59 protein-coding genes and 1 tRNA gene (1 of these 60 only partly in view) are annotated in these 54,825 nt (G+C 65.3%); 34 read left to right on the forward strand and 26 right to left on the reverse strand.

Annotation, left to right across the window (positions count from 1 at the left end; genetic code table 11):
• Window positions 1-858 carry the 3' portion of an HlyC/CorC family transporter gene (locus LY44_RS04360; RefSeq protein WP_055208271.1) on the forward strand. It extends 492 nt beyond the left edge of the window, so only the last 858 of its 1,350 coding nucleotides appear in the window; its start codon lies beyond the left edge, outside the window; it ends in the stop codon at window positions 856-858.
• A 3-nt stretch (window positions 859-861) separates the two neighbouring features.
• Here LY44_RS04360 and lipA read toward each other — a convergent pair whose 3' ends face one another.
• Both lipA and LY44_RS04370 read right to left on the reverse strand, forming a co-directional pair.
• Window positions 862-1,824, reverse strand: coding sequence for a lipoyl synthase (gene lipA, locus LY44_RS04365; protein WP_055208269.1), 963 nt, complete (start codon window positions 1,822-1,824; stop codon window positions 862-864).
• 83 nt (window positions 1,825-1,907) lie between these two features.
• Window positions 1,908-3,050, reverse strand: coding sequence for a DUF6456 domain-containing protein (locus tag LY44_RS04370; protein WP_055208267.1), 1,143 nt, complete (start codon window positions 3,048-3,050; stop codon window positions 1,908-1,910).
• 216 nt (window positions 3,051-3,266) lie between these two features.
• Here LY44_RS04370 and LY44_RS04375 point away from each other — a divergent pair, with 216 nt between their 5' ends.
• A complete protein-coding gene (locus LY44_RS04375; RefSeq protein WP_055208264.1) occupies window positions 3,267-3,575 on the forward strand; it encodes a DUF6477 family protein in 309 nt (102 codons plus the stop codon).
• A 38-nt stretch (window positions 3,576-3,613) separates the two neighbouring features.
• Here the strand turns inward: LY44_RS04375 and LY44_RS04380 are convergent, their stop codons facing one another.
• The gene (locus tag LY44_RS04380; RefSeq protein WP_055208262.1) at window positions 3,614-5,164 is read right to left on the reverse strand and encodes a helicase HerA-like domain-containing protein; all 1,551 of its coding nucleotides are present in this window, start codon (window positions 5,162-5,164) and stop codon (window positions 3,614-3,616) included.
• Between the two features lie 462 nt (window positions 5,165-5,626).
• Between LY44_RS04380 and LY44_RS04385 the strand changes: the two genes are divergently transcribed.
• Window positions 5,627-6,223, forward strand: coding sequence for an invasion associated locus B family protein (locus tag LY44_RS04385; RefSeq protein ID WP_055208260.1), 597 nt, complete (start codon window positions 5,627-5,629; stop codon window positions 6,221-6,223).
• A 57-nt stretch (window positions 6,224-6,280) separates the two neighbouring features.
• Here the strand turns inward: LY44_RS04385 and LY44_RS04390 are convergent, their stop codons facing one another.
• The 4 genes from LY44_RS04390 to LY44_RS04405 are packed head-to-tail and all read right to left on the reverse strand — an operon-like array spanning window position 6,281 to window position 10,570.
• Window positions 6,281-7,495: a beta-ketoacyl-[acyl-carrier-protein] synthase family protein gene (locus LY44_RS04390; protein ID WP_055208259.1), complete on the reverse strand. Its 1,215-nt coding sequence runs from the start codon at window positions 7,493-7,495 to the stop codon at window positions 6,281-6,283.
• Window positions 7,492-7,767, reverse strand: coding sequence for an acyl carrier protein (locus LY44_RS04395; RefSeq protein ID WP_055208257.1), 276 nt, complete (start codon window positions 7,765-7,767; stop codon window positions 7,492-7,494). Before LY44_RS04395 ends, LY44_RS04390 begins: the two co-directional genes overlap by 4 nt.
• A 7-nt stretch (window positions 7,768-7,774) precedes the next feature.
• Window positions 7,775-8,875, reverse strand: a complete 1,101-nt coding sequence (gene lpxD, locus LY44_RS04400; protein ID WP_055208255.1) for a UDP-3-O-(3-hydroxymyristoyl)glucosamine N-acyltransferase — start codon at window positions 8,873-8,875, stop codon at window positions 7,775-7,777.
• A 48-nt stretch (window positions 8,876-8,923) separates the two neighbouring features.
• Window positions 8,924-10,570 (reverse strand): L,D-transpeptidase family protein, encoded by a 1,647-nt coding sequence (locus tag LY44_RS04405; RefSeq protein ID WP_074553272.1) that lies wholly within the window; start codon window positions 10,568-10,570, stop codon window positions 8,924-8,926.
• Window positions 10,571-10,864: 294 nt separating this feature from the next.
• On the opposite strand from LY44_RS04405, the gene LY44_RS04410 reads away from it, so the two are divergent.
• The 22 genes from LY44_RS04410 (at window position 10,865) to LY44_RS17570 (ending at window position 24,578) form a co-directional block, all read left to right on the forward strand.
• A complete protein-coding gene (locus LY44_RS04410) occupies window positions 10,865-11,425 on the forward strand; it encodes a YcbK family protein (protein WP_055208253.1) in 561 nt (186 codons plus the stop codon).
• Between the two features lie 501 nt (window positions 11,426-11,926).
• Window positions 11,927-13,273 carry a tyrosine-type recombinase/integrase gene (locus tag LY44_RS04415; RefSeq protein ID WP_223230741.1) on the forward strand — a complete coding sequence of 449 codons (1,347 nt, stop codon included), beginning with the start codon at window positions 11,927-11,929 and terminating at the stop codon, window positions 13,271-13,273.
• Window positions 13,270-13,944, forward strand: coding sequence for a hypothetical protein (locus tag LY44_RS04420; RefSeq protein WP_055208251.1), 675 nt, complete (start codon window positions 13,270-13,272; stop codon window positions 13,942-13,944). Before LY44_RS04415 ends, LY44_RS04420 begins: the two co-directional genes overlap by 4 nt.
• 102 nt (window positions 13,945-14,046) lie before the next feature.
• Window positions 14,047-14,232: a helix-turn-helix transcriptional regulator gene (locus LY44_RS04425; protein WP_065118308.1), complete on the forward strand. Its 186-nt coding sequence runs from the start codon at window positions 14,047-14,049 to the stop codon at window positions 14,230-14,232.
• A gap of 158 nt (window positions 14,233-14,390) precedes the next feature.
• Window positions 14,391-14,822, forward strand: a complete 432-nt coding sequence (locus tag LY44_RS17555; protein ID WP_074553270.1) for a helix-turn-helix domain-containing protein — start codon at window positions 14,391-14,393, stop codon at window positions 14,820-14,822.
• Window positions 14,819-16,027 (forward strand): helix-turn-helix domain-containing protein, encoded by a 1,209-nt coding sequence (locus tag LY44_RS04435; RefSeq protein ID WP_146707195.1) that lies wholly within the window; start codon window positions 14,819-14,821, stop codon window positions 16,025-16,027. Before LY44_RS17555 ends, LY44_RS04435 begins: the two co-directional genes overlap by 4 nt.
• Complete coding sequence (locus LY44_RS04440) at window positions 16,020-16,463, forward strand: hypothetical protein (protein ID WP_074553268.1); 444 nt, start codon at window positions 16,020-16,022, stop codon at window positions 16,461-16,463. The genes LY44_RS04435 and LY44_RS04440 overlap by 8 nt, the downstream gene beginning before the upstream one ends.
• A 784-nt stretch (window positions 16,464-17,247) precedes the next feature.
• Window positions 17,248-17,751, forward strand: coding sequence for a hypothetical protein (locus LY44_RS04445; RefSeq protein ID WP_055208241.1), 504 nt, complete (start codon window positions 17,248-17,250; stop codon window positions 17,749-17,751).
• Complete coding sequence (locus LY44_RS04450; protein WP_055208239.1) at window positions 17,751-18,272, forward strand: hypothetical protein; 522 nt, start codon at window positions 17,751-17,753, stop codon at window positions 18,270-18,272. The genes LY44_RS04445 and LY44_RS04450 overlap by 1 nt, the downstream gene beginning before the upstream one ends.
• Before the next feature lie 370 nt (window positions 18,273-18,642).
• On the forward strand, window positions 18,643-18,831 hold the full coding sequence (locus LY44_RS17560) for a hypothetical protein (RefSeq protein ID WP_152970434.1): 189 nt from the start codon (window positions 18,643-18,645) through the stop codon (window positions 18,829-18,831).
• Entirely contained in the window at window positions 18,815-19,057 is a 243-nt protein-coding gene (locus LY44_RS04455) for a hypothetical protein (RefSeq protein WP_055208237.1), read from the forward strand. The genes LY44_RS17560 and LY44_RS04455 overlap by 17 nt, the downstream gene beginning before the upstream one ends.
• An 11-nt stretch (window positions 19,058-19,068) precedes the next feature.
• Complete coding sequence (locus LY44_RS04460; RefSeq protein ID WP_055208235.1) at window positions 19,069-19,860, forward strand: hypothetical protein; 792 nt, start codon at window positions 19,069-19,071, stop codon at window positions 19,858-19,860.
• A 2-nt stretch (window positions 19,861-19,862) separates the two neighbouring features.
• Entirely contained in the window at window positions 19,863-20,363 is a 501-nt protein-coding gene (locus LY44_RS04465; RefSeq protein ID WP_055208233.1) for a hypothetical protein, read from the forward strand.
• Window positions 20,356-20,847: a hypothetical protein gene (locus LY44_RS04470; protein WP_074553263.1), complete on the forward strand. Its 492-nt coding sequence runs from the start codon at window positions 20,356-20,358 to the stop codon at window positions 20,845-20,847. The genes LY44_RS04465 and LY44_RS04470 overlap by 8 nt, the downstream gene beginning before the upstream one ends.
• The gene (locus tag LY44_RS04475; RefSeq protein ID WP_055208229.1) at window positions 20,844-21,290 is read left to right on the forward strand and encodes a hypothetical protein; all 447 of its coding nucleotides are present in this window, start codon (window positions 20,844-20,846) and stop codon (window positions 21,288-21,290) included. Before LY44_RS04470 ends, LY44_RS04475 begins: the two co-directional genes overlap by 4 nt.
• Window positions 21,291-21,478: 188 nt before the next feature.
• Complete coding sequence (locus LY44_RS04480; protein WP_055208226.1) at window positions 21,479-21,727, forward strand: type II toxin-antitoxin system Phd/YefM family antitoxin; 249 nt, start codon at window positions 21,479-21,481, stop codon at window positions 21,725-21,727.
• The gene (locus LY44_RS04485) at window positions 21,717-22,001 is read left to right on the forward strand and encodes a type II toxin-antitoxin system RelE family toxin (protein ID WP_055208224.1); all 285 of its coding nucleotides are present in this window, start codon (window positions 21,717-21,719) and stop codon (window positions 21,999-22,001) included. The genes LY44_RS04480 and LY44_RS04485 overlap by 11 nt, the downstream gene beginning before the upstream one ends.
• Before the next feature lie 12 nt (window positions 22,002-22,013).
• Window positions 22,014-22,151 carry a hypothetical protein gene (locus LY44_RS17825; protein ID WP_160320005.1) on the forward strand — a complete coding sequence of 46 codons (138 nt, stop codon included), beginning with the start codon at window positions 22,014-22,016 and terminating at the stop codon, window positions 22,149-22,151.
• 185 nt (window positions 22,152-22,336) lie between these two features.
• The gene (locus tag LY44_RS18215; RefSeq protein ID WP_055208222.1) at window positions 22,337-22,909 is read left to right on the forward strand and encodes a hypothetical protein; all 573 of its coding nucleotides are present in this window, start codon (window positions 22,337-22,339) and stop codon (window positions 22,907-22,909) included.
• Between the two features lie 128 nt (window positions 22,910-23,037).
• The gene (locus LY44_RS17565; RefSeq protein WP_139182403.1) at window positions 23,038-23,676 is read left to right on the forward strand and encodes a hypothetical protein; all 639 of its coding nucleotides are present in this window, start codon (window positions 23,038-23,040) and stop codon (window positions 23,674-23,676) included.
• Window positions 23,625-24,188: a Panacea domain-containing protein gene (locus LY44_RS04500; protein WP_055208219.1), complete on the forward strand. Its 564-nt coding sequence runs from the start codon at window positions 23,625-23,627 to the stop codon at window positions 24,186-24,188. Before LY44_RS17565 ends, LY44_RS04500 begins: the two co-directional genes overlap by 52 nt.
• A gap of 6 nt (window positions 24,189-24,194) precedes the next feature.
• Window positions 24,195-24,578, forward strand: a complete 384-nt coding sequence (locus LY44_RS17570; protein ID WP_146707197.1) for a hypothetical protein — start codon at window positions 24,195-24,197, stop codon at window positions 24,576-24,578.
• A gap of 129 nt (window positions 24,579-24,707) precedes the next feature.
• Here the strand turns inward: LY44_RS17570 and LY44_RS04505 are convergent, their stop codons facing one another.
• The 11 genes from LY44_RS04505 to iscR form a co-directional block, all read right to left on the reverse strand.
• Entirely contained in the window at window positions 24,708-25,337 is a 630-nt protein-coding gene (locus tag LY44_RS04505; RefSeq protein ID WP_055208217.1) for an SOS response-associated peptidase, read from the reverse strand.
• Window positions 25,338-25,597: 260 nt separating this feature from the next.
• Window positions 25,598-25,674: transfer RNA gene (locus LY44_RS04510), tRNA-Arg, on the reverse strand.
• A gap of 73 nt (window positions 25,675-25,747) precedes the next feature.
• Complete coding sequence (locus tag LY44_RS04515; RefSeq protein WP_055208215.1) at window positions 25,748-26,968, reverse strand: cysteine desulfurase; 1,221 nt, start codon at window positions 26,966-26,968, stop codon at window positions 25,748-25,750.
• Window positions 26,969-26,977: 9 nt separating this feature from the next.
• A complete protein-coding gene (locus LY44_RS04520) occupies window positions 26,978-27,568 on the reverse strand; it encodes a YIP1 family protein (RefSeq protein ID WP_055208214.1) in 591 nt (196 codons plus the stop codon).
• The gene (locus LY44_RS04525) at window positions 27,565-28,053 is read right to left on the reverse strand and encodes a hypothetical protein (protein WP_055208212.1); all 489 of its coding nucleotides are present in this window, start codon (window positions 28,051-28,053) and stop codon (window positions 27,565-27,567) included. Before LY44_RS04525 ends, LY44_RS04520 begins: the two co-directional genes overlap by 4 nt.
• Window positions 28,054-28,063: 10 nt before the next feature.
• Window positions 28,064-29,332, reverse strand: a complete 1,269-nt coding sequence (locus tag LY44_RS04530) for a SufB/SufD family protein (protein ID WP_055208210.1) — start codon at window positions 29,330-29,332, stop codon at window positions 28,064-28,066.
• The gene (gene sufC / locus LY44_RS04535; protein WP_055208207.1) at window positions 29,332-30,102 is read right to left on the reverse strand and encodes a Fe-S cluster assembly ATPase SufC; all 771 of its coding nucleotides are present in this window, start codon (window positions 30,100-30,102) and stop codon (window positions 29,332-29,334) included. The genes LY44_RS04530 and sufC overlap by 1 nt, the downstream gene beginning before the upstream one ends.
• Before the next feature lie 30 nt (window positions 30,103-30,132).
• Window positions 30,133-30,726, reverse strand: a complete 594-nt coding sequence (locus tag LY44_RS04540; RefSeq protein WP_055208932.1) for a class I SAM-dependent methyltransferase — start codon at window positions 30,724-30,726, stop codon at window positions 30,133-30,135.
• 10 nt (window positions 30,727-30,736) lie between these two features.
• Window positions 30,737-32,251, reverse strand: a complete 1,515-nt coding sequence (gene sufB, locus LY44_RS04545) for a Fe-S cluster assembly protein SufB (protein WP_055208931.1) — start codon at window positions 32,249-32,251, stop codon at window positions 30,737-30,739.
• A 19-nt stretch (window positions 32,252-32,270) separates the two neighbouring features.
• Entirely contained in the window at window positions 32,271-33,338 is a 1,068-nt protein-coding gene (locus LY44_RS04550) for a cysteine desulfurase family protein (RefSeq protein ID WP_055208205.1), read from the reverse strand.
• A gap of 120 nt (window positions 33,339-33,458) precedes the next feature.
• On the reverse strand, window positions 33,459-33,917 hold the full coding sequence (gene iscR / locus LY44_RS04555) for a Fe-S cluster assembly transcriptional regulator IscR (protein ID WP_013067607.1): 459 nt from the start codon (window positions 33,915-33,917) through the stop codon (window positions 33,459-33,461).
• 210 nt (window positions 33,918-34,127) lie between these two features.
• Here iscR and LY44_RS04560 point away from each other — a divergent pair, with 210 nt between their 5' ends.
• The 4 genes from LY44_RS04560 to LY44_RS04575 all read left to right on the forward strand — a co-directional run bounded on the left by LY44_RS04560 (window position 34,128) and on the right by LY44_RS04575 (window position 36,935).
• Window positions 34,128-34,787 carry an alpha/beta hydrolase gene (locus LY44_RS04560; protein WP_055208203.1) on the forward strand — a complete coding sequence of 220 codons (660 nt, stop codon included), beginning with the start codon at window positions 34,128-34,130 and terminating at the stop codon, window positions 34,785-34,787.
• Window position 34,788: 1 nt separating this feature from the next.
• A complete protein-coding gene (locus LY44_RS04565) occupies window positions 34,789-35,016 on the forward strand; it encodes a hypothetical protein (RefSeq protein ID WP_055208201.1) in 228 nt (75 codons plus the stop codon).
• The gene (locus LY44_RS04570) at window positions 35,013-35,627 is read left to right on the forward strand and encodes an HD domain-containing protein (RefSeq protein ID WP_055208199.1); all 615 of its coding nucleotides are present in this window, start codon (window positions 35,013-35,015) and stop codon (window positions 35,625-35,627) included. The genes LY44_RS04565 and LY44_RS04570 overlap by 4 nt, the downstream gene beginning before the upstream one ends.
• Before the next feature lie 93 nt (window positions 35,628-35,720).
• Window positions 35,721-36,935, forward strand: coding sequence for an NADP-dependent isocitrate dehydrogenase (locus tag LY44_RS04575; RefSeq protein WP_055208196.1), 1,215 nt, complete (start codon window positions 35,721-35,723; stop codon window positions 36,933-36,935).
• Window positions 36,936-37,012: 77 nt separating this feature from the next.
• On the opposite strand, the gene LY44_RS04580 is transcribed toward LY44_RS04575, so the two are convergent.
• Complete coding sequence (locus LY44_RS04580; protein ID WP_055256358.1) at window positions 37,013-37,249, reverse strand: hypothetical protein; 237 nt, start codon at window positions 37,247-37,249, stop codon at window positions 37,013-37,015.
• A gap of 382 nt (window positions 37,250-37,631) precedes the next feature.
• Between LY44_RS04580 and LY44_RS04585 the strand changes: the two genes are divergently transcribed.
• The 4 genes from LY44_RS04585 (at window position 37,632) to typA (ending at window position 41,119) form a co-directional block, all read left to right on the forward strand.
• Window positions 37,632-38,249, forward strand: coding sequence for a YitT family protein (locus tag LY44_RS04585; protein ID WP_055208191.1), 618 nt, complete (start codon window positions 37,632-37,634; stop codon window positions 38,247-38,249).
• 39 nt (window positions 38,250-38,288) lie between these two features.
• Window positions 38,289-38,900 carry a YitT family protein gene (locus tag LY44_RS04590; RefSeq protein ID WP_055208188.1) on the forward strand — a complete coding sequence of 204 codons (612 nt, stop codon included), beginning with the start codon at window positions 38,289-38,291 and terminating at the stop codon, window positions 38,898-38,900.
• Window positions 38,900-39,232, forward strand: a complete 333-nt coding sequence (locus tag LY44_RS04595; protein ID WP_055208186.1) for a DMT family transporter — start codon at window positions 38,900-38,902, stop codon at window positions 39,230-39,232. Before LY44_RS04590 ends, LY44_RS04595 begins: the two co-directional genes overlap by 1 nt.
• A gap of 69 nt (window positions 39,233-39,301) precedes the next feature.
• Window positions 39,302-41,119, forward strand: coding sequence for a translational GTPase TypA (gene typA, locus LY44_RS04600; RefSeq protein ID WP_055208184.1), 1,818 nt, complete (start codon window positions 39,302-39,304; stop codon window positions 41,117-41,119).
• A 173-nt stretch (window positions 41,120-41,292) separates the two neighbouring features.
• Here the strand turns inward: typA and LY44_RS04605 are convergent, their stop codons facing one another.
• The 4 genes from LY44_RS04605 to LY44_RS04620 form a co-directional block, all read right to left on the reverse strand.
• The gene (locus LY44_RS04605) at window positions 41,293-42,369 is read right to left on the reverse strand and encodes an ABC transporter ATP-binding protein (RefSeq protein ID WP_055208930.1); all 1,077 of its coding nucleotides are present in this window, start codon (window positions 42,367-42,369) and stop codon (window positions 41,293-41,295) included.
• Between the two features lie 47 nt (window positions 42,370-42,416).
• Window positions 42,417-43,223 carry an ABC transporter permease gene (locus LY44_RS04610; RefSeq protein ID WP_055208182.1) on the reverse strand — a complete coding sequence of 269 codons (807 nt, stop codon included), beginning with the start codon at window positions 43,221-43,223 and terminating at the stop codon, window positions 42,417-42,419.
• A complete protein-coding gene (locus LY44_RS04615; protein ID WP_055208180.1) occupies window positions 43,220-44,101 on the reverse strand; it encodes an ABC transporter permease in 882 nt (293 codons plus the stop codon). The genes LY44_RS04610 and LY44_RS04615 overlap by 4 nt, the downstream gene beginning before the upstream one ends.
• A gap of 170 nt (window positions 44,102-44,271) precedes the next feature.
• Window positions 44,272-45,681 (reverse strand): aminotransferase-like domain-containing protein, encoded by a 1,410-nt coding sequence (locus tag LY44_RS04620; protein ID WP_055208177.1) that lies wholly within the window; start codon window positions 45,679-45,681, stop codon window positions 44,272-44,274.
• Between the two features lie 87 nt (window positions 45,682-45,768).
• Here LY44_RS04620 and LY44_RS04625 point away from each other — a divergent pair, with 87 nt between their 5' ends.
• Window positions 45,769-45,978, forward strand: a complete 210-nt coding sequence (locus tag LY44_RS04625; RefSeq protein ID WP_055208175.1) for a DUF1127 domain-containing protein — start codon at window positions 45,769-45,771, stop codon at window positions 45,976-45,978.
• Between the two features lie 72 nt (window positions 45,979-46,050).
• Here LY44_RS04625 and LY44_RS04630 read toward each other — a convergent pair whose 3' ends face one another.
• The 3 genes from LY44_RS04630 to LY44_RS18220 form a co-directional block, all read right to left on the reverse strand.
• On the reverse strand, window positions 46,051-47,556 hold the full coding sequence (locus LY44_RS04630; protein WP_055208173.1) for a Hint domain-containing protein: 1,506 nt from the start codon (window positions 47,554-47,556) through the stop codon (window positions 46,051-46,053).
• A 128-nt stretch (window positions 47,557-47,684) separates the two neighbouring features.
• Window positions 47,685-48,443, reverse strand: coding sequence for a Hint domain-containing protein (locus LY44_RS04635; RefSeq protein ID WP_081024312.1), 759 nt, complete (start codon window positions 48,441-48,443; stop codon window positions 47,685-47,687).
• 238 nt (window positions 48,444-48,681) lie between these two features.
• The gene (locus LY44_RS18220) at window positions 48,682-54,219 is read right to left on the reverse strand and encodes a Hint domain-containing protein (RefSeq protein WP_055256356.1); all 5,538 of its coding nucleotides are present in this window, start codon (window positions 54,217-54,219) and stop codon (window positions 48,682-48,684) included.
• Window positions 54,220-54,825: the final 606 nt, after the last annotated feature.

Below are 54,825 nucleotides of genomic sequence, written 5' to 3' on the forward strand. Positions count from 1 at the left end.
GTGCGCGCCATTCTGTGGGTTTTCGGGCTGCGCACCGATGCGAACCAGAACATGTTCTCGATCCACGAGGAAATCGCCGGGGCGCTGGCGATTGGCGCCTCCGAGGGGACGGTGGACAAGGCCGACCGCGACCGGCTTTTGGGGGCGCTCGATCTGGGCAACCGTACCGTCGCCGAGATCATGCGCCACCGCAGCCAGATCGAGATGATCGACGCCGAGGACGACCCGAACGAGGTGCTGGCGCAGGTGCTGGCCTCACCGCACACAAGGTTGCCGCTTTACAAGGGCGAGCGGGAAAACGTGGTCGGCATCCTGCATTCCAAGGATCTGTTGCGCGCGGTCGAGCGGTTCTTGCGCAGCGGCGATGGCAAGCTCGATTCCGTCAGCGATCTTGACCTGATGAAAGTGGCGATGAAGCCCTATTTCATCCCGGAAACGACGCCGCTCGATGAACAGATGCGGGAATTCCTGAAGCGGCGCACCCATTTCGCGCTGGTCGTCGATGAATATGGCGATCTGAAGGGGTTGTTGACGCTGGAAGACATTCTGGAAGAGATCGTCGGCGAGATCACCGACGAATTCGACCCCCGCGCGGCGCGACAGCTGAAACCGACCGAGACGGGCGATTATCTGGTCGAAGGCGCGATGACGATCCGCGATCTGAACCGGGAAACCGACTGGGCGCTGCCCGATGACGAGGCGCATACGGTGGCGGGCCTCGTCATCCACGAGGCCCAGTCCATCCCCGAGGTCGGTCAGGTATTCTCCTTCCACGGCTTCCGCTTCGAGGTGGCGGGGCGCAAGGAGAACCGGATCAGCCAGCTGCGCATCCGCCCGCTTGAAGGCTTGCCGCGCTAGCGATCAGCGGCCCAGCTTCGCCAGCCGCGCCGTGCGCAGCTTGGCGAAATCCTCGCCCGCGTGATAGCTCGACCGCGTCAGTGGCGTCGCCGAGACCATCAGGAAGCCCTTGCCATAGGCCGCCTTTTCATAATCGGCGAAGTCCTCGGGGGTGACGAAGCGGGACACCGCATGGTGTTTCGGCGTCGGCTGCAGATACTGGCCGATGGTCAGGAAATCGATGTCGGCGGCGCGCATGTCATCCATCACCTGCAGCACGCCCTGCCGGTCCTCGCCCAGACCGACCATGATGCCGGATTTGGTGAACATCGCCGGGTCGAGTTCCTTGACCCGTTGCAGCAGCCGCAAGGAATGGAAATAGCGCGCCCCGGGCCGCACGGTCGGGTAAAGGCCGGGCACGGTCTCAAGGTTGTGGTTGAACACGTCCGGCCGGGCTTCGACAACCTTTTCAAGCGCTTCCGGGCCACACTTGAGAAAGTCGGGGGTCAGCACCTCGATCGTCGTCTCCGGCGCGCGATGGCGCACGGCACGGATCGTCTGGGCGAAATGCTCGGCCCCGCCATCCTCCAGATCGTCGCGATCGACCGAGGTGATGACCACATGTTTCAGCCCCAGCGTCGCCACCGCATGGGCCACCCGGCCGGGCTCGAAGGCGTCAAGCGCCTCGGGCTTGCCGGTGGCGACGTTGCAGAAACTGCAGCCGCGGGTGCAGGTCTCGCCCATGATCATCATCGTGGCGTGGCCGTGGCTCCAGCATTCGCCGACATTGGGGCAGCCCGCCTCCTCGCAGACGGTCACCAGCTTGTTCGTCTTCAAGAGATCGCGGGTTTCCTTGTAGCCCTGCGAGGTCGGCGCCTTGACCTTGATCCAGCCCGGTTTCTTCGGCTGGGCATTGTCGGGGCGATGCGCCTTTTCCGGGTGGCGCAGAACGGGCGCCTTGTGGGCCGGGTCCTGAGTGTCGGGCATCGGGCTTCCTTTCGCAGCGGGATTGCCCCCAGATAGGCCGAAAACCCGCCCGATGCAAATTGCCTGTGCCGCCCCGGCCCCGGCTAGCCGATCAAGGGCGCGGCGCCGCCATAGGTTTCGTCATAATGCCGCTTGAGCCGCATCAGCGCGATGCGCAGCACGATCTTGCCCGAGCGCGCCGACCAGCCCATGCGCTTTTCCGCCGATTCCAGCCCCTCGAGAAAACAGCAGCAGCGCAGAACCATGTCGCCCAGCCCCGGGCCAAGGTCGGAGAGCGCCGCCGCCACCCGTTCCCGGGCGCGCTCCGATCCGCCCGAACCGCCATGGCCCAGATCGGGCCGATACTGCCCCCGCGCGCCGCCGGTCATGAAGCGTTCCCAGTTCTGCGCCACCCGCGGCCCCATCTGCGCCAGTTCGAAATCCTCGCGCAGCCGTTCCCCCGCCGCCACCAGATCGGGCGCCAGAAACGGTCGCCCATCCGCATCGCGCCGCCGCGCCAGCACCCCAAGCGGGCTTTCGGCCAGGTTCATCCGCAACCGCGTCACCCGGCCCTGCCCCTCGTGCACCAGGCGCTCGCCCCAGTCGCGGTGACGGTCGGCCTGCGGCGTGCCCTCCGCCTCGGGGTCGCGCCCCTCGGTCAGCGCCTCCGCCTCCAGCAACCGCTTCAGCGCCGCCCGCCCCGCCGCGGAGAGCTCGTAGCTCGTCACCCGGCCGCTGTGCTGCACCCCGATCCAGCCGTTCAGCGCAAAGCCCTGCGCCACCGCGCGCGCCACCACCGCCGTGCGCACCGTGCCCCGCAACACCACCGCCTTTTCCATGTCGGGCGCGATGATCAACAGCGCCCCCGGCTCGGCCAGACGGCGCAGCACCCGCCGCCCCTCGCGCGAGAGCGTCTCGAGGTCATGACCATCGGGCGCGGCCGCATCAGGGCGGGCTTGCGGCGCAGTCGGGCGGATCGGAGCGGTCATCGCAGTGTCATCCTCTCTGGGCGGGGCGGCAGATGCAGCGGCAGCAAAACGGCCAAACCGGGTCAGGGCCTCGTCGACAAGCGGATCGTCGCGGCGTTGCTCGATCCGGCGCACCCGGCGCAGGATGGTCGAGGCATGACAGCCCTCGGCCCGCGCCAGTTGCCGGATCGGCACGCCGTCTTCGACGTGACGCAGATAAAGCCGTGCATGGTCGGGCAACCAGGCTGGCAGCATCTCCCGATCTTGCATGGTCTTCATCTCCGGTCTCCCATCGACACGCTGGCGCATGGATAGCGCAAACGGCATCTGCAACCGTGGGTTGCTTTGGTTACCCCATGGTTAAGAAATGGGGCGATCTCGAAAATTCTTTATAAACTCTAAAGATTTCCAAACGCAGCGTTCGGTTGAGCAAATATTCGCGCAACACCCGTTTCGGTTGTGACAGGCTGACCCGGACCGAGTGAGGGGATCACGATGACCGACCAGATCGACCAGATGGCGCGTCTGCGCCGTCCGAAATTGCTGATCCGGGCCGCACGCTTCGGACAGCGCGATTACGACCGCAGCCGCGATCTGCGCCGGCTGCTGGCCGCCCGCGACCTGCCCGGCCCCGAAGACGCGCTGCGCAGCCTGATGACCGAGGAAGCCGGGCTGGAAGCGGCCCGCCAGGCCGGATTGGCCGGTTACAGTTTCCTGCGTCACATCGAGGTGCTGATCGCGATGATGGCCGAGGCGCGGATGCTGCCGCAGGCCCGCCTGCCCGCGCAGATCCGCATCGCCTGACCCCGGATCAAGGCGCCCCCTGATCAACGCGCCCCTGATCAACGCGCCTTGAACAGCGAGCCGAGCACCCCGCGCAGGATCTGCTGACCGGCCTCGCGGCCCAATTGCCGCGCCAGAGACTTGCCGAAGACCTCGGCGATGCTGTCGCTGCGCGCGGCCGACCCGGCCGGTCGGAGCGCGGCCTTGGGCTCGGGCTGCGGCGCCTCGAACCGGCGGGCGCGGTTGAACTCCAGCTTCGCCGCGGGTGCATCCGCCGCGGCGGCCTCGGCACCGGCCTTTTGCGTCCGTGCCGTCAGGATCTCGAACGCCGAGGGCCGGTCCACCGCGTGATCATATTTCGCGCCAAGGGGCGAGGCCGCGCGCAGCGCCGCGCGTTCCCCGGCCGCAAGCGGGCCGAGCCGCGATTGCGGCGGGCGCACCAGCGTGCGCTCGACCATGCCGGGCGCGCCCTTCGGCTCCAGAAACGAGGTCACCGCCTCGCCGGTGCCCACTTCCCTGATCGCGGTCTCGGTGTCGAAACGCGGGTTCGGGCGGTAAGTCTCGGCGGCGCGTTGCAGATCCTTCTGATCCTTGGCGGTAAAGGCGCGCAGCGCATGCTGCACCCGGTTGCCGAGCTGACCCAGGATGTCCTCGGGCACGTCGGCGGGGTTTTGCGTGATGAAATAAAGGCCGACGCCTTTCGAGCGGATCAGCCGCGCCACCTGTTCGATCTTGTCGAGGAGCGCCTTGGGGGCGTCGTCAAAGAGCAGATGCGCCTCGTCGAAGAAGAAGACGAAACGCGGACGCTCAGGGTCGCCGACCTCGGGCAGCTCCTCGAAAAGCTCCGACAAGAGCCAGAGCAGGAAGGTCGCATAAAGCCGCGGGCGGACCATCAGCCGGTCGGCGGCCAGGATGTTGATCTGCCCGCGCCCGTCCGGCGCCAGCGTCATCATGTCGGCCAGATCAAGCGCCGGTTCGCCGAAAAACTGCGCCGCGCCCTGATTTTCGAGGATCAGAAGCTGGCGCTGGATCGCCCCCACCGACTCGGCCGAGACAGTGCCGTAGCGCAGCTTCAGCTCGGCGGCGCGTTCGCCCACATGCACCAGCATCGCCCGCAGATCGGCCAGATCGAGCAGAGCCAGCCCCTCGGCATCGGCCAGATGAAAGGCGATGTTCAGCACGCCTTCCTGCGCCTCGCTCAGATCCAGCAGACGGGCCAGCAGAAGCGGCCCCATCTCGGTCACCGTCGCGCGCACCGGATGGCCCTGTTCGCCGAAAAGATCCCAGAACGTGACCGGATAGGCCCGATAGGCAAGATCATGGCCGATCATCGCGGCGCGGGTGCGAAAGGCCTCGTGCAGCGGGCCGGTCTCGGCGCCCGCCGCGGCAAGCCCCGCAAGGTCGCCCTTCACATCGGCCAGGAACACCGGAACCCCCGCGGCCGAAAAGCCCTCGGCCAGAACCTGCAGCGTCACCGTCTTGCCGGTGCCCGTCGCCCCCGCGATCAGCCCGTGCCGGTTGCCCGCTTTCAGCAGCAGCTCCTGCGGTTGGCCATAGCCCTCGCCGCCGCCGCCGACGAAGATCCCCGCCCCGGTCAGACCTGCGCTCATCCGTTCCCCCGCTGCTGTCCCGGCCCGATCGGGGCCGCGTTCCTGATGCGTCGCGAGAATACTTGTTTAACCCTTATGTGCCAGTCTGCAGATGTCCCGCTTCGGGCCCATTGGCCGCGGGACACTTCCTCCCTGTCAGACTGGCCGCGCCTTCGGGCGCGGTTTTTTCGCTTTTTCACCCCGGATCGGGGCCAAAATCGCGCCCGACCGATCATTTTTGCGTGTTGACCTGCGGGATATTCCGCACTAGCGTTTCCGCAATGACATAGTCGGCCAGTCCGACAGGGGGAATACAGGGCTCCGGTCAACGGAGCCCTTCTTTATTTTATTCCCGCGGCCTCCCGCCCCCGCTCACGCAAGTTTCACCGCCAGCCTCCGCCGCCGCGGCCGGAGGGGCGCTTTTGCCCCTGACAGGCTTCGGGCGGCATGCTAAGGCGGCATCATCCCCTTGGAGGACATTTCATGATCAAAAACACCGCTTCCCTTGCTCTTGTGCTGGCCGTCAGCCTTGCCGCGCCGATGGCGCTGGCCGAAGATGCCGCCCCGACCGCGACTCCGGCGCCCGCCGCCGAAGCCCCCGCGCCTGCTGCCGAAGCGCCCGCTGCCGAAGCCCCCGCCGAGCCCTATGTCAAGACCACGGAAGGCGACTGGAAAGTGCAGTGCATCCGCGTCGAAAGCGGCGACGAGCCCTGCGAGATGTTCCAGCTGCTGACCGACAAGGATGGCAACAAGGTCGCCTCGATCTCGGTTCTGGGGCTGCCGAAGGGCAAGGAAGCCGTGGCCGGGGCGACCATCGCCACGCCGCTGGAATCGGCGCTGACCGCCGGGGTGACGCTGCAGATCGACACGCAAAAGCCGATCACGCTGCCCTATTCCTTCTGCTCGCAGGTCGGCTGCTTCTCGAACGTCGTGCTGAAGGCCGAAGAGCTTGACCTGTTCAAGAAGGGCAAGAAGATCGCCATGACGATCGTGCCGATGCGCGCGCCCGATCAGAAGGTGGAACTGGAAATCTCGCTCAAGGGCTTCAGCGCTGCCTGGGATGCGATGCAGCCGAAGTGATCCAAAACTAAGGATCGCCCTGCAAGATATTGAAAGACGCCGCCTTTCGGGGCGGCGTCATGCTTTTGACAGGATCAGCACCGCGTTCAGGCCGCCAAAGGCAAAGGCATTGGTCATCACCGTGTCGACCCGCACCTGACGCGCGACATTGGGCACCACATCCAGCGGGCAGTCGGGATCGGGCGCCTCGAAGCCCAGTGTCGGCGCGATCACCCCCGCGTTCAGCGCCATCAGACAGGCCAGAAGCTCGATCGCCCCGGTGGCGCCGATGCAATGGCCGTGCATCGCCTTGGTGGAACTGACCGGCAGCCGCGGCAGATCCGCGCCGAAAATATCCGACAGCGCCGCCGCCTCGGTCTTGTCATTGGCCGCCGTGCCGGTGCCATGGGCGTTCACGTAATCGACCGCCTCGGGCGTGATCCCGGCATCGCGCAGCGCCAGACGCATCGCCCGCGCCGCCCCCTCGCGCGAGGGCATGACGATGTCGCTGGCATCCGAGGTCATGGCGAAGCCCTTGATCTCGGCCAGGATTTCGGCGCCGCGCGCCTTGGCGCCTTCAAGCGTTTCAAGCACGAAGACGCCCGCGCCCTCGCCCTGCACCATGCCGTTGCGGCTGGCGCTGAACGGGCGGCAGCCGTCGGGCGACATCACCCGCAGCCCTTCCCAGGCCTTCAGCCCGCCGAAATTCAGCATCGATTCCGCCCCGCCCGCCAGCATGCCATCGGCAAGCCCGGCGCGGATCATCTGAAACGCCAGACCCAGCGCGTGGTTCGAACTGGCGCAGGCCGTCGCCACCGCGAAACTGGGCCCCATCAGCCCGAATTCCATCGAAACATGGGACGCCGCCGCATTGCCCATCAGCCGCGGCACGGTGAAAGGATGAACCCGGTTCTTGCCCTCGGCATAAACCGCGCGATAGGCCTCGTTCACCGTCGCATTGCCGCCGCCCGCGGTGCCGATGATCGCGCCCCAGCGGGTGTGATCACAGCTTTCCTGCGGCAGACCGGCCTGCGCCATCGCCTGTCGCGCCGCGACCAGCGCGAATTGCGTGAAACGATCGTAAAGCGACAGCTTGCCCTTGTCGAAATGGCTTTCGGGGGGGAAGCCCCGCACCTGCGCGCCGATCCGGATCGTCAGCCGCTCGACATCGGGAAAGTCGAGCGGACCGATGCCGCACCGCCCCTCCGCCATCGCGGCGAAAGTGCCTTGCACATCCGGGGCCAGCGCATTGACCGTTCCGGCCCCGGTGATGACGACACGTCTTTGGGTCACGCCAGCGCCGCCTGCGGCCCCGAGATCAGCCGCTCGACCGCGCGCACGATCGCGCCGACCGAGGAAATGTCGAACTCGCTTTGCGTCGGTTCGTTGGCGTTGAAGGGAACGGAAACCCCGAAGGTTTCCTCGATCGCGAAGATCATCTCGACAAGGCCGAGGCTGTCGAGCCCCAACTCGTCAAGCGTCATGTCCGGGCGCACTTCGGCCGGTTCCATCGCAGCTTCGCGGGCGATGATCGAGAGAATCTTGTCCTGCACGTCGGGCCTCATCTGGCTGTTACTCCGTGCCCTTCTTCTGCGTGAGATTTGTAACAGTTTCCCGAAGTTCGGCCATTTGCGCAAAGAGTCGCGGCAGACGGCGGATGTTCTTCCAGGCTTCGACATGGGTTTCCATCTTCACCGCCGGATAGCCCAGCAGCACCCGCCCCGCGGGGGCATTGGTGAAGATCTTGGTGGCCCCGCCGGCGATCACGTCATCGCCAACGAAGATATTGTCGTTCACCCCGCATTGGCCGCCGAGCACCACCCGGTCGCCGATGCGCGAGGAGCCCGCGATGCCGACCTGACCGCACAAAAGACAATCGCGGCCGATCTGCACATTGTGGCCGATGTGGACAAGGTTGTCGAGCTTGGTGCCCGAGCCGATCATCGTCGCCCGCACCGTGCCGCGGTCGATGCAGACATTGGCGCCCAGCTCGACATCATCGCCGATGACGACGCTGCCCAGGCTGTGGATGCGGGTCCAGCTTTGTTCGGTGATCGTGTCGCGCTGACCCAGCGTCTCGCGGATTTCCTCGACGCCGGATTTTTCCGGCGTGACGAAGGAAAACCCGTCCGCGCCCACCACAGCGCCGGGCTGGGCGATGAAGCGATCGCCAATCACCACCCGGGCGCCGATCTTTACGCCTTGCAGAACAAGGGCTTCCTCGCCGATCTTTACATCTTCGGAAATGCAGGCATGCGCCGCGATCCGCGCCCCGGCGCCAATGCGCGCGCCCCGCCCGATGACGACGAAGGGGCCGATCGCCGCCCCCGCGCCGATCTCGGCCGTGGGGTCGATCACCGCCGTCGGGTGAATGCCGGGTGCAATCTCGGGGCCCGGGTCGAAGGCTTTCGACAGCCCCGCCATCGCCAGCCGCGGCCGGGCGACGAAAATCGCCGCCTTCAGCCCCAGCGCCCGCCAATCCGTGCCCTCGGGCAGGATCGCCGCCAGCGCCTGACCCGCGGCCAGCCCCGGGATGTATTTCGCACTCATCGCCAGCGCGATCTGACGCGGGCCTGCCGATTGCGGCTCCGAGGCGCCCTCGATCGGCAGGGACAGATCGCCTTCCGCCCGCGCCGCCAGAGCCCGTGCAATGGTTTCGACCGTCTGCGCCATGGATCTTGCCTCTCGTTGACCGGCGCCGTGCCGCGCCTCGTCCCCGATTTAATTCGTCAGCGGCCCCAATGCCACCCCCGCCTTGTCCAGAGCGGCAAAGAGCGCGGCATCCCGCCCGTAGACATCGTCGCGATACTCGATCCGGCCCTGGGCATTCGGGAAGGCGGTGAAATAGACCAGATGCACCGGAACGGGGTCGCGCAGCTTCACCGTCGTCTCGGCGCCGGTCTTCAGCACCGACTGGAAATAGCCCTCGGGGTCGGCCTCCTGCGCGGCGAGCAGCGCATAGGCCAGATCAAAGGGCCGCCCGACCCGGATGCAGCCATGGCTGAAGGCGCGGACATCCTTTTGAAACAGGGATTTCGACGGCGTGTCATGCAGATAGATATTGTGGGGATTGGGGAAGAGGAACTTCACCAGCCCCAGCGCATTGCCGTCCGAGGGCGGCTGACGCATCGCAAAGGGAAAGTTGCGCGCGTTGTAGGCGGCAAAGTTCACCGAATCGCGCGACACCGCCCGGCCCCGGCTGTCGATCAGCTGGATATGCCCCGCCGCGCCCGCATTGCGCTGCATCATCGGCAGATATTCCTTGACGGTGATCGAGCGCGGCACCGACCAGCTCGGGTTGATCACCATCATCTCCATCACGTCGGAAAACTCCGGCGTGCGGCGGTCGCCCTGGTTCATGCCGACCACGGTCACCGTCTCGAAGCTCATCTTGCCGTCATCGACGATGCGGGCGGTGAAATCGGGCAGGTTCACCCAGATGTGGCGCCGGCCCAGATCAAGCCCGTTCATCCAGCGCAGCCGCTCCATCGCGACCAGGATCGCTTTCATCCGCTCCTCGGGGGCGCGGTTGATCCGCGAAAGCGTGCCCTCGCCCGCGACGCCATCGGCCTTGAGCCCTTGGTCCAGCTGATAGGTCTGCACCGCCTTGTGCAAGGCGCCGTCATAGGTCGCACTGACCGAACGCCCAAGATAGCCCATGCGGATCAGCCGGTCGCGCAGCGCGATGACGCCCGGGCCGCTGTCGCCCGGGCCAAGCCGCTTCGCCGCGACCTGCGGCCCCCAGCCGCCCGTGGCGATCTCGGCCTGCAGATCGAGCCGCGCCTTGAGAAGCGCCGCATAGCGCGGCGAATTCGGCGCCAGATCGCGCAGGAACCGCGCCGGGGCGGGGCTGGCAAGCAGCCCGTTCAAAAGCGCCTGCGGATCGGGGCGGAGGATATCGCGCACGATCCCGGCATCGATCTTCTTCGGCTCGAGCGCGCCCGAGGAGATGTCGCGCGCCCAGGCGAGATAGGCCAGCGACATCGCCGCATCGAGCTGGCCGCGCTCGCGCTCGGTCTCGATCGTGGCGAAACGGGCGCGCAGATCCTCGGCGCCATAGCGCGCCACCGGCAGGCCATTCGCACCGGCCTGATCAAGCGCGGCAAGAAAGGCGGCCCGACGCGATGCGGCCTCGGCGGTGGTCCAGAGCGGCGCATATCCGCGCGCGGCATAAAAGGCGGCCAGCGCGGGTTCGGCCGCGGCGGTTTCCGCCACCGCCTGGGCAAAGCCCGACAGCGACAGCGCCTGCGCCCGGGCCGGATCCGCCGCCACGAAAGGCGCGATGGCCGCCCCGGCCATCATCATCGCAACAAGGGCGGCCCGGCCAACCCCAAGACAAGATCCAACCCCAAGACAAGATGCAGTCATTCTGTCCCCGCCACAGAAAAGCAACCTGCAACCTGTGGGAAAACCGGGGCCAAGTCCACCCCGCAGGCGGTTTCGCCGGGGCTTTCCCCGCCTCGGCGGCGCGACAGATGCAAACCGGCCACAGAAGCGGGCTCTGGCAAGAAATTGCCGACAGGTCCGGTTTTCCCTACCCGCGAAAAAATGACAATTTGAAACACGATTCGCTTCGTGCCATAAGATTGCCACGGAATCCGGGTAAGTCCGGATCAAGCCGCAAACTTCAGACGGCACAGACCGAGGGACAGGCGAACCGATATGGGCACGATCACGACTTCTCGTCGCGGGCTTCTTGCGGCCTTTGCTGCCACGCTTGTGGTAGCTGCCCCGAAAGCCTCCAACGCCTTCAGCTTTCTGCGTGGCGCGGGGGATATCCGTCGGATCCACATGTATTCCGGCCGCACCGGCGAAAGCCTCGACACCATCTACTGGATCGAAGGCGAATATATCCCCGAGGCGCTGAAGGAAATCACCCGGTTCATGCGCGACTGGCGCACGAATGACATCAAGACGATCGATCCGCGCACCGTCGATATTGCCGCCGCCTCGCATCGTCTGCTCGACACTTCCGAACCCTACATGCTGCTGTCGGGCTACCGCTCGCCCGCGACCAATGCGATGCTGCGCTCGCGTTCGGGCGGGGTGGCGCGCAATTCGCTGCACATGCGCGGGATGGCGGCGGATCTGCGGCTGAAATCGCGCTCGGTCGGGCAGATCTATTCCGCCGCCCTGTCCTGCCATGCGGGCGGCGTCGGCAAATATGCGCGCTCGGATTTCGTGCACATGGATTGCGGCGACATCCGCAGCTGGCAGGGCTGAGCCCGCCTTTCCCGCCTGAGGAAAACTTTCCGGAGAAAGCGTCGCCCTGCGGCGCTTTTCCGTTTTGCGCCAATCCGTTGCGCGGTTTTCACGGCGGGGGACAACTCTGCGTAAAAACGCATTCCGCATGTCTGTTTTGAGGAGGGTTTGGGGGAGAGATTTGGCGCACCCGACAAACGCCGCAGGCCCTTTTCAAGCCGTTGCAATCAGTAATATTTTTCTTTTTATATCAATGCATTAGATGAAGATCGAGAAGCAGCCGATTTCATCGCCTTGCATCTTTTTGCAATATTTTTGCTGGCAGCATGGCAAGACGCAGATCGACGCTCGAAACTGGCACTGAGGGACGAAAAAAAACCTCCACCATCCACTCGACCGACCATTTTTTAGGCATCTGTCGTGAGGTGTGCAAAGGGGCAAAATCGAACCTCCAAAACAGGGAGATCGAACCTCGAAGCGCCGCGCGCCCGCCAATCTGCTGACCAACTGACTGATTGGAGCATGGAACGCGCGATGCCAAAGATGGCGAAGGAACTCGGCCCCCTCGACATAAAGAGGGCGGCTCACCCTGGCACCCACGAACGGAACATCTGGGTGCAGGTCGGCGGCGTGTCCGGTCTCATTTTGCAAGTCTCTCCGGGGAACGCGAAGTCTTGGTTGCTGCGCACGCTGATCGGCGGCAAGCGGCGGGCCGTTGGCTTGGGCGCCTATCCCGAGGTCTCGTTGGCCGAGGCGCGCGACCGGGCGCGGCAGGCGAAGGCGAAGGTGCGGGACGGTATTGACCCGATCGAGGAACGGAAGGCGACCCGCGCCGCTCTGGCGGCGGCGCAGCGGCGCACATTGACCATGGCTGATGCGCTCGAAATGTGGATCGAGGCCAAGGGGGCGCAAATCGGAAACGAAAAGGCCATCAAATACTTGCGCAGCACTTTTGAGACGTATGCCGCCGCCGAAGTCGGCAGGATCGCCGTCTCGGAGATCGAGACGCGCGACATTCTCCGGGTGTTGCAACCGATCTGGCTGACGAAGACTGAAACTGCGCGAAAGCTGCGGATGCGATTTGAGGCGATCCTGAACTGGGCTGCCGTCGCGGGCCATCGCCCGCACGACGCCCCGAACCCGGCGCGGTGGAACGGCAATCTGGCCGAACTGCTGCCCCGCCCCGATGCGGTGGCCAAGGGCGCAAATCAACCGGCAATCGCACAGGCCGATCTGCCCGCGTGGTGGGCCGCCCTCGCGAAGCGCGGTGGCATGGGGGCGGCGGCCCTTCGCTTCGCCTGCCTGTGCGCGAGCCGCAGCGGCGAGGTGCGGGGCGCACGATGGGAGGAAATCGACCTAGAAGCTGGGCTGTGGATCGTCCCCGCCGACAGAATGAAGATGAAACGCGAACACCGCGTGGCGCGGTCGCCCGATGCGGTGGCCTTGCTCCGCGACCTGCCGCGTGCCGAGAGTGACCTAGTGTTTTGGGCACCGCGCGGCGGCGCCCTGTCCGACATGACCCTAAGCAAGGTAATGCGGGATATGCAAGCAGACGCCGAGCGCGCAGAGCAAAAGGCCGGTGAGCCGGTGGAGAAGGCCGGTTGGCGAGACCTCCGCACGGGCCGCCCTGCTGTGCCGCATGGGCTTCGCTCGTCGTTTCGAGACTGGGCCGCAGATCACGGCGTCGACCACACACTGGCCGAACTGGCTCTGGCCCATGATGTCGGTGACGCGACCGAACGGGCCTATCGTCGGACCGATCTTCTTGAGCGGCGGCGTCAGGTCATGTCTCAGTGGTCGGACTTTCTCCATGGGCGGGCTGCGGAAACCGTAGTGCCGTTCCCTGCCCCGCTGGCGGTGCGGTCATGACGGGCCTGCCACTCCAAGATCCCGCCCTGATCGCTGCGCTGATCGAGGCAGGAAAACGCACGGGGCGCGAACGGGCCGAAGCCCTTGCCCCCTTCTGGCTCCGCGTAGTTGCCGCAGATGACCGGCTGTCCCGGCTGCGCGATGACCCCGAGGCTCGCGGCCAGATCGAGGCCCTGCTTCTCCAACTGCGCGACGACGCCGAGGCGAACCCCTTTGTTCGCGAGTGGTCACGCCCCGAGGTGGAGGCGCTGGCGGCACGGGTGCTGGCCCTGCGCGAAGAACTCGCCGTTCTGGTCGATGACGCCCGCTCGCTGGGCAGGGCCGCCACGGGCGGGCCACTGGACGGATACACGGCGGCCATGGCGTTCGCGCTGATCGACCTCTTCGACCGCCCCGAACTGGCCGCCGCCGAAACCGCAGCCGAGGCGCTGCTGGCCGCGCCCGGCAAGGCTGGCGGCCCGGGCGATTACACGGCGAACACGCGCCCCCGGCCAATTGCCGTTTTCGGCGCTGCGCTTGTTCCGCTGTTCCGCCGCGCAGGCATCCCCCTCGGCGGAAACGCAAACAGGGACAAGGCTTTCGCGGCCTTTCTTGATATGGCGCACGACTTTGCAACAGGTGGCCCGATCCCCGGTCGGAACGCCCTTCTGGCAGATCTGCGCCGCCTGTGATTTTCGCAACTTCCCGGCCCATCGGGGGAGTTACCGAAAGGTTTTGAGAGCCATCGAAATATGTTGAAATTGGTTGGCACCCCAACAAAACGAGGTGCAACGATGTTCCTTTCCGACAAACAAACCGGTGAACGCTATAGCGTCAGCCGCGTGACCGTCTGGCGGTGGCGCAAGGCGGACCCGACCTTCCCCGCCCCTGTTCAGTTGTCCCCGGGGTGCGTCCGGTGGCGCCTTTCCGACTTGGAAGCCTGGGAGGCCGCCAAGGCCGCCGCGACTTCCGCCGCGTGAAAGCCGCCCCCCCCCAAATCTCCACCTTGCGCGGCAATCGGATCGGGCTATTATCTTCTCAAGCCGAAAGCCCACCCGGCCCGTGATTGACTGATTGGAGACATAGCGGCGTCACCAGTCACCCGGCAATGCGCCGGGCATCACGAAAGGGGGCATCCATGCCTTCATCGCAACGAAAAGGCCCCGAGAGCGCCCGCCAGCGCCCCGAGGCCATTCAACTCAAGATCACGGGAGAGGATACGGCGAAAGCCGTTCCTACACAAGCGGCAAGCCCGTTTGCGTGGTTGCAGGCGGTGGCGGAAGTCCACGGGGCGAGCCGCTTGACGCAGAGCGGCCTGAGGCCCGTCGATCTATACCTCGCCGTCTGGCTTGCGGGTCGCCTTGACCGCGTCACCATGACCGCCCGGGCCGGATCGGATGAATGGGCGGCGGCCTGCGGGGTTCATCCGCAAGGCGCCCGGGGCGCGATCAAGCGCCTGCGCGACGCCGGTCTGCTCCGCGTGGTTGGGCACGAAAAACACGAAGGGCCGGGGCGCCCTGCGAACATCTACGCCGCGACCGTGCCCGGCGCGGATGGGGGTGCGGAATGAACGCAACCGCAAATCACCTCTCGAACCCGAGGGGCCGCGATCCTTTCGCAATCGCGAAAGAGCGATACGTTCTCGATGTCGTGCGCCACGCACAGGGAGAGGCGGCGACGAAAGTCGCCATCGCCCTAGCCCTCAGCATTGCAAGCCGGAAAGAGTTCGAGGCTTCTGGTGCTTTGCTGGCATGGCCATCCATGCGGACGATTTCCGAGGCGACCGGGATTTTCAGGAGCCGGATCGAACGCGGCGTCAAGGCGCTTGAGGCTTCGGGGCATTTGACCGTCGAGCGGCCGGAAAAGCGCGGCGCGACGCATCACAACCGCTACATCTTGCAGATCCCGTATGGCCGCACGGATGCGGCCAATCCAGATGACGCAATTGGCCGCACGACTGTAGCCAATTCAGCCGATGAAATTGGCCGTGCCGATGCGGCCAATCGGGAACAGGGAATTGGCCGCACAGCTGGGGCCAATATTGGCCGCACCGATGCGGACGCAATGGCCGCACCGGTAGGGCCAAACCTTACTGAGAACCCGCCTGACGGCGCGGGGGCGTCAACGCCCCCAGCGCCCGACACGCCGGAGGACGGCGCGGTTTGTGATGTAGAGGCTCAAGATCAAGACGCGAATGCGGCCACAAGCGCGGGCGCGGTCGAACGCGCCCGCTTGACCAGCGGCGTTTCTTCCTTGGCAGATCGGGCGCGTGAGGCTCAAACGCTGATCCCCGTGACCGCCGTTGATTGTGGCGATGATCCTGCGGCGCTCCACTTCAAGGATGGGGTCGATGTTTCGCTCGATGAATTCGACCGGTTGCACGCGCAGGCGCGCGAGGCGCTGGCGCGGCAAGACGCGGCGCGGGCGCTTGGTGATGCGCTGGAACTTCTCGACAATGAGGCTGATGAACTCGCGCCCGAGGTATTGAACGGGCTCGTTCAGAGTGACGCGGAAGCGCGCGCCGCAATCGCCGCCGCAGTAGTGGACGCCGTTGACGGCGCCGCCGAGGGGCGCGAGGGGCGGTGGAAGATGGTTGTTCGGGCCGTGCGGCGGGTGATCACCACCGAGTATTCGGGAGAACGCGGCATCGCTTGTGCCGACGCCGCCGAGGCGGTGTTGCGCGAGGCAACCCGACCGATTTTCCGTGAGCGTGACGCGGCCCGCAAGGCCGCGAAGGTCAAAGCCGAAGTCGTGGAGGAAAGCCAAAATGTCTGAACTTGTCGTTCTCGACGTCACCGTCTCACGCATTTTGGGCGGCTTGAACGCCTATCTGACCGCAAAGCGCCTCGCGCGCTTCCTCGACGCTGGGGACCGCGACGGTGCGACGGCGGAATGGCGCCGCCGCCGCGCCGAGGCCGAGCGGCAGATTTCCTCGAAGGTCGGGGTGCCCGAGCCGATCCGCGCCGAGGTGCTGCGCCGCTACTGCGGCGCCGTCCGGGAAGAGATCGTCAAGCTGCGCGGCAGCGCTGCAATAGGCATCGAGAACCGGACGAAATCCGACGATGGCCGCCCCGTCGCGAAAATCCTCGCGTTTCCGACCCGGACCGATCCGTTGCCGGTCCCATCTTTTGCCGCGTGGAACGGCCCGACGAACGACCCGGACGAGTGGGCGCGCTGGTCGGCGCGCGAGATGTTTGGCGGTGACGCATGAGCGGCACGGCCCCTGAAACCCGCCGCCGGTTCGCGCGGGTGCGGGGCGTCGTGATTGAATTTCCGGTGGCGCCCCGCCCGAAAGTCGCCCAGGGCGAACCGGCGCCGCCCCTTTTGCCGCCCGGTGGGCCTACGTTCTATATAGCGAGCGAAGATCTGCCGCCGCCGCCGTCGCGGCCGTGGTATCGACGCCCGCCGCCGATCTGGCAAACCGATAGCCGTACGTTTTGCATGGATGATCCGGGGCGGTTGCGGTTTGCACCGATGGCCGACACCGGCAGCGCATTCTTGGCACTTTGCGAGGACGGCGCAGCCTCGCCGAGACGCGAAAGCCGAGAGGCTGCAGCGCTTGCTTCGCAACTGGGTCGAACACGACCAAGGACGGCGATATGACCTCGCTACCGCGCTGGGGCTGAAACGTTCGGGTAACTCGCTCCGGGATATCGACGCTCGCGCGGAAATTGCCGTGTATCTGGTCGCGGTTGCCAGAACTGCCCCGGTTTCGGCACTGCCGCCGCCGCAGGCGGCAGAGACCCTGCGCAGGGCGTTCGAGCGGTGGTGCGCGGCAGTCTGGCCACTCTACTCTGAACGCCCTACTGCCCCCACCATCGGTCAACCCGGCGAAAGTTTTTGGCGCATTTGCGCGTATCGCCTCGCCCGGCCGTTGCCGAACGAGGCTCGCATAGCCGCGTTAATCGCCGCGGATCGTCAGTCAGAAATTTCAACTTCCGACTGTTAAGATCGAAGCGTCGGGGGCACCTTTCGATGAAGAAAAGGAGCCTCCGATGACCCCCATCGAAAGAAAATATTCGGAACTTGGCGCGCAGTTGCATGGGCGGGCGCCGATCCCCACCAGCGTGCCCTTGCCGCCCCCGACGATCCCGAAACCGGCGGTTCCGACCGCGCAGATGACGGTTCAGGGCATCGACCTTGCCCCCGCCGCCCGCCTTGGCGCTCTGGCCGCAGTGCGTGATCAGCACCGGGCGCGCGCCAGGATGGCCTCCGACAAAATGCACGCCATCCGCGAGCAAATTTCCGAGCGCGAACTGCGCATCAAGCTGGTCGCGGAACGTGCAACCCCCGGCTTCGAAATCGAAGTCGAAGCGCAAGTGGCTGTTTTGGAATCAGAAATTTCGCAGCTTCGCGCCGCGCAGATGACCGCGCAGGCCGAGGCGGCCGAGGCTGGCGAAGCCGCTGGCGAAGCCGACCGGCTGTTCAAGTCCGCCCTCAAATTCTGCGACGAACGCGGCATCACCGTTTCGGTTATTTTTGCTGGGGAGCGCCGCTGATGTTCGCGCAGAAGTCGAAAAAACCCATGTCTGTCAATGACCTGCTCGGCACTGTCGATGCGATGCGCGACCAGATCGCAGCCCTTCGCGAAGATCGCACCCAAGTCGAAAATGCGCCCCGCCCGCTGGCCGAGGTCATGGGCGACCTCGATGATCACCTCGACTTCCTATCGACGGCTTCCGTCGATGCGCCGGGGCTCCACGGCCTGCGGGCACGCGGTGTCCCCGTTGAACTGAAGGCATCTGCGCCGATCACGCTTGGCCTCTTGGTCGCCGTGGCGCGCGAACCCCTTCGCCGCATCCTCGAAGAGCAACTGGGCGACCTCGAAGCCGCCCGCCCGGGCATGGCCGAGGCCGACCGGCAAGCCCGGCTGGCCGAACTGGATGGCCAGATCCTGCGGGCCGAGATGGCCGAAGAAGGCGCGATCCGCGGTCTGGAAGGTCTGGGCGTCAGCATTCAGCGGCGGGCTGACCTGAACCCGCTGGTCGCGCTGGCTGCCGATCAGGCCCTCGCGGGGTAACGGAATGCACGACATGGCGCCCGGTCTGGCCTCCTACCGACCCCGCTTTGTCGTGAAGACGTGCGCTGGGGTTGGCGCGCGCACGGCCCGGGTGCCCCTGCGCCCGGGCCATCACCCACACCGCCCACCGAAAGAGCCATCAGGAAGGCCGCGGGCGCACCTCTTGCGCGATGGCTATGCACCTAGAGGGCAAGGCGGGAGAGCCGCCCACGGCCCGCTGCGTGGCGCTGCTGGGCACCCCGCCCCCCCCTTAGGGACCGTATCCGGCCCCCCCGGCGCACGCGGCACTTCGGTGGCCCGGGTTTTCACCGATTTTCAGACCCCAGAATTTGCATTTTGGTTTGGTTTGCAACCACGAAATGAGGACGAAATGAACGAAAAACCCCAACAAAATAGGGCGATTGCCGAAAATCTGGACCCGCGCGCCCTTCGCGCCGCGCTGCAGGACAGGCAGGCGTCCCGTCCCGGTCTGGCCCAACTGCTCGACCGCGCCGCCGCGCAGATCCGGCCTGCCGGAGAGGCGCCGACCGGGAGTGAAGTGGATGATCGTGATGACTGAATTGCATGACTCCGCCCGGCAGTTCGTGGGTTTCGGCCATCCGCGCGAGGCGTTGAAGTTGTTAGCGACCGCGTCGCTGACAATTTCGAACGTGGCGCTGGTGCGCCAGTTTCTCGCGGCGTGGCCGCAATTTCAGTCGGTCAAACACGCCGTCACGTTCCGCGCCGTCGCCACTGCACGCACCGAGGCGGTAGAAGCCCTCACCGCCGCGCGCATCGAGAAATGAAAGGACTAGAAATGACCCCGGAAGCCATCAAGCAAGAAGCCGCGCGCCGTGCCATGAACGAACCTGGCCTTTCCGCGTCCCAAAGGAAGGCTTTCGCCGCCAAGGTGGAGGCCGATCTGCGCGCCGAGGCCGATGCCGCCGCGCAGGCGCAGTCCGCCGCCGCCGAGAAGGCCGAGGCCAGCGCCGAACGGGCGAGGGTGTCGGGCGTGATCCGTGTTGGTGCCGATCTTGGCCGCGCCCGGCAGGCCGCCCGTCTTGCGCTGACCACGGCACTTGACGCCTCTGGGGCGAAGGCGCTGCTCTCGACCCTGCCGACCGACATGCAGGCCACGCCAGAGGCGCTGGCGATCCCATCTGAAATCGGCAACTTCGGCACCGTCGCCACGCAGGTCGAGCGGCGCCGCATCGCCTCAATCCTTGGCCACGAGGCAGCCGGTGGCAGGTTCCAGACCGCCACCGCCCTTGCCTTTTCGACCGGCCTCGACGTGACGCAGGCCGTGGCCGCGCTGCTGGCCGTGCCACGGCAGGAAGCGCAGCACTACCAGAGCCTCGAACAGCGCAGCCGCGACGCGGGCGAATTCGGCGCGGACCTTTCGGGTGGTGCGGGCCGGTCGCAGGGTGAACGCACCACGGCCATGTGGAGCAAAGCAGTCGCAGCCGCGAACGCCAGCATCGGCGCGGCCCCCGCGCCCGCCACCGACACGCCCCCCGCGAACCCGTTCATGAATGACGCGGAACGCGCCGCCCTGAGCGGCGCTGCCGGGCTGGCCGGTGCGGCGCTGGCCGATCTGGGGCGGGGGTGATCATGGCCGCGCCCGCCGATTTGCCGCCCGATGCGATCACCACCGAGGCCGCTGCGCGTCTGCTCGGCCTCGGGCAAGAACGGGTGCGGCAACTCACCAAAGCCGGGTATGTGCCGCGCATCGCACGTGGCCACACGACCATCGGGGGGGCCATTCAAGGCTATATCCGTTTTCTGAAATCCGAGGCCCGGAAAACCCCAGCCTCAACCGCCGCCAGCCGGTCGCACGATGCAAAGGCGGCGCTGATCGCCGCCTCGACGGCCCGGAGAAAGGCCGAAATGATCGACCTGAGTGAAGCCGAGGCAGTCGTCACCCGGATCGCCCGCACCTCCTGCACCCGCCTGCGCCGCGTTCCGGTTGGGGCCAAGCTGACCGGCCAGACGAGAACCACCCTCGCCACCGAGATCGCCGAAGCGGTCAAGGCTATCGAAGCTGCCCGCGACCGTGCGCTGGCGGCGCTGACGACCGGCGATCTTCGTGACCTCGGGGGTGGCGATGACTGACGCGCCCCTTCCGCGATCCGTCGCCCGCCTGATGGCGCAGGTCATGCCGTTTGAAATTGCGGCGCGCGAACTGCGCGCGCCCGCCTCGGTGATCCGTCAGGCCTCGGGCGCCAATGGGCGCATTGCCTTCTCTGATGCCGTCGCTGCCGCAGTCACTTTCTACCGCGCCAAGATCAGCGACGACGCTTTCGAACGTGCGCTGCGTCCGACCCGGCCCGGCCCCCGCCCTGGACAATACGGCCCGCCGCCTGAGCGCCTGCGCCTGCGTCGTGACGCTGCCTGCGCCGCCCAGCACCTCGCCACCGAGATCGAAGCTCAAACCCACCGCCTTTCCGCCGTGGCCCGCGCCCAAGCCCCGGAAGGCCCCGCCGATGCCCGCCGTGTCGCCAGGCTGGGCCAAGACCTTGAAGGGCTGGCAGCGGCCCTCGCGAAGCGTAACTCCCGCGCCCTCCGGGGCCTCGGACCCAAGGAGATCAAGGGATGACCACCCCCAAGCCGACCGCCACCATCACACTTGCCGGACTTCGCAGGCTGACCGGGGCCGAGGCGGGCGAGTTGGAAAGCATGATCGCGGCGGGCACGCTGCCAGCTCTCGACGGCGACCGGCTGCCAATGGTCGAAGCGGTTCAAGCCTTCTTGCATCATCTCAGGGATACCGCCCGCACCGCCAGCGCCAGCGCGGCGATGGCCCGCGCCCGTGATGCCAGAGCCGAGGCATCCGAACTCGCCCTGGCGATTTCCCGCCGTGACCTTGTGCCGGATGCAGAGGCCGAAACCGCCGCCGATTACGTCTGCGGCGTGATCGTGGACCGGGTTGGCGGCATGCCTGCCCGCGTCACCCGCGATCTTCGCGACCGGCGCCGGATCGAGGAAACCCTGCGGGCGGCGCAGGAGGGCATCGCGGCTGATCTGGCCTCCGACACCTGATCGGTGGGGCGGTGGCTTGGGACAGGGGCGGCATCGTGCCGCCCCGTTTCGTTTCCGGCGCGGGCACGGGATGGCGTTTGCAATTCGAGAGACTTCTGCCCTCAGCGATACGCCGCGTTATTGAATGATACGCTTTTCAGTGCTATTTGAAGCACTCTGGAAGGCACCTCTTTTCGGCGGTGGAAAGCATGGCGAACGTAATTCATGCCGGGGTGACGGCGAGTGTCACCGAACTCAAGCGCGACCCGATGGGCACGATGGCCGCCGGGCAAGGTGCTGCGGTGGCGATCCTGAACCGCAATCAGCCCGCGTTCTACTGCGTGCCTGCGGCGGAATATGAGGCAATGGTCGAGCGCCTGGAAGATGCCGAACTGAATGCGCTGGCCGATGCCCGCGCGGGCGGCCCCTTCGTGCGCGTGTCGCTGGATGACCTATAGTCTTGAGTTTCACGAAAGCGCCCTGAAGGAATGGAAGGCGCTTGGGGCATCGGTGCGCGAGCAATTCAAGAAGAAGCTGGCCGAGCGGCTGGAAAGCCCTCATGTGCCCGCGTCACGGCTGCATGGCGCGCAGAACCGTTACAAGATCAAGCTGCGGGCCTCCGGGCATCGCCTTGTCTATGAGGTGCGGGATGCGCAGATCGTGGTGGCGGTGATCGCGGTGGGCAAACGGGAACGCAACGCGGTGTATCGGGCCGCAGCCAAGCGCCAGTAGACGGGGGCAGGAATGATCCGCGACACGATGACCGGCCCGGGGGCGGATGACGAGGCGACGGGTTCGCAGATCGCGCAGGCCCGGCCCTTCGCGGAGGCTTTCCCGGCGCTGGCCGAGGCGATGCGCAAGGCTTCCGGCCTAACCGCCTGATAGATGGTCGGATCGACGGAGGGGCCCATTTCTGGCCCACTGACGCGCCTCTTGCCCTGATGGCCGAGAGAGGTAGCGGGAACCCGAAGATGCGCACCACGCGCGAGCCTATGGCCGCTGCGGCCTTTCCCTGCCCTTGAGCGGGTGCCATCTTGTCGCATCCCCATAGCAGGAGGCAGCCGCCCATGAACGCCCGAGCAACCGTGCGCAATCCCGAAATGGCCGCGCTCTTGGAGCAATACAGCGCCCGCTTCAATGCGCGCCGTGCCGAGGCCTATGCAGCCGCGAACGCCGCCCCCGAGCAATGGACCCCGAAGGCGGTGGGGGAAACCATGATCGAGGCCCTGCGCTGGGCGCAATGGGCGGCTGGCCGGGTCGGGTCGGGCGGCATCAAGACAGTGGCGCTGCCCTTCGTCGTGACGTTGGACGAACACCTTGCGAATGGCTGGGGCCTGCCAGAAACCGCGGGCGACGACGAACCGGACCCCCGGCGGCTGCGGGTGATGCCCTCGCCCGTACAGGTGGCCCGCCATGAAGCCGCCCTCGATTGGCCCCGGCAATACCTGCGCGACCATGAGGGCAGCGCCCGCATCCTCACCCTGTGGCTGCGCTGCAAGATCACCCGCAAGCCCTTCGATGCTGCCGTGAAGGCCCGGGGCACGATCAGCCGAACAACGGCCTATGCTCTACGCGACCGGGCGCTGTCCGTCATTTCGCAGGGGCTCGACCGCGACGGGGTGCCGCATCACCGGCCTTGACCTTGCAGAGGCGGGCGAGGGCCGCAATGGTTGCCTCAGGTGCCCTTGCTCCCCGAACCACCACCACGGCGACGGCACCGGGGGCGGCTTCATGGCCGCCCCTTCCCGTTCCCGGCATAGGCGCCCCCATGGCAGAGATCGCCGAGAACCTGCACCGCCGGGAACTGGGGGAGATCGAGCGCGCCGAACTGATGGCCAGGTGGGTCGAGATCACCGCCGCAAAGCAGGACGCCAAGGAAGCGGCAGCAAAGGCTCAGGCAGATCAATCGCGCCAAGTTGGCGCGATTGAAAGCAAGCGCGCCGATGGCAAGGGGCACCGTAAGCAAGGCGGCATCAAACAGGCCGCCCGTGAGATCGGCGTCCCTGAACAGACCGTTCGCCGCGCTGTGAAGATCGCTGCCCTCGCCCCCGAGGCGAAGAAGCTGGCGAAGCGCCTGAAGGCCCCGCAGGCAGTCTTGCTTGAGGCGGCGAAGCACGACGTTGCAGACGATCAAGTGGCGGTGATCCGTGGGCGGATGCAGGAGAGCGCCGTTAAGATCGCGGCGCTTTCGCCCGTGCTTGAGCATCCGCACTTCGGAAAAAAGGTTCGCTGGTCGCGAGTGGCCAAACTGTCGCAAGAAGTCACGATAACGATACCTTTCGTTGAGGAATCTGCGCGAGGATGCAATATTGGTCTTGCGCTTCGGGAACTTGCTTTCCGAGCAAGGGGAACGGAATGGCTTACAACGCACGCAAAGCAGCCCAAACAATCGCCTTCTTCGCTATGAAGAACGGCGAGCGTCCGCTTGAGGTCATCAAGGCTGTAAAGCTGGTCTATCTTGCCGATCGTGAAAGCATCCGCCGGTTTGGTTTTCCGATCCAAGACGAAAGCCGGGTTTCGATGCCGCATGGCCCCGTGAACTCTGAAACCTATTCGATGATCAACGGCGAATATGACACCGCAGCCTCCGGCTGGGCGGACTTCGTACGCGACCGCGAAGACAACAACCTTTCGTTGGCGCGCGACAATCTCACCGAAGACGACCTTGATGAATTGAGCGATGCCGACGTTGAAGTTCTGAATGCCGTCTGGGATCGCTTCGGCCACATGGGCAAATGGCAACTGCGCGACTGGACACATGTTCAGGCCAATGTGCCGGAATGGGAAAACCCCGGCCGGTCTTCTTGGCTCATTCCTCTCGAACGTATGATGGCTCACCTTGATGTTCAGAACGTCGAAGAGCAGGCAGCCGCCGTCCGCGACTTTGATCGCATCGACACTCTGTTCCGGGCGCTCTGAAACTTGATGGCCTATCGTCGCGCTGGAACCCTGCTTATTCCGTCAGGCCCCGCCGCCGATCTGGGCCGCCGTCATCTTCATGTTGTCTGCAACGACACCGATGAAGACGGCCTGAACTTGCTGGTTTCCGTGACCACTTGGACAAACAATCTGTGCGACCCGACCTGTCGGCTTGAGGCATACGAACACCCTTGGCTGACGCACTCTTCCTACATTCTCTATCGCAAGGCCGCGCTCCGCGAAGCCACGCAACTTGATGCAGGTATTGAGCAAGGTCTTTTCACCGTGCAAGAGCCGATGAACGGCCAAACCTTCCTTAGGATCAGGAATGGCGTCTGCGTATCACCGCAAACACCGCGCAAGATCAAGCGCTACTTCGGCTGCCTCTGAGCCGCTATCAGCTGGCCTCGGCATCCACCGCAACGAAGTCTGCAAGCCGCGCGACTAGATAGCGCCGATCTGGGAGAGCCCGCATGGTTCTCGCACCGGAGGACGTGCGAGATCTGCACCGCCCGCCCGTCATCCTTCCATCGCCTCGATCAACTCCGGCCCATCATCGCGCAGCCCGAACGGCGCAACCGGGTGATGCGCCAGCATCGCCCCGGCCCCGAGGCCCGCCACATCGTCGGTGCTGGCAAGCCACGCCTCGCGCTCGTCGGCATTCAGGATCACCGGCATCCGGTCATGCAGCCCGCCCATCGCCGCCGTCGCCGCCCTCGTCATGATCGTGCAGGTCAGGAGATCGCGCCAGCGGCTCGCCAGACCGGCCAGATACAGGTTCGCCTCGTTGCCCCCGGGCCGGAAGAAATGCGGCTGGCGGGCGCCCTTTGGCCCGCTCCATTCATAGAACCAGCCGACCGGGACAAGGCAGCGGCCATGCCGCCAGACCTGACGAAACGTCGGCTTGTCCCGCGCATCTTCAATCCGGGCATTGAAGGTTGCCGCCTTCCAGTCCCGAGCCTCTGCGCCGTCGAACCATGACGAAATGAGGCCCCAGCGCGCTTCCATAGCGATCAGCGGCGTCTTGGCGAGGATCGCCACCGTCTCGGTCGGCTTGACGTTAAACCGGCCGCCGAACGGGTCGAGCTTGATCTGCGACATGTCCACTTCGGTGTTGCGCAAATTGGGGTCGATGATCCGCCCGCACATGCCCGCCGCCTCCCTGCCGTCGCTGCGTCCGGTTCAGAATGCCCGATGGCGCGGCGCTTGTCGCGCCGCGCTGCGGCCCGGGATGCGAAAAGGATCTGGCCGCCCTGCACCCGTCAAATTCGTCGCGCTGATCGGGAGCCGCCGCAACATTCAGTAACGCGACGTTGCATTTCGTGGCTGCAGGATTGGCTAGAGCGTTGGCTAGCAAGGAAAACGGCGTTCCGTTTTTTCTTTTAATTTCAAACGCTTATAATGATAATTGGCGCACCCGACAGGATTCGAACCTGTGACCCCTGCCTTCGGAGGGCAGTACTCTATCCAGCTGAGCTACGGGTGCCGCGTGACCGGTTGATACTCGAAAGCTTTTCCGGCTGCAACCGCTTTGACCGGAATTTCTTGCGTCCCTTTGCTCAGGCCAGAAGCTCGTGGCAAAGTTCCAGCGCCGAGACCAGCGCATCGACTTCCTCGGTGGTGTTGTAAAGCCCGAAAGAGGCCCGCGCCGTGGCACTCAGCCCCAGATGCGCCATCAGCGGCATCGCGCAATGCGTCCCCGCCCGCACCGCCACGCCGCGCTTGTCGAGAATCGTCGAGATGTCATGCGCATGCGCCGGACCGTCGAGCGTCATCGAAAAGATCGCCCCCTTGTCCTTGGCGTTGCCCTGAATATGCAGCCAGTTCAAGCCCTTGAACTTCGCCTCGGCATAGGCGCGCAAGGCGGCCTCATGCGCGGCGACATTCTCCATGCCAAGGCGCATCAGGTAGTCGAGCGCGACGCCCAGGCCCACCTGCTGCACGATCCCGGGCGTGCCCGCCTCGAATTTCATCGGCGCGCTGTTGTAGGTGACGGCATCGCGGCTGACGGTGGCGATCATGTCGCCGCCGCCCAGAAAGGGGCGCATCTCCGCCATCCGCTCGCGGGTGATGTAGATCGCCCCCGAGCCGCTTGGCCCGTAAAGCTTGTGCCCGGTGATGGCGTAAAAATCGCAGCCCAGATCGGCGACATCGACCGGCGCATGCACCGCGCCCTGCGAGCCGTCGACCAGCACCGGCACGCCCTTTTCGCGCGCCCCCGCGCAGATCGTCTTCACGTCAACCGCGGTGCCCAGCACGTTCGACATCTGGGTGATCGCCACCAGTTTCGTGCGCGGCCCGATCGCTTCCAGCACCTTTTCCGCGGGCAGGCTGCCGTCGGGCTCGATCTCGACCCATTTCAGCACCACGCCCTGCCGTTCGCGCAGGAAATGCCAGGGCACGATATTGGCGTGATGCTCCATGATCGACAGCACGATCTCGTCGCCCGGCTGCAGCCGCGGCGCGGCCCAGGCGTAGGAAATCAGGTTGATCCCCTCGGTCGAGCCGGTGGTGAAGACGATCTCTTCCTCGGAACGCGCGCCCAGAAACCGGGCGATGATGCCGCGCACGGCTTCGTAGCGCTCGGTCGAAATATTCGAAAGGGTGTGCAAGCCCCTGTGAACGTTGGCATAATCCCGCGTGTACATCTGCGTCATCGCGTCGATCACGCAGGCGGGCTTTTGCGCCGAGGCGCCATTGTCGAGATAGACAAGCGGCCTGCCGTTCACCTGCCGCGACAGGATCGGGAAATCGGCGCGGATCCGTGCGACATCGTACATTCTGTCCCCTCAGCTTTCCGTCAAAAGCGCGGGGCTGAGCCCCGTCGCCAGAAGGCCCGAGCCGATCAGCATCGCCGAGCCGAAGAACACCACAAGCACCCCCGCCCCGGTCAGCAGCAGGTTTTCAAACCCGTGCAGCGCCGCGGTGAACAGCGTGATCAGCCACAAAAGCACCCCGAAAAGCGCCAGCGTCATCAGCACGCCGATGATCGGGAAAAGCAGCATCACCGCCGCCTGCACCAGCTGCGCGCCCAGCATGATCGCCTGAATCCAGACCATCAGCGCGAAAGCATCGCCAAACCGGCCCTGTCCGCCGAACTGACGCCCGAAGAAGGCCATCGCGAAGGCGGAATAAAGCAGCAAGGCGCCCTGAATCGCCGCCATCAGAAAGGGCGACACCGCCGGTCCCAGATCGATTCCGGTGATCAGGGAAAACAGGATCTCGCTGAGCAGCCCAAGCGCGGCGCCAACTGCGATCACCGCGCCAAAGGCCAGCCAGCGCGCCGCCGGACGGTCCAGAAGACGCGTCACCCGGACCGAAGCCGCGATCGGATCGGTGAAGCTCAGACGCACCAGCTGCAGATAAAGCGCAAGGGTCATGTCCGGCCCTCGAATTGTGTCACCCGCAGACCGGCGGCCCAGATCACCGCGAAAACCGCGAAGACAACGGCCGCGACCGCATTCGCCTGCGGCCCCGGCCCGATCATGCCCTGGGTCAGGCCTTGCAGCAGCATCAGCGGCGAGACCGCGAAGAGCGCCCAAAAAAGCGCCAGCCGGCCGCCGTAGCCATCGCCGCGACCGCGAAACAGCCGGGTGGCCTGGGTGACCAGAAAGGCCAGCGCGTAAAAGAACGGCGTCGTCGCCGCCAGCGCCAGCGCCGTGCCCAGAAACAGGCCCGGCATCGGCACATCCGGGGTCTGGAAATGCTGCCGCGCCAAAGCGGGCCACTGCGCCACGAACATCAGCAACAGCGCCGAGAACAGAAAGCTGAACAGCCGCGGCTCCGAGCGCATCCGCGCCAGATGCTCCCGGATCACGACGCGCGGGCGCCGGTAGCTGCGCAGGATGTCTTCGACCGCGGCCATGTCTCTCTCCTCAGTCCCTGTGCCGCGAAAGCCAGGTCTCCAGCCGCGCGACGATCTCTTCCTTCAGCCCCGCATCCTCGATCTCGTCGATGGCATCGGCGAGGAAGGACAGGACCAGCAAGCCCTTGGCCTCTTCCTCGGGGACGCCGCGCGAGCGCAGATAGAAAAGCGCGGTCTCGTCGATCGCCCCGGTGGTCGAGCCATGCGAGCATTTCACGTCATCGGCATAGATCTCGAGTTCGGGCTTGGCAAGGAACTGGCTGTCATCATCGAGCAGAAGCGACTGGCTGATCTGATAGCCGTCGGTCTTCTGCGCGCCGGGTTTGACCAGGATCTTGCCCTGAAACGTGCCGATCGCGCCGTGTTTCAGCACTTTCTTGAACACCTGACGGCTTTCGCAGCGCAGCCCCGCATGGGTGACGAAGACGGTGTCGTCATGCAGGAAAGCACCCGTCGCCCCGTCGCCAAGCGCGGCACCGGCGACATGGGCCACCGCATCATTGCCGATAATATCGATTACCGCTTCGTTACGGGTCAGCGCGCCATTCACAGTCACTGTAAAGCTTTTGAACAGCGCCTTTTCGGCGACCCGGGCGAAGACATGGGTGACAGCACGGCGTTCGCTGTCGGGGCCCTGCGCGCGGATGTGATGGAAGCGGGCGCCTGCGGCCAGATCGACCTCCATCACCTTGTTGAACCGCGCCCCGGCCGGTCCGGTTTCCAGAAGCGTCAGCTCCGCCCCCGGTTCCAGCTGCACAAGATGATGCAGGATCGGATCGGAAAGCTCTGATTTATGGACATAAATCAGATTGATCGGCTTTGCGGCCGCGGCCGTCACCCGGATCAGCACGCCATCCGTCGCCTGCGCCGTGTTCAGCGCGGCAAAGGGCCGTTTCACCGGATCCTGCCCCGCAGCTTCCAGCGTGCCGTAAAGCGCTTCGGCCCAGCCCGGGATCTTGTCGGCAATCCGCGCGATCTCGACCCCGGACAGCGCCAGATCATCCGAGGCCGCCGCATCGAAAACACCATCGACGAAGACAATCTTCAGCCGGTCAAGCGCATCGAAAAGCGGGGCCTCGTCCTCCGCGGCCGCTGTCGCCGGTGCAGGAGTGACCGCATTCAGCGCCGCCGGATCGGTCCAGCGCCAGTATTCGTCGCGCCGACCGGGCAGGCCCATCGCCGCTAGACGCGCCCGCGCCGCCGCCCGCGGCCCGGAAAGGCCCGGCCCGGCGGTCAATCCCGCCAGCCGCGCCGCAACCATTTCCTCTTTCGCCGCCATCACTTCGCCTCCGTCAGGCCATGCGCGGCGAGGATCTCGGCATAGCCGTTCTTCTCGACTTCCAGCGCCAGATCGGGGCCGCCGGTGTGCAGGATACGGCCATCGGCCATGATATGCACGACATCGGGCTGGATGTGATCCAGAAGCCGCTGATAGTGTGTGATCACAAGGAAGCTGCGCCCTTCCGACCGCAGCGCGTTCACGCCTTCGGAGACCAGCCGCATCGCATCGACATCAAGACCCGAATCGGTCTCGTCCAGAATGCACATCTTCGGTTCCAGCATCGCCATCTGCAGGATCTCGTTGCGCTTTTTCTCCCCGCCCGAGAAACCGACATTGACCGGACGCTTCAGCATCTCGGCGTCGATCTTCAGCGATTTCGCCTTGTCGCGCACCAGTTTCAGGAATTCGCCCGCCGAGAGTTCATCATCGCCCCGCGCCTTGCGCTGCGCATTCAGCGCCGTGCGCAGGAAGGTCATGTTGCCCACGCCCGGGATCTCGACCGGATATTGGAAGGCCAGGAACAGACCTGCCGACGCCCGCGCCTCGGGCTCCATGTCCAGCAACTCCTGCCCCTGCAGCTTCGCCGAACCCGCGGTGACGGTATAGCCCGGACGGCCAGCCAGCACATAGCTCATCGTCGATTTGCCGGAGCCGTTCGGCCCCATGATCGCATGCACCTTGCCCGTCTCGACCGTCAGGTTCATCCCCTTCAGAATGACCTTTTCGCCTTCTTCAAGTTTGACGTGCAGATTGTTGATTTCAAGCATTTTTTCGTCCTTGCGGTCAGCGGCGCCGGGTCAGTTCGGGCGCAGATAGGTGGAAAGGATGAGGCCAAGTTTCTCGGCCGGGATGGCGGTGGGGGTCAGCTGGAACTCGGCCATGCGCCCGATCCTGCGCACCGGCGGGCAGAAGCTTTCCATCAGGTGATAGCCCGGACGCAGCGTATAATCATCCCACAGCACCGTCACCGGCCGGGTGATGCGAAACAGCGTGGTCAGGAAACAGGCGGCGCGGAAGCGCCCGTCGATCAGCACCAGATCCGGGTGCACGAAATCGGGCCGGTCCCAGACCCCGATCGGATAAGAGGGCCATTGCCGGAACGCGGAAGTATCCTTCGGCGCGCCCCATTCCTTGGTCGGCCCGATATCGCCGTGATGCAGCACAAGCCGCGCTTTCGGCGGGTTGGCATCGAACCAGCTGCGCATCATCGCCAGCCAGTCGGCATCGCTTTCGACCGAGAACACGACCTTGCCGGGCATCTCGGCCGCCAGCGCCGTCGATCCGCCCGAGCCATATTCCAGGATCACCCCGGCCGCGGCATAGGCCGCCCCCAAAGCCTCGGCCTCGGCCTCGGGCAGGGTCAGTTTCGGCCGTTCGATCCGGGGGCGCATCGCCGCCACCTCAGCCCACCGAGCCTTCAAGGCTGATCGCGACCAGACTTTGCGCCTCCATCGCGAATTCCATCGGCAGCGCCTGGAGCACCTCGCGGCAGAAGCCGTTCACCACCAGCGCCACCGCTTCTTCCTCGCCGACGCCGCGGGCGCGGCAATAGAACAGCTGATCGTCATCGACCTTGGAGGTCGTCGCCTCGTGCTCGACCCGGCTCGAGTTGTTCTTCACCTCGATATAGGGCACGGTATGCGCCCCGCATTTGTCGCCGATCAGCAGGCTGTCGCATTGGGTGTAATTGCGCGAATTCTTCGCCCGCGGATGCATGCTGACCAGCCCGCGATAGGTGTTCTGCGCCTGCCCCGCCGAAATCCCCTTCGAGACGATGCGGCTTCGGGTGTTCTTGCCCAGATGCACCATCTTCGTGCCGGTATCGGCCTGCTGGTAATTGTTGGCGATGGCGATCGAATAGAACTCGCCCTGAGACTCGTCGCCGCGCAGGATGCAGGAGGGGTATTTCCAGGTGATCGCCGAGCCGGTCTCGACCTGCGTCCACATCACCTTCGCCCGCGCACCGCGGCAATCGGCCCGCTTGGTGACGAAGTTGTAGATGCCGCCCTTGCCCTCCTCGTCGCCGGGGAACCAGTTCTGCACCGTGGAATATTTCACCTCGGCATCTTCCAGGATGACGATTTCCACAACGGCCGCATGGAGTTGCGCGGTGTCGCGTTTCGGCGCGGTGCAGCCCTCAAGGTAGCTCACATAGGCGCCCTTGTCGCAGATGATCAACGTGCGTTCGAACTGCCCGGTGTTTTCCGCGTTGATCCGGAAATAGGTCGACAGCTCCATCGGGCAGCGCGTCCCCGGCGGCACATAGACAAAGGACCCGTCCGAGAAGACCGCGCAATTCAGCGTGGCAAAGAAATTGTCGGTCTGCGGCACGACGGTGCCCAGATATTGCTTCACCAGCTCGGGGTGCTCCTTGATCGCCTCGGAGATCGAGCAGAAGATCACCCCGGCCTCGGCCAGCTTTTCCTTGAAGGTCGTGCCGACGGACACCGAATCGAACACCGCATCCACCGCCACCTGCCGGTTCGACAGATCGATGTTTTCCGCCCCCTCGACCCCGGCCAGGATCAGCTGCTCCTTCAGCGGAATGCCGAGTTTTTCATAGGTGGCCAAAAGCTTCGGATCGACCTCGTCAAGCGATTTCGGCTTTTCCACCATGCTTTTCGGCCGGGCGTAATAATAAAGATCCTGATAGTCGATCTCGGGCAGTTTCAGCAGCGCCCAGTCCGGCATCTCCATTTCGACCCAGCGCCGATAGGCCTCCAGACGCCAGTCCAGCATCCAGTCCGGCTCGTCGTTCTTTGCCGAAATCAGCCGCACGATGTCTTCGGAAATGCCCTTGGGCGCATATTCCATCTCGATCTCGGTCTCCCACCCGTATTTGTAGGAGCCCATGTTCTGCACCGTCTCGACCGTCTCGCGGTCCACGCCTTCGCGGATTTCCTGTTCCTGCGTCATCGTCTTTTCCCCTTCCGCGTCAGCGCCTTGCGCGGTGCTTTTCATATGCCGCCCGCCATGTGTCGGCAAAGCGCAAGATCTCGTCCCGTCCGATCCCCGGACCCAGCGACACCCGGATCGCAGACCCCGCCTGCTCGTCGGACCAGCCCATCGCGCGCAGCACCTTGCTCGCGCGGACCTTGCCCGAGGAACAGGCCGAGCCCGCCGAGACCGCATGGCCCGCAAGGTCCATGCGCATCACCTGAGTCTCGCCTTTCCAGCCCGGAGCGATCACCGAAAGCGTGTTGGGCAGGACCTGTGGCCGCCCAGCCGTTTCCCCTTCCGGCGTCTCCCATCCCGGAAAATAGACTTCTTTCGTCGGGAATTCCAGTGCCTCTTTTAGAATATCTCTAACTTCCGCAACTTCCGCCCACACGCCCCGTGCCAAGTCGGCCGCCGCCGCCTCGGCCGCGGCGCCGAAACCGGCAATGCCGATGAGGTTTTCCGTGCCCGCGCGCCGCCCCATCTCCTGCCCGCCGCCCTTCAGCAACGACGCAAGCTCCGTGCCACGGCGCAGCACCAGGGCGCCGATGCCCTTCGGCCCGCCCAGTTTATGGGCGGAAATGAAACCGCAGGTGACCCCCAACCAGTTGAAAGCCATGGGCAACTTGCCGAAAGCCTGGGTCAGGTCCGCCGCCCAGAGCCCCGCGGGCAGATCCTGAATCACCCCGGTTTCGGAATTGGCCAGCTGCAGCGTCGCGCGGCCCGGATCGGCCACCGCCACCCGCCCGAAGCCATCGACCGGCAGCGTATCGGCACACCAGGCCGCCACCGCATCATGCTCGATCGCCGCCGCCGCACAGCCCCGACCGGCCAGCGCCAAAGCCGCCGCCTCGGTCGCGCCCGAGGTGAAGACGATATCCGCCCCCTCCGCCCCCAAAGCCGCCGCCACCTGCGCGCGGGCCTTTTCCATCAAGGCCTTGGCAGCGCGGCCCTCGGCATGGACCGAAGACGGATTGCCCCCGACCTCCATCGCCGCAATCATCGCCGCCTTCGCCTCGGGGCGCAGCGGCGTCGTCGCGTTCCAGTCGAGATAAGCCCTCGTCATCAAATCCCCGTCTTGGCGCAGGCCCCGCCCGCGATAAGAGCGTATTTGATCCAAGAAAAAACGCTCGGCTTTTTCTTGGCGCAAATACGCCCTGCCATCAGGCCCGTGATCGGCGCGCGGTCAGTCATCCACCACTGAAAACAGGCTTGGCACCGCAGGGCAAGGCTTCAGACCATTCTTCACCACGTCTTCCAGCGTGGTCTGGTGCAGGAACACGAAGACCTGCGCCGAAAGGCTTTCCCAAAGCCGGTTCGCCAAAGACTGCGCCCGCGAGCCGGAAATCCCGCCCGAGGCCCCCGCCCCCACATGCAGCGCCGAGACCGTCTCGTCGACCGCCTCGAACACTTCGGAAATCCGGATTTCGGCGGGCGTCTTCGCCAGCTTGTAGCCGCCCCCCGGTCCCCGCACCGAGGCGACAAGCCCGGCCCGGCGCAGCCGCACGAAAAGCTGCTCGAGATAGGGCAGCGAAATATCCTGCCGCTTCGAGATTTCCGCCAGCGAGGTCATCTGCCCCGGCCCGACGGTGGCCAGATCGACCAGCGCGACCATCGCATAGCGCCCCTTCGTCGAAAGTTTCATGGTTCCCTCCCGCCAAAGCCAAGCGGTGCATCGGAAACCCCGCCGAAACTGCGGCGAAGCATTGACGACGCGCCTTGGGCCGCTTAACTCGATTGCATCCGAAATCCCGGCATCGTGCCGGGACGTTTTCGTCCTAGGGTCTTGCGGTAAAAGCGTCAAGATTGCGCACCGCCGCAGATCCCCCGAGAACGTTGCAGCAGGCGAGAGAACATGCCCGAAGTGATCTTCCCCGGCCCCGAGGGCCGTCTCGAAGGCCGTTACCATCCGCAGCCCGCCCCCGATGCGCCCATTGCGATCATCCTGCATCCCGATCCGCAATATGGCGGCACGATGAACAACCGCGTTGTCTATAATCTGCATTATGCCTTCCACAAGCTCGGCTTCACCGTGCTGCGCTTCAACTTCCGCGGTGTGGGGCGCAGCCAGGGCGAATATGATCAGGGCATCGGGGAACTCTCCGACGCGGCCTCGGCGCTGGATTATCTGCAGGCGATGAACCCGAATTCGAAGCATTGCTGGGTTGCGGGCTTTTCCTTTGGCGCCTGGATCGGCATGCAGCTGCTGATGCGGCGGCCGGAAATCACCGGCTTCGTCTCGGTGGCGCCGCCCGCCAACATCTACGATTTCTCCTTCCTGGCGCCCTGCCCGTCTTCGGGGCTGATCATCAACGGCAGCGCCGACCGCGTCGCGCCGCCGAAGGACACGGCGACGCTGGTGGGCAAGCTGCGCGAGCAGAAGGGCATCACCATCACCCATCAGGAAGTCGAGGGCGCCGACCACTTCTTCAAGGATGACGAAGCCCATATGAAGCCGATGATCGAGACGGTGCAGACCTATGTCCGCCGCCGCCTGACCGAGGGTTCGCGGTAAGATGGCGCTGACCGAGGATCTCGCCGAGGCGCTCGCTCGCGACGTGATCGCGGCGCAGCGCGATCTGGGCGAAAAGGCCGACCGGCTGTTCATGGAGGTGGGCAATTACATTGGCACCTCCTCGCCCTCGATGCAGGAGGCCTTCATGACCGCCTGCCGCGCCTATATGGCCGCCGACCGCGGCCGCGACTTCTTCGAGGCGCGGCTGAAGGCGCTCAAGGGCGCATGAGCGACGCGGCAAAGGCGGCGGGGCGCCTTGATCAGCTTTTCGCCTTCCTGCTCGAGGCCGAAAAGCTGAAATCGGTCAGCCGCGCGACGCCGATCCACGATGGATCGCGGCGCGAAAACTCGGCCGAGCACAGCTGGACACTGGCGCTTTATGCGCTCGTGCTGGCCGAGGAAGCGGCGCCCGGCGTCGATCCGCTGCGCGCGGTGAAGATGCTTCTGATCCATGATCTGGTCGAGATCGACGTGGGCGATGTGCCGATCCATTCCGCGGGCGGCGCCGCCCATGGCTCGGCCGAGATCCAGAACGCCGAAGCTGCCGCGGCAAAGCGCATTTTCGGGCTTCTGCCCAAGGATTTGGGCGACGATCTTCAGGCGCTTTGGGCGGAATTCGAAGCCGCCGAAACGCCCACCGCGATCTATGCGAAATCGCTCGACCGGGTGCAGCCGGTGCTGTTGAATCAGCTTTCCGGCGGCGGGTCGTGGCTGGACTACGACGTCACCTGGGATCAGCTGCAGACCCGCGTCGGCACCAAGGTCGCCCGCGGCCTGCCCGCCGTCTGGGACTGGGTGCAGGCGAAGATCCGCCCCTGGTTCAGCGCGCGCGGACTCTGATCCGGAAATCGGTATGCAATCGCATACAAGGCTGGTCAAACCCGCGAAAACCCGCTAAAAAGCGGCAACGAGTCACCAAGGCATGAGGGCCCAATGTCGAAGATCAAGGTAGCGAATCCCATCGTCGAGATGGACGGCGACGAGATGACCCGGATCATCTGGGATTTCATCAAGAAGAAACTGATCCTGCCCTATCTCGACATCGATCTGCTTTACTACGATCTCGGCATCGAGGAACGCGACCGCACCAACGACCAGATCACCATCGATTCCGCGCTGAAGACGAAAGAGGTCGGCGTGGCGGTGAAATGCGCCACGATCACCCCCGACGAGGCCCGGGTGGCCGAGTTCAACCTCAAGCAGATGTGGAAATCGCCGAACGGCACGATCCGCAACATCCTCGGCGGGGTGATCTTCCGCGAGCCGATCATCTGCCGCAACGTGCCGCGTCTGGTGCCGGGCTGGACCCAGCCGATCGTGATCGGCCGCCACGCCTTTGGCGATCAATACCGCGCCACCGATTTCCACTTCCCCGGCAAGGGCCAGCTGACGATGAAATTCGTCGGCGAGGACGGCACGGTGATCGAAAAGACGGTCTTCGACGCCCCCGGTGCCGGGGTGGCGATGGGGATGTACAACCTCGACGCCTCGATCATCGACTTCGCGCGGTCGTCGATGAACTACGGCCTGCTCAAGGGCTGGCCGGTCTATCTTTCAACCAAGAACACCATCCTCAAGGCCTATGACGGCCGCTTCAAGGATCTGTTCCAGAAGGTCTACGAGGAAGAATTCGCCGACAAGTTCAAGGCGGCGGGCATCCATTACGAACACCGTCTGATCGACGACATGGTGGCCTCGGCGCTGAAATGGTCGGGCGGCTATGTCTGGGCCTGCAAGAACTACGATGGCGACGTGCAATCCGACACCGTGGCGCAGGGCTTCGGCTCGCTGGGCCTCATGACCTCGGTGCTGATGACGCCCGATGGCAAGATCGTCGAGGCCGAGGCCGCGCATGGCACCGTCACCCGTCACTATCGCCAGCATCAGGCCGGCAAGGAGACCTCGACGAACTCGATCGCCTCGATCTTCGCCTGGACCGGCGGCCTGAAGCATCGCGCGAAGCTTGACGACAACGCGGCGCTGATGACTTTCGCGACGACGCTGGAAAAGGTCTGCGTGCAGACCGTCGAAGATGGCTTCATGACCAAGGATCTGTCGCTGTTGGTCGGGCCCGATCAGAAATGGCTGACCACCATGGGCTATCTGGAAAAGGTCGACGAATATCTGAACAAGGCGCTGGCGGGCTGATCCCCGGCATCTTTTCGAAACTGCAAGGGCCGGGATTTCCCGGCCCTTTTTCAATGCGTTGCGATGCGCTTTGCATGTTACCAGCCGAAATGCGTCCAATGCGGCATCGGCGGCGCGGGCCCGCGCGGCGGCAGGCCGATATCGCGCCGCAAGTGGTCGTCCATCTCGGCAAAACGGGCGGCAAGGCCCCGGTTGCGGTGATGGGTGACAAGCGCGGCCATCAGGCTCAGCAGCACCTGCCGCGGGCCATAGGCTGCAAGCAGCGTTTCAAGATCAAGTCTGAGCGACAGCGCGACGTCGTCGGTTCTGGTCATGTCCTTTCCGGTGCGGGGCACCGGCCTCTGGTTTGGATGGAAAAAGACCGGAACGGGCCGGGGGCCAGACGCAGGCTTGGGGTGATCCGGTCGAAGGTCAGACGTGGTGCCGAGACACCGGGGCGGATGGCTTACGCGAAAACGCGGCTGCCGTTGACTGCGGCTGCGGTTGCCGCAGCGCGAGTGAGCCCGCCGGTTCGGAGGATGGATGCAAAATTCGTCATGATCCGCCCTCCCTGTCTGAATTGCCGGATGCGGCGAAGATGCACGCGCCCCCGAGTCGCGCCAAGAAAAAAGCCGCGCGCCGGGCTTGACACGCGCGGGCCGTGTCCGCGCGGCCACAGCCCCTTGCCCGATGCCGCGGAGCATGAGAAAAGCCCGCATGACCGAAATCATCGCCGAAAACCCCGTCGAACACACGTTGCTGGATGACGCCCAGGGCATCGCCTATGGCACGACCATGGCCGCTTTCGGCATCGTGCTGCTCACCCATCTGGGTCTTGTCACCGGCCAGACCGCGGGGCTTGCGGTCTTGATCAGCTACGCTACCGGCTGGGGCTTCGGGCCGGTCTTCTTCGCGATCAACATTCCCTTTTACTGGTTCGGCTACCGGCGCATGGGGCTTGGCTTCGTGATCAAGACCTTCCTTTCGGTCGCGGCACTCTCGGCACTGGCCGCCTTCCTGCCCGGATATGTCAGCTTCGCCAATGTCAACCCGCTGGTCGGCGCGGTGATCTTCGGCTTTCTCTCCGGCTCCGCCCTGCTCGCCCTTTTCCGTCACGGTGCCAGCCTCGGCGGCGTCGGCATCATGGCGCTTTACCTGCAGGACAAGACCGGCTTTCGCGCCGGCTGGACGCAGCTGATCTTTGACGCCTGCGTCTTCGGCCTGGCCCTGACCTTGCGCGACGGGAAGACCGTCGCGATCTCGGCGCTCGGCGCGCTGGTCATCAACATCGTCATTGCAATGAACCACCGCCGCGATCGCTATATCGCCACCTGATACGTTGACAGGACAGCCCTTCTGACGCATATTCGGGTCATGAGTGTTGACCCATCCCCCCGCCGCTACACCGTGTTCGAGGATGCCCAGGGGCTCGTCCTCGCCTCGGCACAGGCGGCGCTGGGCATTCACCTTCTGCGCGCGGCGGGGCTGGTGACGGGCGGCACCGCGGGCACGGCGCTGATCCTGTCCTACGCCACCGGGCTCAATTTCTCGGCGCTGTTCTTCGGGCTCAACATCCCCTTCTTCGCGCTGGCCTGGTGGGCGCGCGGCCCCGTCTTTTGCGTGAAATCGCTGGTCACCGTCAGCTTCGTCTCGCTCCTGGCCGAGGCGCTCAAACCCGTCCTTGTCCTCGACACCATCCATCCCGCCGCCGCAGCGCTTTTGTTCGGCGTCTCGGCGGGGGTCGGGCTTCTGGGCCTTTTTCGCCATTCCGGCACCTTGGGCGGCGTCTCGATCGTCGCGCTGATCGTGCAGGACCGCTACGGCTGGCGCGCGGGCCATGTGCAGCTCGCCCATGACCTGATCCTTTTCGCTATCGCCAGCCTGATCCTGCCGCTGGACCGCATCGGCTGGTCGCTTCTCGGCGCGCTCGTCCTGAACTTCGTGATCGCCTTCAACCATCGGCGCGACTGGTATATCGTGTCGTGATGAAACCCTATCTCTACCTCCTCATCGCGGTGCTGTTCGAGACCTTCGGCTCCACCTGCCTGCAGGCCTCGCAACAGTTCACCCGGCTCTGGCCGACGCTGGGCGTGATCTTCGGCTTCGGCGTGGCCTTCTGGTTCTTTACCCTCGTGCTGAAATCCCTGCCGCTTGGCATCACCTATGCGCTCTGGTCGGGGATCGGCATCGTGCTGATCACCGCCTCGGGCTGGCTGATCTTTCAACAAAAACTCGACGCGCCCGCGCTTTTCGGCATCGGGCTCATCATCGCGGGCATCGCCGTCATCAACCTGTTTTCATCCGCAGGGCATCCCTGACGCGGTTCTTGCTGGCCAAACGGCTGCTTTTCCCGTAAGGGCAGCACAAATCTCGAACAGGCGGACTTCATGGACATTCGCAATATTGCGATCATCGCACACGTTGACCACGGCAAGACGACCCTCGTCGACAAGCTGCTGGGTCAATCCGGGTCATTCCGGGAAAATCAGGCCGTCGCGGAACGCGCGATGGACTCAAACGACATCGAACGCGAACGCGGCATCACCATTCTGGCCAAATGCACCTCGGTCGAATGGAAGGGCACGCGGATCAACATCGTCGACACCCCCGGCCACGCCGATTTCGGCGGCGAGGTGGAACGGATCCTGAGCATGGTCGATGGCGTCTGCCTGCTTGTTGACGCCGCCGAAGGCCCGATGCCGCAAACGAAATTCGTGACCTCGAAGGCCCTCGCCCTTGGGCTCAAGCCGATCGTCGTCTTGAACAAGGTCGACAAGCCCGCGGCCGAGCCCGACCGCGCCCTGAACGAGGTCTTCGACCTTTTTGCCAACCTTGGCGCCAGTGACGAGCAGCTCGATTTCCCGCATGTCTATGCCTCGGGGATCGGCGGCTGGGCCGACCGCGCGCTTGACGGGCCGCGGCAGGATCTGTCGGCGCTCTTCGATCTGATCCTTGAGCATGTCGAGCCGCCGAAACAGGAATTCCGCGCCGACGAGCCGTTCCAGATGCTTGCCACCACGCTTTCGGCCGACCCGTTCATCGGCCGCATCCTGACGGGCCGCGTCGAGGCTGGGCGCCTCAAGGTCGGTGACACGCTCAAGGCGCTCTCGCGCACCGGCGAGCGGATCGAGCAGTTCCGCTGCACCAAGATCCTCGCCTTCCGCGGCCTGACGCAACAACCGATCGACCTGGCCGAGGCGGGCGACATCGTCACCATCGCCGGCATGACCAAGGCGACCGTGGCCGATACGCTTTGCGCGCTGGAAGTCGAAACCGCGATCCCCTCGCAACCGATTGATCCGCCGACGATTTCGGTCACCTTCGGGATCAACGACAGCCCGCTTGCGGGCCGCGACGGCACCAAGGTGCAATCGCGCGTCATCCGCGAACGGCTGATGAAGGAAGCCGAAACCAACGTCGCGATCCGCGTCGAGGACACGCCCGGCGGCGATGCTTTCGTCGTCTCGGGGCGTGGCGAACTTCAGATGGGCGTCTTGATCGAGAACATGCGCCGCGAAGGCTTCGAGCTGTCGATCTCGCGTCCGCGGGTGATCTTCCGCGAGGAAAACGGCGAACGCATGGAGCCGATCGAAGAGGTCATCGTCGATGTCGATGACGACTATTCGGGCGCGGTGATCGAGAAACTGACCGGGCCGCGCAAGGGCGATCTGGTCGAGATGCGCCCCGCCGGTCACGGCAAGACCCGGATCGTCGCCCATGTGCCGTCGCGCGGCCTGATCGGTTATCAGGGCGAATTCATGACCGACACCCGCGGCAACGGCGTTCTGAACCGCATCTTCCACGGCTGGGCGCCCTACAAGGGCCCGATCCAGGGCCGTCGCCAGGGCGTGCTGATCTCGATGGAGAACGGCGTCTCGGTCGCCTATGCGCTTTGGAACCTCGAAGAACGCGGCAAGCTCTTCATCGGCGCGCAGGAACAGATCTACGAGGGCATGATCATCGGCGAGCATTCGCGCGACAATGACCTCGAGGTGAACCCGCTCAAGGGCAAGAAGCTGACCAACGTCCGCGCCTCGGGCACGGATGAAGCCGTGCGCCTGACGCCGCCGGTGCGGATGAGCCTGGAAGAGGCGATCGCCTATATCGACGACGATGAACTGGTCGAGGTGACGCCGAAGATCGTCCGCCTGCGCAAGCGGCTTCTGGACCCGCACGAGCGCAAACGCGCCTCGCGCTCGGAATAAGACGTCAAAAGGGGGGCACTGCCCCCCTTTTTCATTCGTGCCGAATGAAATTCACCCCCCGAGGTATTTCAAGCAAGATGAAACACTTGCCGCTCAATCTTCATCTTGCTGCAAATACCTCGCGGGGGTGAATTTGCGCAGCAAAGAGGGGGGCGCGAAGCCCCCCTTTTCCGTCAGCGAAACAGCACCAGCGCGCCGGGCGACCAGGCGACGCGCGTGCGCGTGCCCACATCCAGCACCGGGCGGCCGAAGACATTGCGCATCGAAATCCGCACCGGCGTTTCCACCCCGTCAAGCTTGACGTCGTAATAGGTCATGTCGCCGTAATAGACGACTTCGTCGATCACGCCGGGGGAGTCGCGGTCCTGCGGCACCTGCCCCTCGTAAAGGATCGTCAGCGTCTCGGGACGGAACCCCACCGCCGCCTCGCCGCCCTGCGGCCTGGCCGAGGCCTGCTCGTCCGTCACCTCGACCTGACCCAGCCCCGCAACTTCCAGCTGCAGATGGCCGCCGCCCTCGCCCAGCACTTTGGCGGGCAGGAAGTTCATCACGCCGATGAAATCGGCCACCCGACGCGAGGCCGGACGGCGGTAAAGCGTCTCCGGATCGGCGAGCTGCGCGATCTCGCCCTCGAACATCACCGCGATCCGGTCCGACATCACCAGCGCCTCTTCCTGGTCATGCGTCACCAGAACGAAGGTGATCCCCACCTCGCGCTGCAGCTTGATCAGCTCGATCTGCATCTGCTCGCGGATCTTCTTGTCCAGCGCCGAAAGCGGCTCGTCGAGCAGCAGCACCTTGGGCTTGAGGATCAGCGCGCGCGCCAGCGCCACCCGCTGCCGCTGCCCGCCCGAAAGCGCATGCGCCGCCCGCGCGCCATAGCCCTTGAGCCCGACCATCTCCAGCGCCTCTTCCACCGCCCGGGCCTTCTCGGCCTCCGGGCGCGGATCGCGGCGCAGCCCGAAGCCCACGTTCTGCGCCACGCTCAGATGCGGGAAGATCGCATAGCTTTGAAACACCATGTTCGTCGGGCGCTTGTTCGGCGGCACGTCTTCCATGTGCTTGCCGTCGATCAGCACGGCGCCCGAGGAAATATCCTCGAACCCGGCGATGGTGCGCAAAAGCGTGGTCTTGCCGCAGCCCGAGGGGCCCAGCAGCGAGAAGAATTCGCCCTCGCGGATCGTCGCGGTGATGCCGCGCAGCGCGTGGTAATCGCCGTAATATTTGTGCACGCGATCGAATTCGATCATCTTGCGGCGCTGTTCCAGCGGCACTTTCGCGGTGATGACGTTCTGGCTCACAGGAACCCCCCAGTGTCTTTGGCGCCGGTCTTCGCGATGCCGCGGCGGCGGAAATATTCGGCAAGCGTCAGCAGCAGCACCGAGCAGACGACAAGCACGGTGCCAAGCGCCATGATCATCGGGATCTGTTTCGGAAAGCGCAGCTGCGAATAGATATAGGTGGGCAGCGTCGTCTGCTCGCCCGCCAGGAAGAAGGCGATGATGAATTCATCGAGCGAGATGGTGAAAGCCATCAGCGCCGCAGAAATGATCCCGGGCGTCACCAAGGGCAGGATGATCAGCCGGAAGGTCGACCATTTCGTCTCGCCCAGATCATAGGCGGCTTCTTCCAGCGAACGGTCCAGCGAGGAAAACGCCGCGTTCAGAACCGCAATCGCATAGGGCGTCGCCACCAGCACATGGCCGAGGATCACGGTGAAGATCGACATCGGCACGCCAATCGCCAGCAGCACCACCAGAAGCGACACCGCCAGGATGATCTCGGGCAGCACGAGCGGCAGCATGATCAGCCCCATCGCCCCGGCCTTGCCGCGGTAATTGTAGCGCGTGGCCGAGCGCGCGGCAAAGATGCCCAGCGTCGTCGCCAGGATCGCGGTTGAAACGGCGACGATCAGCGAGTTCGTCAGCGCCGTCGCCAGCGACTGGTTCTCGAACATCTGCCCGAACCATTTCAGCGTGAACCCCTTGAGCGGAAAGGCGATCACCGTGCCGTCGTTGAAGGCGAAGACCGGCAGAAGCGCGATCGGCGCATAAAGGAAGGCAAGATAAAGAAAGGCATAGCCTCTCAGACCGGAGAACTTCATTTGCCCCCCCTCAGGAAGCGACGGTTGAGGAACAGGAAGATCAGCGCCACCGCCGACACGACCAGCATGGCCGAAACCGCCACCGCCGCGCCCAGAGGCTTGTTGTCGATCTTCAGCATGTCCTTCTGGATCAGGTTCGCCACCATCGGCAGCTTGCCGCCGCCGATCAGCTCGGGCGTGACATAGTCGCCGATCGTCGGGATGAAGACGATCATCACCGCGCCGATCACCCCGGGCATGGCCAGCGGCAAAGTCACCCGCCAGAAGGTCATCAGCCGACTTTCCCCCAGATCCTGCCCGGCTTCCAGCAGCGAGCGGTCGATCTTTTCCAGACTGACGAAGATCGGCAGGATCGCGAAAGGCGCATAGGCATGGGCCAGCGTGATCGCGATGGCCCCCACCGAATTGAGCATCTGCAGCGGGCTGTCGATGACCCCAAGCCCCATCAGCGTCGAGTTCACCACACCGTTGAAGTTCAAGATCACCTTCCACTGGAACACCCGGATCAGATACGAGGTCCAGAACGGGATGGTGATCAGGAACAGCCAGCGCGACTTGTGCGCCGCGGGCACGTTGAACGAGATGAAATAGGCGATCGGAAAGGCCAGCATCACGGTGACCAGCGTCACCAGCGCCGACACCAGAACCGAGCGCAACAGGATGGTGCGGAAGATCGGGTCCGACCAGGCGTCGATATAGTTCTGCGTGGTGAATTCATGCACCACGACCAGATAGCCGTCCTTGAAAAAGGAATAGGCGACGATGGTCACCAGCGGCGCCGCCAGCAACAGGACTGCATAGATCAGCGTTGGGCTGACCATGAACCAGCCGCTGGCCGCCTCCGAGCGCGCCCACCGCCGGGTTGGAGATACCGACATATTCTATTCTCCCTCAGCGCGTCTCAGGCGCGTTTGGGCCAAATTTGCACAAGGTTTCGGCAGAGGAAAGGGGGACGATGCCCCGGCTTGCCCCTTGCTTCGGGAAAATTCCCGCGAGTGCCCAGCAAAGCGGCAGGATTGCTGTCGCTTTGCAACCGGAACGTGCGGTTTCAGACCGGCAGATCGCGCGGCGGATTCTCCAGCAGCGCCCGCAGTTTCGCGATCGCCCGCATCAGCCGGTCCTCGGGCACGCCGCCCGCCAGCGCAAAACGCACCGCATTCGGCGCATGGCCGTCGGCCAGCACATATTCATCGGCCGAGCGCACCAGCACCCCCTCGGCCTCGGCGACACGCGCGAAGGTCGAGGCCCGCCAGCCCGTCGGCAGCCGCAGCCAGACGAAGCTCAGCCCCGGCTGCCAGGCGATGTCGTGATCCTCCATCGCCTGCACCACCATCTGCAGTCGGCGGCTCATCACCTCCTGCGCGGCGTGGCGCAGCCGCATCGCCTCGCCGCTGGTGAACAGCCGGGTGATGATGTCGGTCACCGGCCGCGGCAGGCCGAAGAAACTGTGCTGCGCCGTCAGCCGCCCGGCCTCGCCCATGCCCTCGGGGGCGATGACGATGCCAAAGCGCATCCCCGCCGAGATCGTCTTCGACAGCGAGGTCACATGCCAGGTCCGCTCCGGCGCGATCATCCGGATCGCCTCCAGCCCCGAGACCGGCGCGGTGTAGCAATCATCCTCGATGATCTGCAGATCATGCTTGCGCGCCACCTCGGCGATGGCCTGCCGACGCCTGTTCGACATCCGCGCCGTGGTCGGGTTCTGCGCATCGGGGGTGACGCAGACCACCTGCCCGCCGTAGCGACGACAGGCGGCATCGAGCGCCTCGGGGATCATCCCCTCGTCATCGAGCTTGACCGGCACCACCTCGGCCCGGCTCAGCCGCGCGGCATGGCGGAAACCGGGATAGGCCAGCTCCTCGCACAGCACCACCGGCCGGTCACCGCGCAGGCAGCATTGCAGCACGATCGAGATGCCGTTCTGCCCGCCATGCGTCAGCACCAGATCATCGGCGCCGATCTGCCCATGCAGCGAGCAATGCGAAAACCAATCGAGCGCCGCCTCGCGGCAATAGCGGTCGCGGCGCAGGCCGGGATATTCCAGATAATGCTCGCCCAGCTCGGTCGCGGCATCGGCCATCGCCTGCGACAGCGCCACCGATTGCCCGACATCGGGCAATTGCGGCGAGCGCAGGTCGATCACCCCATCCGCCGCCGGGTCGGAGAGCGGCTGTTGATAAAGCGATTCCGTCGGCCCCAGCCGGCGCGATTGTGTCGATACAAACGTGCCGCGTCCCACCGCCGCCTCCAGCAGCCCCTCTTGCGTGGCAATCTGATAGGCGCGGGCCACGGTTCCGGGGGTAACCCCCAGTTTCCAAGCCAGATCGCGCACGGTCGGCAGCCGCGATCCGGGCGAAAGATCGCCCCGCCGCACGCCTTCGCGCAGCGCCCGCACCAGCGCCAGATATTTCGGTCCGGATTGCACCGGCAGGTCGGGTTTCCAACTTGTATCAGTCACAATGTTTCCCTCGCGCCGCTTGTGCGGGAATTGTAATCTATTTCTACCAGCAAATATAGAATTGTATCAATACAGAAAAGGTGCCCCATGATCAGCCTCACCCACCCCGTCTCGTCGCTGTCGCGCCGTTCCGCGCAGTCGCCGCTTGCGGTCGTGCTGGGCGCGGTTGCCCGTTGGCGAGATGACCGCCGCGCCCGACTGGCGCTGGCCCGCCTCGACGATCACCTTTTGCGTGACATCGGCCTTGCGCCCAGCGGCGCGGCGAAGCCGCTGCCGTCGCAGTATTCGGCCTTCTGATCCCGAGCGCCGCAGTCCCCTGTCGGCCTCTTCCTGAGGCCGGGTGCATCGCATCCGGCCCTTTTTTTCGTTTCAGGCGGCGTTTCGGCCCAGCAGCACCCGCACCTCATGCGCCTTGAGCGCGCGGCGGGCCGCGGTCCAGCGCCCGCGCGGCAGGTTCTTCTCAAGATCAGGGAAAATCGCCGCCAATTCCGCGCGTTGCGGCGCATCCAGATGGGCGAGCGTGTGGTCGCCGGGCTGAAAGCTTTCGGTCCAGGCGCCATTGGCCCGGATGATCTCATGCGCGTCGAACATCAGATGCAGATAGGTGACCTCGTCGCGCCTTTGCCGGGTGATGCCAGGCTGGCCCAGCATGTGCAGGGCCGCCGCCAGCACCTCGGCCTCGCCGAACAGCAGTTCCGCCCGCGCCCCCGAGATCAGCATCCGGTGCTGCGGGCTCACCAGCATGTCGGCTTCGGGCAGGCCCTCGCCCAGGGCCCCCGCGGCGATCCGCACCGGCTGCAGCTGCGGCGCCGCCGCCAGATCCGCCGCCTTCAGCCGCCGCCGCCCGATCCAGCGGATCGGCTGATAGCCATTGTCGCGCGTCAACACCCGGTCGCCCGGCCGCAGCTTGTCCACCGCCACCCGGCCGCGTTTGGTCTCGATCAGCGTGCCGGGGGTGAAACAGGGCACATTGCGCACAAATTCCACGTTTTCGATGTTGGAAAAGCTGGTCGTCGCGCCGTTCAGCCAGACGATCGTGCCGGATTCGCCCGTGATGACGGTGCGCGACCAGTCGATGTTGTGGCGAAACACATAAAGCGTGTCGACATCGCTGCCGTCGGCATCTTCCGAGCCGATGATCGTGGTGTTTCCGCCCGAGACCACCGAAATCGTGTCCGACCCGGCCCCGCCGTAGATCGTGTCCGCGCCAAGCCCGGTGTTGATCGAATCGTTGCCGTCGCCGCCCAGCACCACATCGTTACCGTCGCCGCCGCTCAGCGTGTCGTTGCCGCTGCCGCCGTCCAGACTGTCATCGCCCGCATCCCCCGTGACAAGGTCATTGCCCGCCCCGCCCAGAACCGTGTCGTCGTCGTCGCCGCCAAACAGGCTGTCATCGCCGCCAAGCCCGCTCAGCAGATCATCGCCGCCATGGCCATAAAAGACGTTGGTGTAGATGTCGTCGCTGCCGGTGCCCTGACCGTCAAATCCGATCAGCGTATCGGCAAAGCCCGACCCGAAGATCCCGTCGATGCCGTTGAGCGCATCGGTTCCCGCCCCGGTGGCCGTGCCCGTGGCCAGATTGACCGAAACCCCGGTGGACGCGTCGGTGTAATCGGCATAATCCATCCCGGAACCGCCCGAGAGCGTGTCATTGCCCGCCCCGCCGTGCAAGGTGTCATTGCCCACGCCCCCCGAGACACTGTCGGCGCCATCGCCCCCATCCAGCGAATCGTTTCCGGCTTCGCCCAGCAACGTGTCGTTCCCGGCCCCGCCGTTGATCAGATCGTCGCCGCCCCGGGCAAGGATCGAATCCGACCACCTGGTGCCGTTAAGCGTGTCGTTTCCATCGGTGCCGTAGATCGTCGCCATCGTCATTCCTGCCCGCCCCGCGCCGGGGACTGGTAAAGAATTCTTCATCAAGATGGCGAATTGGGGCCGAAAGCGCGGCAAAAGCCGCGCGCTATGATGGCAGCACGATGGCCGGGGGCCGGGGGCAAAACCGATCAGGCCGCCGAGCCGATTTCAGCGAAGGGCCGCACCGAAGCAAAGCCGCTGACGCCCTCGGCCGCGATTCCGGGCAAGGCCAAAGCCAGCGCGGCGCGGCAGTCGCTTTCGAGCGCCGCCAGGCTGGCCGCAGTCGGCAGGAAGCTTTCCGACCAGGCGCCATCGGCCAGAACCAGCTCATGATGCGCAAACAGCAGCTGCCAATATTCGACCCCGGCGGCGGCCTGCGGGGTGATGCCCTCCAGCCCGACCAGATCGCGCGCCATCGTCAGGCATTCGCCGCTGTCGCCCCCGCCCGGCAGACAGGTCAGGAAGCGGTGGTTCGGCGACACCAGCATGTCGCGTTCGGGAAGGCCCTGCCCCAGCGCCCCGGCGGCGATTCGCACCGGGCGCAGCAGCGGGTTGAGCCCCAGCGCCTGCCAGCCGAAGCGGCGACGCCCGACCCAGAGCAATTCCTGCAAGCCGCTGTCGCGGGTGATCACCCGCGCCCCCGGCCGCAGCGCCGAAACCGGCATCGGCCCCTGTCCGGTGGCGATCAGGCTTGTGGCAGTGAAACAGGGCACCGCCGCGGCGACCTGCCCGATCTCCAGCGCAAACAGCGGCGCGCCCGCGGCATCGCGGCCTTCGACCCGGCCGCCCAGACCGTCATAGCCATCGAACTGCAGGCGGATCTCGACCATGGAACAGTCGTCCCCCCAGGGCCCGGGGGGGCTGCCAAGGAACGCCGCCCCCTGGGTGAAGTTGCCCGTCGCTATCATCCTGCGCGTCCTGAACCGGAGCCACCGGGGACACCGGACGGCCCCCGCAATCGAGCATACTCCGGAACCCGGCTTGCCAATAGGTTAACGATCCAGAAATTGTCACAATTTGTCGGAACTTTCCGTTTCCCGCCCCGAAACCGGCGCAATGCGCCGCTTTTCCGCCCGCATCCCTGCCGACAGCAAAACGCCCGGGAGTGCCCCCGGGCGCCGCAGTCGTTTCGGCCGAAGCCGGGTCTCAGCGGTGCCTGAGCAGCGCCGCCTCGTGTTTCTTCAGGATCTTGCGCGCCGCGCCATAGCCCTCAAGGCCGTCGCGGCAACGCAGCTCCGGGAACAGTTCCAGGATCTCGGCGCGTTGCGCATTGCCCAGACCCTCCAGCGACTGATCGCCCGGCTGGAAGCTTTCGGTCCAGGCGCCGTTGCCCAGAACCACCTCGTGCCGGTCGAACATGAAGTGGATGTAGCTGGTGCCGAGCGTCTCCACCGGCTTCACGCCGCGGTTGTCGACCAGATGCTTGGCCGCGACCAGAACCTCGTGTTCCTCGAAGTAAAGCGCGGTGCGTTCGTTCGCCACCAGCATCCGGTGGTTCGGCGAGACCAGCATGTCGCGTTCCGGCAGGCCGTTGCCCAGACTGCCCGCCCGGATCAGCACCGGCTTCAGATGCGGCGTCGCCATCAGCTGCGCCCGGGTCAGATCGGTGCGGCCGATCCAGCGGATTTCCTGAATGCCGTTGTCGCGGGTCAGGATCTTGTCGCCTTCGCGCAGCTCTTCGACCAGCCGCTCGCCCTTCGGCGTCGCGATCAGCGTGCCGGGGGTGAAGCAGGGCGGGATCACCTTCTCGATGTTGCGGAAGGTCAGCGAGCCGGTGACATTGCCATGATCGTCGAGGAAACTGACGGTGCCGTTCTCCGGGTTCGTCGGATCGTAGTTGATCCGCAGCGGCCCGGCCGTCGTCAGATCGAGCGTGTCGAAATCGTCGCCACCCTCGTTGCCGTCGATGACATCATGGTTGCCGCCATCGCGGTTGACCACGATGAAGACGTCGCGGTCATCGCCGCCCAACAGCGTGTCGACGCCATCGCCGCCGGTCAGCGTGTCGTTGCCCGCCCCGCCGTCGAGCAGATCCTGGCCCTGACCGCCCGAAAGGCTGTCGTTGCCCGCATCGCCGTAAAGCCGGTCGTCGCCATCGTCGCCGGTGATCGTGTCATCGCCCGCACCGCCGCGGATCGTGTCCTGCCCGGTCCCGCCCGCAGCCAGATCATTGCCCTCGCCGCCGAGGATCGAATCGTCGCCCTCGCCGCCGATCAGCGTGTCATCGCCCGCCCCGCCGTCGAGCGTATCCGAGGCCGCGCCGCCGTCCAGGCTGTCATTCCCCTCGCCACCGATCAGCGTGTCATTGCCCTCGCCGCCCAGCAGCGTGTCATTGCCTGCGCCGCCAGCAAGGCTGTCCGAGGAATTGCCGCCATCAAGGCTGTCGTTCCCCTCGCCGCCAATCAGCGTGTCATTGCCCTCGCCGCCCAAAAGCGTGTCATGGCCCGCGCCACCGTCAAGGCTGTCCGAGGAATTGCCGCCGTCAAGGAGGTCATCGCCCGCGTCGCCCAGCAGCGTGTCGTTGCCGTCGCCGCCGAAGATCGTGTCCTTGCCGTCGCCGCCCAGCACCGAGTCATTGCCCAGGCCCGCCTCGACCAGGTCATCCCCGGTGCCCGCATCCACGGTGTCATTGCCAAGCCCCGAACGGATCGTGTCATTGCCCGCCCCGGCCACGACGCGGTCATCCTGCGAACCGTCGCCCGGGATGATCGCATCATTGTGGTCGATCCTGTCGCCATCGGGATCGCCGGTGTAATCATAGTCGATCAGATCGGCGCCGGCGGTGCCGGTCACGATGCCGTCGCGGTCGCAGATGATCTTCTCGATATTGCTGAAGCTCAGCGTGCCGACGACATTGCCGTGGTCATCAAGGAATTGCACCGTGCCGTTTTCGGGATTGTTCGGGTCATAGAGGATGTTCGTCCGACCCGCCCCGGTCAGGTCGAGCGTGTCGTAATCGTCGCCGCCCTCGTTGCCGTCGATGACATCGCCCGCGCCCGCCGCAGCACTGGCCACGACGAAGGTGTCGCGATCATCGCCGCCCGAGATCTGGTCGGCCCCCGCGCCACCGATGAGGCTGTCGTTGCCGGTGCCGCCGAAGATCGTGTCCTCGTCGATGCCGCCGTCGATCGTGTCATTGCCGGCATCGCCGTAAAGCAGGTCGTCGTCATCCTCGCCATAGATGACATCATTGCCGTCGCCGCCATGGATCGTGTCCATGCCGTTGTTCTGCACCAGATCGGTGGCGTCGGGGATGTTGATGATGTCGGGCACGGTCGGGCCAAGGCCGCCGTAGATGATGTCATTGCCCGCGCCGCCATCGACCACGTCCGAGCCCTCGCCCGAGGTGATCGTGTCATCGCCCTCGCCGCCCAGAATGGTGTCGGCATCGACGCCCGCGTCGATCACGTCATTGCCCGCGCCGCCGTCGATGCTGTCGGCATCGTCGCCGGTCAGGATCGTGTCATGGCCCGCGCCGCCCAGCACGGTGTCGCGGTCGTCGTTCGGGTCGGGGTCGCGCGGCAGATAGCCCGGATAGCCCAGATCCGACAGCGCCTGATCGTTGCGGGTGTTGATGTAGTCGTTGCCGTCGCCGCCTTCGGCCCGGTCGGAGCCAAGGCCGGTGGTGATGCTGTCATCGCCCGCCCCGCCCTGGGCGGTGTCATTGCCCGCGCCGCCTTCCAGCGTGTCATTGCCAAGCCCGCCGATCAGCAGATCGTCGCCCTTGCCGCCCACCGCCAGATCGGCGTCGTCGCCGCCGTCCAGCGTGTCATTGCCGTCGCCGCCGCGCAGCGTGTCGGCGCCGCCCTCGCCCGAAAGGCTGTCGTCGCCCGCGCCGCCATCGACGGAATCATTCCCGCTGCCCGCGGTCACGGTGTCGTCGCCCAGACCCGCCAGCACGGTATCATTGCCCGCGCCCGCGCGGATGCGGTCATCGTTCGGTGCGTCGCCCGGCAGGATCGCGTCATTGCCGTCGACCCGGTCGCCCTGCGGATCGCCGGTATAGCCGGTGTCGATCAGATCATCGCCCGCGGTGCCGTCGACATAGCCGTCGCGCGGATCGGCGCCGACGGTGACGGTGACGATCGCGGTATCGGTGCCGCCATGGCCGTCCGAGACGGTGTAGGTGATCGTGGCATCGCCCGTGAAACCGGTCTCCGGGGTGAAGGTGATGGTGCCGTCGGCATTCACCGTGACGGTGCCGTTCGGGCTGGAAGCGCCGGTCACCGTCAGCGTGTCGCCGTCGATATCGGTGTCATTGGCCAGAACCGGCACGGTGACCGCGGTCTGGAAAGCCGTTGCCGCGCTGTCGTTCACCGCATCGGGGGCATCGTTCAGCGGGGTGACGGTGACATTCACCGTCGCGGTGTCGGTCAGCCCGGCCGGATCGCGCACCGTATAGGTGATGGTGTCGGGGCCGTTATAATTGGCGTTGGGCACATAGGTCAGCGTGCCATCGGCATTCACCGTCACCGTGCCATGCAGCGCGGTGGCGCCGGTCACCGTCAGCGCGTCGCCATCGGGGTCGGTGTCATTGGCCAGAACGGCGATCGTCTTCGTGCCGTCCTCGGCGACGGTGGCGCTGTCGTTCACCGCATCGGGGCGGTGGTTGACGTCATCGCCCACGATGGTCTCGATCTCCGTGAAGTCGAGCGCGCCGGTCACGTTGCCATCGGCATCGAGGAATTCGACGGTGCCGTTGTAGCCGTTGCCGTTGCTGTCGACGGTCCGGTTGATCACGCGCCAGTCGCCCTGGCCGCGGATGTCGAGCGTGTCGTGATCGTCGCCGCCCGCGCCGCCGTCGATCGTGTCGCCCGCGCCGCCATGGATCACGTCGCGGTCGTCGCCCGCCAAGATCCGGTCATTGCCCGCGCCACCGCTGATGACGTCATTGCCGCCCTGACCCAGGATCGTGTCATCGCCCTCGCCGCCCGAGAGCGTGTCATCGCCCGCCTCGTCCGCCTCGATCGCCGGAACGGTGGTGCAGGTCAGGTCGGTCACGGTGATCGCCTGATCCGAGGCGCCGCCGTTGTTGTAATCGATCTCGATCCGCGCCACGACGCCATCGATCCGCACCAGCACCGAGCCGCTGGCCGAGGCGGGCGAGAGCGACCCGCCAGTGTCCAGATCATGGCCGGTGACGGTGCCGTTCGCCAGCGTCTGCCCGCCTTCCGGCGTATAGGTGACGTTCAGCAGATTGCCCTGCGCGTCATAGGCGCGGACGGTGACGATGTCCTGATGGAAATCGCCGTTCGGGCCGATGTCGATGTCGTTGATGCGGAAGCTGACATCGGTCACCGCCGAGGCGTAATCGGCATTGGTCGAGGTGAAGTTCAGCGCGGTGGTCGAAGTGTCGCCCGTGCCGCCATTGCCGTAAAGCTGCAGCCCGCCCGCGCCGTTCAGCCCGTCGCCCGCCTCGACATATTGCGCCGCATTGGTCGAGGTCGCGGTGGCGCCGCGGGTCTGGTCGGTGAAGCCGAAAGTCACCCGCACGCCGCCCATGTCATAGGACGCGCCGTTGACGATCTCGCCGCAATTCTGGCTGAAGCGCTGCCAGTCCATCGTCAGATCGACGGGGGCGGCGCCGCTGTCCAGATCGCCGTCGCCCTCGATATAGTCGTTGCCCGCGCCGCCCTCGATGCTGTCGTCATCGGCGCCGCCGTAAAGGCTGTCATCCGAGCCCATGCCCAAGATCGTGTCGTCGCCGTCCATGCCGTGAAAGACGTTGGTATAGCTGTCCGAGGCCGAGGTGCCCTGATGGTCGAAGCCGACAAGGCTGTCGTTGAACTCCGAACCGATCACGCCATCGATGCCGCCGCCGATCACGTCGCCCGTCGCATCGCCGCCCGAAAGCGCCCCGGTGCCCAGATTGACATTCACCGCGGCGCCGGACTTCGAATAGTCGATGACATCAAGCCCGTTGCCACCGTGGAACGTGTCATTGCCCGCGCCGCCGACGAACGTATCGTCGCCATTGCCGCCGTAAAGCAGGTCATTGTCGGCGCCGCCGTCGATCAGGTCGTTGCCGTCCTCGCCGTGCACCGTGTCGGCCGCCGCGCCCGACCGGATCGTGTCATTGCCCGCGCCCGCCATCACGCTGTCGGCATGGCCGCCGCGATAGTCATTGGCGTCGATCCTGTCGCCTTCGGGGTCGCCGGTGTAGCCCGTGTCGATCAGATCGGCGCCCGCGGTGCCCTCGACGATGCCGTCAAGCGTCGGATAGGTCGCCAGCGCGGAATAGGGAACCGAGGGGCAGTTGTCGGTGCAGGACACGACCCTGTAGCTGACCCCCGTCTGCAGCGGCGCCGAAGACACGATGCCGACCATGTCATTGTCTGCCATTTCAAAGGCATAGACGGTGATGTAACCCGAAGGATCGGTGCAACCGGTGGGGCAGACGGTATAGGCATATTCGGGGGTGATGCGGCCCGAGGACGGCCCGTAGCTTGACCCTTCAAGGGTTTCGCTCGAGTTCAGCGTCTGGTCGCCGTCGCCGTCGTTGAAATAGCTGTCATTGTCGCGCACGGTGATCTGGTTGACCGTCGCGCCCGTGCCGATGGTGAAGGTCGCACCCGCGGCAGTGCTCAGCCCGGAGGCGCTGTCGGCGAAAAGACCCGCTTTCGAAGAGGTGATGTTCGACAGATCCCACGCGAAAATCGTGCGGTCGCTGAAAGTATAGGTCATGGCAGCCTCTCCTTACCCCGATTGGCGAAGACAATGCCCCGCAAGCCTTGAAAGTTCGGCCCTGCCCCGCGCAGCGCCCGTCACTCGTCACCGGCGGAAAACCCACCTGAAAAGACGCGACATTTTCACGCGGTCGGGCTGGAGCAGGATGCACGGGACGGCCCGCCAAAACGGCGGTTTTCAGTTCCCTTGCTTCGCGGTCGTTTCGGGATGGCAGATCACCCCGGTCACGGCAGCACCACTTCAGCCGTCCCGAGCATCCGAAGATGTCGAACGTCCTCGACCGCCCCCACGGCCGAGGCCCAACACGGGCTCTTACGTGATACCAAGAGGCCGGGCTTCGGGGAACGGGAATCTGCCGCAATCTTGCCCTGATTTTTCCCCGATCCCTCCCCGCTTGCCCGATTGCCGCCGCGATTTCGCACCCCGCCTGCCGCGATTGTTTCCGCACCCCCGCAACGGGGGCGCCGAGAGGCCGGAAAAATAGCTAAAATTCGTCCTGTTTACCAAGCGTTAACCCTGCCCCGCGACGCGGGTTCCGGGGCGGCGGAGGGGCGCTTGCGATCCGGCGTTTCCGGATTGGCGACAATCCGGCGCCGCGCGCGT

This window comes from Rhodobacter capsulatus, assembly GCF_003254295.1.
In the GTDB taxonomy this organism is placed as follows: Bacteria; Pseudomonadota; Alphaproteobacteria; order Rhodobacterales; family Rhodobacteraceae; genus Rhodobacter; species Rhodobacter capsulatus.

Coding starts and splice junctions, on each gene's coding strand:
- lipA (WP_055208269.1), bottom strand. CDS start 1,824: ATGCCCGACACTCAGGACCCGGCCCACAAGGCGCCCGTTCTGCGCCAC.
- LY44_RS04370 (WP_055208267.1), bottom strand. CDS start 3,050: ATGAAGACCATGCAAGATCGGGAGATGCTGCCAGCCTGGTTGCCCGAC.
- LY44_RS04375 (WP_055208264.1), top strand. CDS start 3,267: ATGACCGACCAGATCGACCAGATGGCGCGTCTGCGCCGTCCGAAATTG.
- LY44_RS04380 (WP_055208262.1), bottom strand. CDS start 5,164: ATGAGCGCAGGTCTGACCGGGGCGGGGATCTTCGTCGGCGGCGGCGGC.
- LY44_RS04385 (WP_055208260.1), top strand. CDS start 5,627: ATGATCAAAAACACCGCTTCCCTTGCTCTTGTGCTGGCCGTCAGCCTT.
- LY44_RS04395 (WP_055208257.1), bottom strand. CDS start 7,767: ATGAGGCCCGACGTGCAGGACAAGATTCTCTCGATCATCGCCCGCGAA.
- lpxD (WP_055208255.1), bottom strand. CDS start 8,875: ATGGCGCAGACGGTCGAAACCATTGCACGGGCTCTGGCGGCGCGGGCG.
- LY44_RS04405 (WP_074553272.1), bottom strand. CDS start 10,570: ATGACTGCATCTTGTCTTGGGGTTGGATCTTGTCTTGGGGTTGGCCGG.
- LY44_RS04410 (WP_055208253.1), top strand. CDS start 10,865: ATGGGCACGATCACGACTTCTCGTCGCGGGCTTCTTGCGGCCTTTGCT.
- LY44_RS04415 (WP_223230741.1), top strand. CDS start 11,927: ATGGAACGCGCGATGCCAAAGATGGCGAAGGAACTCGGCCCCCTCGAC.
- LY44_RS04420 (WP_055208251.1), top strand. CDS start 13,270: ATGACGGGCCTGCCACTCCAAGATCCCGCCCTGATCGCTGCGCTGATC.
- LY44_RS04425 (WP_065118308.1), top strand. CDS start 14,047: ATGTTCCTTTCCGACAAACAAACCGGTGAACGCTATAGCGTCAGCCGC.
- LY44_RS17555 (WP_074553270.1), top strand. CDS start 14,391: ATGCCTTCATCGCAACGAAAAGGCCCCGAGAGCGCCCGCCAGCGCCCC.
- LY44_RS04435 (WP_146707195.1), top strand. CDS start 14,819: ATGAACGCAACCGCAAATCACCTCTCGAACCCGAGGGGCCGCGATCCT.
- LY44_RS04440 (WP_074553268.1), top strand. CDS start 16,020: ATGTCTGAACTTGTCGTTCTCGACGTCACCGTCTCACGCATTTTGGGC.
- LY44_RS04445 (WP_055208241.1), top strand. CDS start 17,248: ATGACCCCCATCGAAAGAAAATATTCGGAACTTGGCGCGCAGTTGCAT.
- LY44_RS04450 (WP_055208239.1), top strand. CDS start 17,751: ATGTTCGCGCAGAAGTCGAAAAAACCCATGTCTGTCAATGACCTGCTC.
- LY44_RS17560 (WP_152970434.1), top strand. CDS start 18,643: ATGAACGAAAAACCCCAACAAAATAGGGCGATTGCCGAAAATCTGGAC.
- LY44_RS04455 (WP_055208237.1), top strand. CDS start 18,815: ATGATCGTGATGACTGAATTGCATGACTCCGCCCGGCAGTTCGTGGGT.
- LY44_RS04460 (WP_055208235.1), top strand. CDS start 19,069: ATGACCCCGGAAGCCATCAAGCAAGAAGCCGCGCGCCGTGCCATGAAC.
- LY44_RS04465 (WP_055208233.1), top strand. CDS start 19,863: ATGGCCGCGCCCGCCGATTTGCCGCCCGATGCGATCACCACCGAGGCC.
- LY44_RS04470 (WP_074553263.1), top strand. CDS start 20,356: ATGACTGACGCGCCCCTTCCGCGATCCGTCGCCCGCCTGATGGCGCAG.
- LY44_RS04475 (WP_055208229.1), top strand. CDS start 20,844: ATGACCACCCCCAAGCCGACCGCCACCATCACACTTGCCGGACTTCGC.
- LY44_RS04480 (WP_055208226.1), top strand. CDS start 21,479: ATGGCGAACGTAATTCATGCCGGGGTGACGGCGAGTGTCACCGAACTC.
- LY44_RS04485 (WP_055208224.1), top strand. CDS start 21,717: ATGACCTATAGTCTTGAGTTTCACGAAAGCGCCCTGAAGGAATGGAAG.
- LY44_RS17825 (WP_160320005.1), top strand. CDS start 22,014: ATGATCCGCGACACGATGACCGGCCCGGGGGCGGATGACGAGGCGACG.
- LY44_RS18215 (WP_055208222.1), top strand. CDS start 22,337: ATGAACGCCCGAGCAACCGTGCGCAATCCCGAAATGGCCGCGCTCTTG.
- LY44_RS17565 (WP_139182403.1), top strand. CDS start 23,038: ATGGCAGAGATCGCCGAGAACCTGCACCGCCGGGAACTGGGGGAGATC.
- LY44_RS04500 (WP_055208219.1), top strand. CDS start 23,625: ATGGCTTACAACGCACGCAAAGCAGCCCAAACAATCGCCTTCTTCGCT.
- LY44_RS17570 (WP_146707197.1), top strand. CDS start 24,195: ATGGCCTATCGTCGCGCTGGAACCCTGCTTATTCCGTCAGGCCCCGCC.
- LY44_RS04505 (WP_055208217.1), bottom strand. CDS start 25,337: ATGTGCGGGCGGATCATCGACCCCAATTTGCGCAACACCGAAGTGGAC.
- LY44_RS04515 (WP_055208215.1), bottom strand. CDS start 26,968: ATGTACGATGTCGCACGGATCCGCGCCGATTTCCCGATCCTGTCGCGG.
- LY44_RS04520 (WP_055208214.1), bottom strand. CDS start 27,568: ATGACCCTTGCGCTTTATCTGCAGCTGGTGCGTCTGAGCTTCACCGAT.
- LY44_RS04525 (WP_055208212.1), bottom strand. CDS start 28,053: ATGGCCGCGGTCGAAGACATCCTGCGCAGCTACCGGCGCCCGCGCGTC.
- LY44_RS04530 (WP_055208210.1), bottom strand. CDS start 29,332: ATGGCGGCGAAAGAGGAAATGGTTGCGGCGCGGCTGGCGGGATTGACC.
- sufC (WP_055208207.1), bottom strand. CDS start 30,102: ATGCTTGAAATCAACAATCTGCACGTCAAACTTGAAGAAGGCGAAAAG.
- LY44_RS04540 (WP_055208932.1), bottom strand. CDS start 30,726: ATGCGCCCCCGGATCGAACGGCCGAAACTGACCCTGCCCGAGGCCGAG.
- sufB (WP_055208931.1), bottom strand. CDS start 32,251: ATGACGCAGGAACAGGAAATCCGCGAAGGCGTGGACCGCGAGACGGTC.
- LY44_RS04550 (WP_055208205.1), bottom strand. CDS start 33,338: ATGACGAGGGCTTATCTCGACTGGAACGCGACGACGCCGCTGCGCCCC.
- iscR (WP_013067607.1), bottom strand. CDS start 33,917: ATGAAACTTTCGACGAAGGGGCGCTATGCGATGGTCGCGCTGGTCGAT.
- LY44_RS04560 (WP_055208203.1), top strand. CDS start 34,128: ATGCCCGAAGTGATCTTCCCCGGCCCCGAGGGCCGTCTCGAAGGCCGT.
- LY44_RS04565 (WP_055208201.1), top strand. CDS start 34,789: ATGGCGCTGACCGAGGATCTCGCCGAGGCGCTCGCTCGCGACGTGATC.
- LY44_RS04570 (WP_055208199.1), top strand. CDS start 35,013: ATGAGCGACGCGGCAAAGGCGGCGGGGCGCCTTGATCAGCTTTTCGCC.
- LY44_RS04575 (WP_055208196.1), top strand. CDS start 35,721: ATGTCGAAGATCAAGGTAGCGAATCCCATCGTCGAGATGGACGGCGAC.
- LY44_RS04580 (WP_055256358.1), bottom strand. CDS start 37,249: ATGACCAGAACCGACGACGTCGCGCTGTCGCTCAGACTTGATCTTGAA.
- LY44_RS04585 (WP_055208191.1), top strand. CDS start 37,632: ATGACCGAAATCATCGCCGAAAACCCCGTCGAACACACGTTGCTGGAT.
- LY44_RS04590 (WP_055208188.1), top strand. CDS start 38,289: ATGAGTGTTGACCCATCCCCCCGCCGCTACACCGTGTTCGAGGATGCC.
- LY44_RS04595 (WP_055208186.1), top strand. CDS start 38,900: ATGAAACCCTATCTCTACCTCCTCATCGCGGTGCTGTTCGAGACCTTC.
- typA (WP_055208184.1), top strand. CDS start 39,302: ATGGACATTCGCAATATTGCGATCATCGCACACGTTGACCACGGCAAG.
- LY44_RS04605 (WP_055208930.1), bottom strand. CDS start 42,369: ATGATCGAATTCGATCGCGTGCACAAATATTACGGCGATTACCACGCG.
- LY44_RS04610 (WP_055208182.1), bottom strand. CDS start 43,223: ATGAAGTTCTCCGGTCTGAGAGGCTATGCCTTTCTTTATCTTGCCTTC.
- LY44_RS04615 (WP_055208180.1), bottom strand. CDS start 44,101: ATGTCGGTATCTCCAACCCGGCGGTGGGCGCGCTCGGAGGCGGCCAGC.
- LY44_RS04625 (WP_055208175.1), top strand. CDS start 45,769: ATGATCAGCCTCACCCACCCCGTCTCGTCGCTGTCGCGCCGTTCCGCG.
- LY44_RS04630 (WP_055208173.1), bottom strand. CDS start 47,556: ATGACGATGGCGACGATCTACGGCACCGATGGAAACGACACGCTTAAC.
- LY44_RS04635 (WP_081024312.1), bottom strand. CDS start 48,443: ATGATAGCGACGGGCAACTTCACCCAGGGGGCGGCGTTCCTTGGCAGC.
- LY44_RS18220 (WP_055256356.1), bottom strand. CDS start 54,219: ATGACCTATACTTTCAGCGACCGCACGATTTTCGCGTGGGATCTGTCG.